The 57,671-nt window shown below is 72.0% G+C and carries 48 protein-coding genes; 35 read left to right on the top strand and 13 right to left on the bottom strand.

Features of this window, described 5'->3' with window-relative positions; translation table 11 throughout:
- Positions 1–135: 135 nt before the first annotated feature.
- Positions 136–1,428: a hypothetical protein gene (locus tag IE247_RS18555; protein ID WP_190124273.1), complete on the bottom strand. Its 1,293-nt coding sequence runs from the start codon at positions 1,426–1,428 to the stop codon at positions 136–138.
- A 384-nt stretch (positions 1,429–1,812) separates the two neighbouring features.
- On the opposite strand from IE247_RS18555, the gene IE247_RS18560 reads away from it, so the two are divergent.
- From IE247_RS18560 to IE247_RS18585, 6 genes are all read left to right on the top strand, one after another.
- Positions 1,813–2,754 carry a hypothetical protein gene (locus IE247_RS18560; RefSeq protein ID WP_190124274.1) on the top strand — a complete coding sequence of 314 codons (942 nt, stop codon included), beginning with the start codon at positions 1,813–1,815 and terminating at the stop codon, positions 2,752–2,754.
- A 72-nt stretch (positions 2,755–2,826) separates the two neighbouring features.
- Positions 2,827–3,195 (top strand): hypothetical protein, encoded by a 369-nt coding sequence (locus tag IE247_RS18565; protein WP_190124275.1) that lies wholly within the window; start codon positions 2,827–2,829, stop codon positions 3,193–3,195.
- 42 nt (positions 3,196–3,237) lie between these two features.
- Positions 3,238–4,551 (top strand): hypothetical protein, encoded by a 1,314-nt coding sequence (locus tag IE247_RS18570; RefSeq protein WP_190124276.1) that lies wholly within the window; start codon positions 3,238–3,240, stop codon positions 4,549–4,551.
- A gap of 2 nt (positions 4,552–4,553) precedes the next feature.
- The gene (locus IE247_RS18575; protein WP_190124277.1) at positions 4,554–5,582 is read left to right on the top strand and encodes a polyprenyl synthetase family protein; all 1,029 of its coding nucleotides are present in this window, start codon (positions 4,554–4,556) and stop codon (positions 5,580–5,582) included.
- 68 nt (positions 5,583–5,650) lie between these two features.
- A complete protein-coding gene (locus tag IE247_RS18580) occupies positions 5,651–7,351 on the top strand; it encodes a hypothetical protein (protein ID WP_190124278.1) in 1,701 nt (566 codons plus the stop codon).
- A 108-nt stretch (positions 7,352–7,459) separates the two neighbouring features.
- Positions 7,460–11,053, top strand: a complete 3,594-nt coding sequence (locus tag IE247_RS18585) for a hypothetical protein (protein ID WP_190124279.1) — start codon at positions 7,460–7,462, stop codon at positions 11,051–11,053.
- Positions 11,054–11,086: 33 nt separating this feature from the next.
- Here IE247_RS18585 and IE247_RS18590 read toward each other — a convergent pair whose 3' ends face one another.
- Positions 11,087–11,311: a hypothetical protein gene (locus IE247_RS18590; RefSeq protein WP_190124280.1), complete on the bottom strand. Its 225-nt coding sequence runs from the start codon at positions 11,309–11,311 to the stop codon at positions 11,087–11,089.
- Between the two features lie 261 nt (positions 11,312–11,572).
- Between IE247_RS18590 and IE247_RS18595 the strand changes: the two genes are divergently transcribed.
- The gene (locus IE247_RS18595) at positions 11,573–12,829 is read left to right on the top strand and encodes a DUF418 domain-containing protein (RefSeq protein WP_190124281.1); all 1,257 of its coding nucleotides are present in this window, start codon (positions 11,573–11,575) and stop codon (positions 12,827–12,829) included.
- 33 nt (positions 12,830–12,862) lie between these two features.
- Here IE247_RS18595 and IE247_RS18600 read toward each other — a convergent pair whose 3' ends face one another.
- The 3 genes from IE247_RS18600 to IE247_RS18610 form a co-directional block, all read right to left on the bottom strand.
- A complete protein-coding gene (locus IE247_RS18600; RefSeq protein ID WP_190124282.1) occupies positions 12,863–13,951 on the bottom strand; it encodes a CU044_5270 family protein in 1,089 nt (362 codons plus the stop codon).
- A complete protein-coding gene (locus IE247_RS18605; RefSeq protein WP_190124283.1) occupies positions 13,948–14,601 on the bottom strand; it encodes an RNA polymerase sigma factor in 654 nt (217 codons plus the stop codon). The genes IE247_RS18600 and IE247_RS18605 overlap by 4 nt, the downstream gene beginning before the upstream one ends.
- Positions 14,602–14,745: 144 nt before the next feature.
- Positions 14,746–15,525, bottom strand: a complete 780-nt coding sequence (locus IE247_RS18610; RefSeq protein WP_229869206.1) for an AfsR/SARP family transcriptional regulator — start codon at positions 15,523–15,525, stop codon at positions 14,746–14,748.
- Positions 15,526–15,842: 317 nt separating this feature from the next.
- Between IE247_RS18610 and IE247_RS18615 the strand changes: the two genes are divergently transcribed.
- The 21 genes from IE247_RS18615 to IE247_RS18710 all read left to right on the top strand — a co-directional run bounded on the left by IE247_RS18615 (position 15,843) and on the right by IE247_RS18710 (position 40,926).
- The gene (locus tag IE247_RS18615) at positions 15,843–16,421 is read left to right on the top strand and encodes a Pvc16 family protein (protein WP_190124284.1); all 579 of its coding nucleotides are present in this window, start codon (positions 15,843–15,845) and stop codon (positions 16,419–16,421) included.
- Positions 16,418–17,143 (top strand): carboxypeptidase regulatory-like domain-containing protein, encoded by a 726-nt coding sequence (locus tag IE247_RS18620; RefSeq protein ID WP_190124285.1) that lies wholly within the window; start codon positions 16,418–16,420, stop codon positions 17,141–17,143. Before IE247_RS18615 ends, IE247_RS18620 begins: the two co-directional genes overlap by 4 nt.
- A 10-nt stretch (positions 17,144–17,153) precedes the next feature.
- Positions 17,154–19,418, top strand: coding sequence for a phage tail sheath C-terminal domain-containing protein (locus tag IE247_RS18625; RefSeq protein ID WP_190124286.1), 2,265 nt, complete (start codon positions 17,154–17,156; stop codon positions 19,416–19,418).
- A gap of 20 nt (positions 19,419–19,438) precedes the next feature.
- Positions 19,439–19,894, top strand: a complete 456-nt coding sequence (locus IE247_RS18630) for a phage tail protein (RefSeq protein WP_190124287.1) — start codon at positions 19,439–19,441, stop codon at positions 19,892–19,894.
- A 1-nt stretch (position 19,895) separates the two neighbouring features.
- The gene (locus IE247_RS18635) at positions 19,896–21,389 is read left to right on the top strand and encodes a phage tail sheath family protein (RefSeq protein WP_190124288.1); all 1,494 of its coding nucleotides are present in this window, start codon (positions 19,896–19,898) and stop codon (positions 21,387–21,389) included.
- Positions 21,386–21,904, top strand: coding sequence for a phage tail protein (locus tag IE247_RS18640; RefSeq protein ID WP_190124289.1), 519 nt, complete (start codon positions 21,386–21,388; stop codon positions 21,902–21,904). Before IE247_RS18635 ends, IE247_RS18640 begins: the two co-directional genes overlap by 4 nt.
- Positions 21,905–21,909: 5 nt before the next feature.
- Positions 21,910–22,095, top strand: coding sequence for a putative phage tail protein (locus IE247_RS18645; RefSeq protein ID WP_229869207.1), 186 nt, complete (start codon positions 21,910–21,912; stop codon positions 22,093–22,095).
- Entirely contained in the window at positions 22,092–22,763 is a 672-nt protein-coding gene (locus IE247_RS18650) for a CIS tube protein (RefSeq protein WP_190124291.1), read from the top strand. Before IE247_RS18645 ends, IE247_RS18650 begins: the two co-directional genes overlap by 4 nt.
- Positions 22,764–22,773: 10 nt before the next feature.
- Entirely contained in the window at positions 22,774–23,955 is a 1,182-nt protein-coding gene (locus IE247_RS18655; protein ID WP_190124292.1) for a phage late control D family protein, read from the top strand.
- Complete coding sequence (locus IE247_RS18660; protein ID WP_190124293.1) at positions 23,952–24,656, top strand: phage baseplate assembly protein V; 705 nt, start codon at positions 23,952–23,954, stop codon at positions 24,654–24,656. The genes IE247_RS18655 and IE247_RS18660 overlap by 4 nt, the downstream gene beginning before the upstream one ends.
- Positions 24,653–25,057, top strand: coding sequence for a GPW/gp25 family protein (locus tag IE247_RS18665; protein WP_190124294.1), 405 nt, complete (start codon positions 24,653–24,655; stop codon positions 25,055–25,057). The genes IE247_RS18660 and IE247_RS18665 overlap by 4 nt, the downstream gene beginning before the upstream one ends.
- Positions 25,054–27,003: a putative baseplate assembly protein gene (locus tag IE247_RS18670; RefSeq protein WP_190124295.1), complete on the top strand. Its 1,950-nt coding sequence runs from the start codon at positions 25,054–25,056 to the stop codon at positions 27,001–27,003. The genes IE247_RS18665 and IE247_RS18670 overlap by 4 nt, the downstream gene beginning before the upstream one ends.
- Positions 27,000–29,030 (top strand): putative baseplate assembly protein, encoded by a 2,031-nt coding sequence (locus IE247_RS18675; protein WP_190124296.1) that lies wholly within the window; start codon positions 27,000–27,002, stop codon positions 29,028–29,030. Before IE247_RS18670 ends, IE247_RS18675 begins: the two co-directional genes overlap by 4 nt.
- Positions 29,027–30,997 carry a phage tail protein gene (locus IE247_RS18680; RefSeq protein ID WP_190124297.1) on the top strand — a complete coding sequence of 657 codons (1,971 nt, stop codon included), beginning with the start codon at positions 29,027–29,029 and terminating at the stop codon, positions 30,995–30,997. The genes IE247_RS18675 and IE247_RS18680 overlap by 4 nt, the downstream gene beginning before the upstream one ends.
- A 12-nt stretch (positions 30,998–31,009) precedes the next feature.
- Positions 31,010–32,341, top strand: coding sequence for a hypothetical protein (locus IE247_RS18685; RefSeq protein WP_190124298.1), 1,332 nt, complete (start codon positions 31,010–31,012; stop codon positions 32,339–32,341).
- Between the two features lie 2 nt (positions 32,342–32,343).
- Positions 32,344–34,305 carry a hypothetical protein gene (locus IE247_RS18690; RefSeq protein WP_190124299.1) on the top strand — a complete coding sequence of 654 codons (1,962 nt, stop codon included), beginning with the start codon at positions 32,344–32,346 and terminating at the stop codon, positions 34,303–34,305.
- Entirely contained in the window at positions 34,302–35,441 is a 1,140-nt protein-coding gene (locus IE247_RS18695; RefSeq protein ID WP_190124300.1) for a hypothetical protein, read from the top strand. Before IE247_RS18690 ends, IE247_RS18695 begins: the two co-directional genes overlap by 4 nt.
- A 2-nt stretch (positions 35,442–35,443) precedes the next feature.
- Entirely contained in the window at positions 35,444–35,971 is a 528-nt protein-coding gene (locus tag IE247_RS18700; RefSeq protein ID WP_190124301.1) for a hypothetical protein, read from the top strand.
- On the top strand, positions 35,968–37,959 hold the full coding sequence (locus IE247_RS34395) for a hypothetical protein (protein WP_229869208.1): 1,992 nt from the start codon (positions 35,968–35,970) through the stop codon (positions 37,957–37,959). Before IE247_RS18700 ends, IE247_RS34395 begins: the two co-directional genes overlap by 4 nt.
- A 5-nt stretch (positions 37,960–37,964) precedes the next feature.
- Positions 37,965–40,127 (top strand): ATP-binding protein, encoded by a 2,163-nt coding sequence (locus IE247_RS34400; RefSeq protein WP_229869209.1) that lies wholly within the window; start codon positions 37,965–37,967, stop codon positions 40,125–40,127.
- Positions 40,128–40,224: 97 nt separating this feature from the next.
- Entirely contained in the window at positions 40,225–40,926 is a 702-nt protein-coding gene (locus IE247_RS18710) for a nitroreductase family protein (protein ID WP_190124302.1), read from the top strand.
- A gap of 32 nt (positions 40,927–40,958) precedes the next feature.
- Here the strand turns inward: IE247_RS18710 and IE247_RS18715 are convergent, their stop codons facing one another.
- Positions 40,959–41,786 (bottom strand): class I SAM-dependent methyltransferase, encoded by an 828-nt coding sequence (locus IE247_RS18715; protein ID WP_190124303.1) that lies wholly within the window; start codon positions 41,784–41,786, stop codon positions 40,959–40,961.
- A 123-nt stretch (positions 41,787–41,909) separates the two neighbouring features.
- Positions 41,910–43,565 (bottom strand): NAD-dependent epimerase/dehydratase family protein, encoded by a 1,656-nt coding sequence (locus IE247_RS18720; protein ID WP_190124351.1) that lies wholly within the window; start codon positions 43,563–43,565, stop codon positions 41,910–41,912.
- 302 nt (positions 43,566–43,867) lie between these two features.
- Here IE247_RS18720 and IE247_RS18725 point away from each other — a divergent pair, with 302 nt between their 5' ends.
- The 3 genes from IE247_RS18725 to IE247_RS18735 are packed head-to-tail and all read left to right on the top strand — an operon-like array spanning position 43,868 to position 46,490.
- Positions 43,868–44,944: an NAD-dependent epimerase/dehydratase family protein gene (locus tag IE247_RS18725; RefSeq protein WP_190124304.1), complete on the top strand. Its 1,077-nt coding sequence runs from the start codon at positions 43,868–43,870 to the stop codon at positions 44,942–44,944.
- Between the two features lie 56 nt (positions 44,945–45,000).
- Positions 45,001–45,495: an NUDIX domain-containing protein gene (locus IE247_RS18730; RefSeq protein ID WP_190124305.1), complete on the top strand. Its 495-nt coding sequence runs from the start codon at positions 45,001–45,003 to the stop codon at positions 45,493–45,495.
- Positions 45,492–46,490 (top strand): GHMP family kinase ATP-binding protein, encoded by a 999-nt coding sequence (locus IE247_RS18735; RefSeq protein WP_229869210.1) that lies wholly within the window; start codon positions 45,492–45,494, stop codon positions 46,488–46,490. Before IE247_RS18730 ends, IE247_RS18735 begins: the two co-directional genes overlap by 4 nt.
- A 15-nt stretch (positions 46,491–46,505) precedes the next feature.
- Here IE247_RS18735 and IE247_RS18740 read toward each other — a convergent pair whose 3' ends face one another.
- From IE247_RS18740 to IE247_RS18755, 4 genes are all read right to left on the bottom strand, one after another.
- Positions 46,506–47,603, bottom strand: coding sequence for a radical SAM protein (locus tag IE247_RS18740; protein WP_190124306.1), 1,098 nt, complete (start codon positions 47,601–47,603; stop codon positions 46,506–46,508).
- A gap of 143 nt (positions 47,604–47,746) precedes the next feature.
- Positions 47,747–48,670, bottom strand: a complete 924-nt coding sequence (locus tag IE247_RS18745) for a carbohydrate ABC transporter permease (RefSeq protein ID WP_308433248.1) — start codon at positions 48,668–48,670, stop codon at positions 47,747–47,749.
- Positions 48,667–49,665 carry a carbohydrate ABC transporter permease gene (locus IE247_RS18750; RefSeq protein WP_190124307.1) on the bottom strand — a complete coding sequence of 333 codons (999 nt, stop codon included), beginning with the start codon at positions 49,663–49,665 and terminating at the stop codon, positions 48,667–48,669. The genes IE247_RS18745 and IE247_RS18750 overlap by 4 nt, the downstream gene beginning before the upstream one ends.
- Positions 49,666–49,723: 58 nt before the next feature.
- Positions 49,724–51,025 (bottom strand): extracellular solute-binding protein, encoded by a 1,302-nt coding sequence (locus IE247_RS18755; RefSeq protein ID WP_190124308.1) that lies wholly within the window; start codon positions 51,023–51,025, stop codon positions 49,724–49,726.
- Positions 51,026–51,328: 303 nt separating this feature from the next.
- On the opposite strand from IE247_RS18755, the gene IE247_RS18760 reads away from it, so the two are divergent.
- On the top strand, positions 51,329–52,492 hold the full coding sequence (locus IE247_RS18760) for a serine/threonine protein kinase (protein ID WP_190124309.1): 1,164 nt from the start codon (positions 51,329–51,331) through the stop codon (positions 52,490–52,492).
- A 48-nt stretch (positions 52,493–52,540) separates the two neighbouring features.
- A complete protein-coding gene (locus IE247_RS18765) occupies positions 52,541–53,230 on the top strand; it encodes an HAD family hydrolase (protein WP_268247213.1) in 690 nt (229 codons plus the stop codon).
- Here IE247_RS18765 and IE247_RS18770 read toward each other — a convergent pair.
- Positions 53,214–54,665, bottom strand: a complete 1,452-nt coding sequence (locus IE247_RS18770) for a N,N-dimethylformamidase beta subunit family domain-containing protein (RefSeq protein ID WP_229869211.1) — start codon at positions 54,663–54,665, stop codon at positions 53,214–53,216. The two genes, IE247_RS18765 and IE247_RS18770, sit on opposite strands and share 17 nt — an antisense overlap.
- 217 nt (positions 54,666–54,882) lie before the next feature.
- Here IE247_RS18770 and IE247_RS18775 point away from each other — a divergent pair, with 217 nt between their 5' ends.
- Positions 54,883–55,740, top strand: coding sequence for a class I SAM-dependent methyltransferase (locus IE247_RS18775; RefSeq protein WP_190124312.1), 858 nt, complete (start codon positions 54,883–54,885; stop codon positions 55,738–55,740).
- A gap of 56 nt (positions 55,741–55,796) precedes the next feature.
- Entirely contained in the window at positions 55,797–56,573 is a 777-nt protein-coding gene (locus IE247_RS18780; protein WP_190124313.1) for a GNAT family N-acetyltransferase, read from the top strand.
- Here the strand turns inward: IE247_RS18780 and IE247_RS18785 are convergent.
- Positions 56,518–57,648 (bottom strand): hypothetical protein, encoded by a 1,131-nt coding sequence (locus tag IE247_RS18785; protein ID WP_190124314.1) that lies wholly within the window; start codon positions 57,646–57,648, stop codon positions 56,518–56,520. The genes IE247_RS18780 and IE247_RS18785 overlap by 56 nt on opposite strands.
- Positions 57,649–57,671 lie beyond the last annotated feature (23 nt).

A 57,671-nucleotide genomic window follows, 5' to 3' on the forward strand; every position in this document is an offset into this window, starting at 1 on the left:
TCCCCGCCCGCCCTTGGGGGCGGGGCGCCCTCCTGCCGGGGGCGCCGGTCCCCCCCCCTTCCCGCGCGGGGGCCGCGGCACACGTCGCCGCGTCGCGTCGGATGCTCTGATGGCCGTCGTGGGGGAGGCGGGCGGCTACCGCTTGGTGACGGAGACGTCGCCCTGGAGGGAGAGCGCGTCGCCGAAGCGGCCGAGCGTCAGATCCGTCGGTGTGACGTCGAGATGGACCGGGTCCAGATCGAAGGGGACCGTCGGAAGGTCGCCCAGGGGGAATTCGATGCCCCGGAAGGCGTCGCCGACGAGGCCGCCGAGGGTGGACGAGAGGGCGTTGGCCACCCAGGAGGCGATGACGCTGACGAGGTCGTCGTGCGGATAGATCTCCAGGTCGAAGGGGCTCACGCTCTCCGTGGTGGCCTTGAGCGTGGTGCCGGACGTCGACAGGGTGAGGGTGACGGCGGGGTCCGGCTCCAGCGCGAGATCGTAGAACGCGTCGGTCGAACTGCCCCAGAACCATTTGATCCCGGCGCTTCCGCTGCCGGTGGCGGAGGCGTGGACGCGCACGGTCGGGATCTCGGCGTCGTCCACGACCTCGCACCACACCTGATGGAGGACGATCGTCGCGTTGTAGTAGCCGGTGCCGACGCCGAAGTCCGCCGAGTCGCCGGCGGGGAAGGACATCCCTTCAAGGTAGGCCGTGGCCGCCTCGGCGATCCGCTGGACCGTGTCCGCGCCGAGCAGGGCGAAGAAGGGGCTCGTCGGCCAGGCGTCCGGGAAGGGCGGCCGCGGTACGCCGTGCTCCGCCAGATTCATGGCGGCCACGACCTGCCCCGGGCCGATGACGGGGACCGGGTCCGAGAGGCTGAGCAGCGGGATGTCCGGCTTGGGCAGGCTGATGCCCGAGAGGATCTCACGGGACTGGTCGAGGACGGCGGGCAGCACCACATTGTCCAGGATCACCTTCTGGACCTCGCTGGTGTCACTGGCCACGGCCTTGAGGGGGTTCAGGGTGAGCAGCCCGGAGGGGGAGGTGCTCGCCTGGACGTCCACCGTCACGGTCACGTCCCCCTGTACGAGGTCCTCGCCGCCGCCCGTGTCGACGGTGACATGGACCTGGTGCAGGACCACCTGGAAGGTGCTCCCGTCCAGCGAGGTCCGCAGGGCGGCGGTGTACTCCGACAGCTCTTCCTCGGTGAACCGCCGGTTCCCGCCCTCCGTGAAGCGCGCGCGCAGCTCCTCCTCGGTGTGGGCGGGCGGAGTGAGATCGAAGACGGGGGCGGTCCTGACGTCCCATGTCACCGTGGTGGGAGTGCCTCCGGCGTCGTACGGCTCGGAGCCGGTGAAGTACCTCGGATACAGCTGGCCGTAGACCTCCTCGGCCACCTTGTTCACGATGTCGGCGTCGGCTCCGACTGCGAGGTCGTACGTCATGGGGCGACTTCCTCCGATTCCTCCGGGCGAAGGGACGGCCGGGAGGGCTCATTCCGGGCGAGGTCCGGATCCTCCGATGCCGCTGATCCGGCAACACTGCCCAAAATATGCGGAGTTGACCTACTCAAAGAGCGTAATGTCCGATAATAGCTTCTTGAGGCTGGGTGAATTGGCCGGGATCCATGGCGGGAAACTGTCGGGGCGCTCACCGGGCCGGGAACCCGTCGCCGCTGCTCGTGCCCGATTCGCCGCTGTCGCGTGCCCGCTGTCGCGCCCCAGGTTCCGCTGCCGAAACTGACGCGTTCGGAGCCGTCCGAGCACCGCTTTGCGACAGGGCGGAGCAAGCTGTGGTGCGGTCATCCGGGGTGCTTTTGGATGGGCGGCGTGAGCGACTCAAATTTCGACCTCGCGGTCGGAGTCGGCGGCGACGCCCTCGACTCCGGCCTTCAGAAGGCTTACGAACTGCATCGCGACGCGTTCCGGGGGAGCGTCACCCCGGACCCCATCGAGGGCACCGCCTACACCTTCGCCTGGGACTTCCTGGACGCCCCCGCCCTCGTCCTCACCCCGCCGGACGAGGACCTCTGGAACGAGATGATCAAGGCGGACGGCGTCACGGCCCTCCCGGACTCCGGGGTGCTCCAATTCGTCGCCCAGCGGCTCCAGGCGGACTGCAAGGTGGCGGACACCGCCCTCCCCCGGGTCACCGGCAAGGTCACGGTGGCCCTGCGACTGACGCTCGACGGCGGCGGAGGCATCACCGCCGTCCCCCTGGGAGTCTGGCTGGAGAACCTTCCCGACGGCCCGACCAGCATCATCGTCAAGAACGTCGTCGTCCCCACACTCCTCACCCAGGGCACCACCCTGCTCAAGGGGCTGAAGATCCCGGCCCAGAACCTCTTCGGCCAGACGGTCGCTCTGAACGTCGTCCGCGTGGACGTCATCCCCACCCATCTGGTCCTCGCCTCGACGGTGACCACGACGGCGGGGCAGTCGCCGGCGGCGCGCCCCGAACCCGTGGACTGGCCCACGGACAAGCAGGTGTTCACACTCATCAGCAAGGGGCTGCTGACCACGCTCCTGACGGCCTCCGTCAAGCACTACGAGAACACCCAGCTCGCCAAGGGCGACAAAACCATCCAGTACCTCGCCTCGGCCCGGTGGGACGCCACCTTCCGGCAGGCCGTGAACCTGACGGTCGGAGCCGACCCGACGACCGCCTCGGCCGGAGTCGACATCGACTGGCACGCCGAACTCGACCTCGTACCCCTCTCCCCGGACGGCAGCGGAGGCTGCGCCCTGTCCAAGGCGGGCCACGAGTCATGACGCGATGACCCGTCGGGACGACCCGTCAGGGCACCTCGGCGCACCGACCGACCAGTCAGGAGAGACACTGCCATGGCAGCGCCCATCGAATTCGACGTCTCCTACGCGCCGGACCCGCCCGTCGTCACGGTCCAGGCCACCGGAATCACCGACACCGCCCTCACCGTGAAGGTCACCGGCCTCGATCTGGAACATGTCACCTTCACTCCCAAGACGGTCCTCGCCGACGCCCTCTCCGGCCTCGTCAACGACCTCGCCCTCGCGGCCCCCGGCATCGTCAAGGAGAAGACCGAGGGGCTCACCCCCGACATCCCGCTCGGAACGCCGATCGGCTGTGACATCCCGATCGGCGGCGCGACCGTCAAGCTACGGCTGGCCTCGCCCGAGCTGGCCGCCCACGGCGACATGCTCATGATCAGCGGGACCGCCGACGTCTCCTGACCGCCCCCCGTCCACCGGTCCGACACACCGCAGGAGACGTACGTGAGCACCCCGAACCCCGAAGCCCGGCCACTCCACCTCGCGGACACCCCCGGCTACCCCCTCGCCCGGACCGTCGAGCTGCCCGACACCGTCGGACACCCCACCGGCTCCCTCAGCATCCGCTTCGGCGCGCTCCAGGTCAGCGCCGAAGGACGGCCGGAGGCCGTCGCCGGGCAGGAACACACGTACCGCCTCCCGGCGCTCGTCCTCACCGGCCGGTACGCGCTCGACACCCGCCCCGACGAGATCCGCGACCTCGACACCGCCGGCGATCTGCGCCCGCTCTCCGAGGAGGCGAGACGGCCCACCCTCCCCGCCGCGAGCCGCGCCGCCGCCGTCACCCCCGACCCGCCGGACGAGGAGACCCTGCGCAAGTGGCGCGACCGCGCCGACACCCACCGCGACAAGCTGATGCGGACCGAGAAGGGACAGCAGCTGCTCATCACCTACGGGCAGAACAACGAGACCTTCTACGGCATCTTCGACAGCTCCAGCACACTGCGGAAGAACTGGCGCAGAAACGGCGTCACCCGGCGCATGTCCGAACACACCTACACCAACACGGACCTGGGAGCGACGGGCGACGGCGCGAACGCGGTCAACGACTGGACCGACCCGGACCAGGGGACCACGTACAACTCGCACGCCTTCATCCAGTACGTCAATGTTACCAGCGCCCTCTCCTTCGAGATGGGCTTCGCGACGGCCCCCGAGGACCAGAGCACCTACGGCGACGCCCTGGACGCGGCACAGAAGTTCGCCACGGCGGTCAACGACACCGGGAACTCCGGCGAACAGACCACCCCCCTGACCCATGAGCAGATCTACACCTCCATCGAACAGCACCCCGGCGAGGTGCGCGCGACGACACCCGGGGAGCTGGACCGCTACGTCGGACTGGTCCACGGCACCTACAGCGCCGCCCCGGAGGACGAACCCGACGAGTGGTTCCCCCTCTCGGAGGAGCACCGGGAACGCTACCGGCGATTCGGCAAGGAGGCCTACGAGGCCAGGGCACAGGAACAGCCGGCCGCGACCCACACCCTCCACCGGGGCGACTGCCACGCCCGCCTGGACGGAGTGCTGATCACCGTCGACCCCGCCCAGGCCGCCGCCACCGTCACCCTGCCGCCCCTCGCCCTCCACATCGACGACGCCGACTGGCGGGGCCCCGTCGGCGAGCTGGCCAGGGAGCGGCTGCGGACCATGCGATTCGTCCAGGAGCTGCTCCGCGACGCGGTCGCCGAGACCCTGCGGCACGCCGCGCTCACCGGCATCGCCGGCTTCGGCCCGCCCGGGGACGGGCGGTCCTGACCGTGCTCACCCTCGACCCGGGCACCCCCGCCGAAGATCTCACCACCGCCCTCTGGGCCCGGCTGCTCGCCGACGACCGGCCGCACTTCGACGCCATCCTCGCCGAGGCGCTCGCCCCCCAGCGGGAGTATCTGAGCGACACCGAACAAGCCCTCTACCGGCAGGGGAAACGGCTCCGCCCGGCGGTCCTGCTGCTCGCCGCCCGTATGGTCCTCGGCCCCGCGCCACTGCCCCGAAAGGTGCTGCAAGGAGCGGTCTCCCTGGAGATGCTCCATGTGGCGACCCTGATCCACGACGACATCATCGACGGCTCGGCACTGCGCCGGGGACTGCCGTCGGTCAACGCCGCACGCGGCACGGAAGCCGCCGTGCTCGTCGGCGACCTCCAGTTCGTCCAGGCCATCAGGGGCTTCGTACGGACCGTCGACCGGGACCGCGACATGGCGCTGATCGAACTGGTCCTCGACACCGCCTTCCAGATCGGCTGCGGCGAACTGGACGAACTGCGCACCGACATGAACCAGGAACCCGCCCGGCTGATCGAGCACTACTGGCGGACCGCCGACCGCAAGACCGCCGTCCTCTTCGGCCTGGCCGCCGAGGCCGGTGTCACCCTCGCCGGCGGACGCGACGCCGACGCCCGCCGCGCGGGCTTCGTCGGCCGCCGCCTCGGCCGGGCGCTCCAGGTCATGGACGACCTCTTCGACCTGGCCCAGGACCAGGCCGAATCCGGCAAACCGCGCGGCATGGACCTGCTGCGCCGCCGCGCGACGCTGCCCCTGGTGTACGCGATGGAGGAACTGGGCCCCGACCACCGGGTGAGCCGGGTGATGCGCGGGGAACCACTGGACGCCGGAGAGCTGGAACGGTGCGTCGCCCAGGTCCGGGGAACCACCGGCTTCTCCCGCGCCTACGCCGACGCGCGCGCCCAGGCGCTGGAGGCCATCGAGCTGCTGCGCCCCTTCCCGGCGAGCGACTACCGGTACGCGCTGGAGGATCTGGCGCTGTACATCGTCGACCGCGAACCCTGAACGCACTCCCCGCACTCCCCGTAAGCCAGGAATTCAGAGAACCCGAGAACCCGAGAAGGAGCATCGTCATGGCCGAGGCCCTGATCGACTTCGTCTACGCCACCATGCGCAAGCGGGCCGACGACCCGGACAGCCCGTACTGGCTGCCGAAGATCCTGGAGGGAATCCGCACCCCCGACGGGCGCACCCTGTCGCCGCTGAAGGCGGACTCGTGGGAACTCGGCGAGCTTGCGGGCGACACGGGGACGACGGTCGCCGACTCCATCGCCGTCGCCTGGTGGAACTTCGTGGGCAAGGCCTTCGACCGGGCGAAGAAGGACGGGGTGGGCGGATTGCCGGAGAGCCTGGACGACTTCGACAGCCAGCGCGACCGCGACGACCAGTACCCCGGGCTGACGCTTTCCGGCGTCTCGGTCACCGGTCTGCCGAACGCCTCGGTGGGCGAACTGACCGACGTCACCACGACCGAGAACGGCTACCGGGGGACCGTACGGATCACGACCGCCGCCTACGACAGCCACGGCTACCAGCCGCAGATCACAGTCGACGGCTCCTACCGGCTCGTCCAGCACGTCGTGGTGATCGACGACCCGGAGAGCGCCCCCGACGCTCCGGAGGTGCTCGCCGGGACGCTGAGACCGCCGACCGCGGTCCCCGCCGACGGTCTGAAGGCGTACGGGGTGGGGTGGCCGTCCCAGACGATCGAGGGGAGCGGGGCGTTCCTGTTCACCGTCAAGGGGCTGGTCCTCGATGTCCGGCTGACCGTCGAGACGGCCGGGTCCGGGTCCGGGCGTACGGAGAAGGTGACGGTCGAGTCCGTCTCCGTGGCCGCCGCGCCGGTCTTCGCCCTCGACGAGGACAAACTCACGATCGACGGCGACACGATCACCGACCTGAATCGCAAGGCCTGGAAAGGGGCGGCCGTCCTCGCCTTCGACAGCCCCGACGCCGCCGAGGCCCTCACCGCCAAACTCGCCGACGCCCTGAACGCCGAGGACTTCCGCACCCAGTTCTCCGGCTCCGTCACCGATCAGCTGACGAAGGCGCTCGGCGATGTGCTGGGCACCGGCCCGCTCCCCGCGGACAGCGGCCGGCCCCCGGCGGGCGACGGACCCGTGGAGGTCTACCTCTTCGACCGGGTGCGGGCCTCGCTCAACGACCCGGACTCCGGCTTCTATCCGCCGACCGTGGTCCGCTCGTCCAGCGACCCGGCGCTCGACCCCCTGTCGATCGACACGATCGACCTCGGCGAGCACCAGGTCATGGGCGTCCCCGTCGACTTCACCCTGAACGAGGTCACGATCAGAGGCATCTCCGATGTGCTCGTCCCCGCCGAGGACGCCGCCCTCGTCGCCGAAGGCGTCGACGCGACCCTGCGATTCGGCCGGATCTCCCAGACGCCGATCACCGTCGCGGCCTCGGTCGTGGCGACGTTCGTCAAGTCCGGCGATCACCTCGACGGCACGATGACCACCACCGTGCGACAGCCCTCCGCAGCCCTCGGTCTGTCCTTCTCGGGACCCGACGCGGACTCCCTCACCATCGGCCTGCGCTCGCTCACCGTCGACATCGACCCGGACAAGCTGGACATCGGCGTCCATGTCGAAGGCCTGCCCGACGAGGCGGTCCACACCATCCTCAACACCTCCGACATCAAGGACGGCTTCATCAAGGGCGTCCAGGACGGCGCGGAACGGCGCAAGGACGACATCGCCAAGGCCCTCACGGACAACGCCCGCAAGGTGATCGCCAAGAAGCTGTCCGGCTGACCGAGACCGGTCCGTACGCCCACAGGCCCGCACGCCCCACAGGCCCGTACGCCCACAGGTCTGTACGCCCCGCACGTCCGCACGCCCACGCCCGGAAGGCCATCCCGCATGCGGTTCACCGAACTCCAGGCACTGCTCGACCGGCACACCACCGGCGACACCCTCACCCTCGCGGCGGCCGACCTCGGCAGCGGGCCGGCCGCCGCGCTGGTCGGCGGCTGGCTCGACGGCGGGGCCCTCACGATCGGCGCACTCCACCGCGAGGACCACCCCGACACGAACACGGTCGTCGTCGACGGCGAACTCGGCGCCCTGGGCATCACCGGCGCGCGGGTCACCGGCGTCGAGTTCGGCCTCGACCCCGTCAATCAGGACCCGACCCTCTTCATCCCCCTCGGGACACCGGAGGGCTGGACCTTCGCCGTCTCCTTCCCCGACACCGGCGGCAGCGACCTGGACGGCCTCGCCTTCGGCGACCGCCGGCCCGAGCTTCTGCTCACCTCCGTGCCCCGGCCCGCCCGCGACGGCCGGCCCGTACTCGACCGGGGCCTCACCTTCCACGCGCCCGAGGTCCGGGACCCGGCACCGCTCGGCTCCCTCGCCCCGCTGGTCCGCGGCCAGGGGGCGGCCCTCTCGCTCACCGGGCCCGTACAGCGCCGTCCCGTCGGAGCCGAGACCGTGACGGAGATCGCGCTGCGCTCCGTACCGGAGCCCTCGGGGGAGTTCGGCGGGGACTTCTCCCTGTGGGCCGGGTCGCGCGGCGACGGCCCGCCGCTCTCGTACGGGCTCCGCCTGGTCGCGGACCTGGTGCTGGCGGAGGGCGTCGGCGTGACCGTCGGCGCGCCGGTCCCCGTGGCCGGGAACGAGATCGTGCTCGCCGTGGACGCGCCGCCGGACGGTGAGGTGGGGACGGACGTCCTCGAAGGGTGGTACGGCACGGGCGCGGCCGTGCGGCAGCTGACCGCGCAGGGGTTCACCCTCGGCGAGGCCGTCCGGATCGCCGAACTGAGCGTCGCCGTCGATGTCACGAAGACAGGTCAGGGCCTGGCCGAGGCCCTGACCACGATCACCGTCACGGCCGGGGCGAGACCCGGGGTCTCCTGGCCCATCGCGGGGGACGACCTCGCCGTGACCGGCGTCGGGGCCCGGCTGACCGTGACCGGGCCGCTCCGGCCGAGCCGCTCCGCCACCGTCACCGGATTCGGGGACTTCACGGTGGCGGGCGCGCTCGCCCTGCACGCCTCGGCGGCGATCCCGCCCGGCGGCTTCGAGCTGACCCTCGACGAGGAGACACCGGCGCGGCTCAAGGACGTGCTCACGCACTTCCTCCCGAAGGCCGACCTCAGCGGTGTGCCGGATCTGACGCTGAAGAAGTTCCACGGCACGGCCGTGCCCACGCGGGGCGAGTACGGGATCTCGGCCACCGTGACGGCCGAGTGGCACATCGGCGTCGGAGCGGCCCTGCTGAGACTCGAAGAGGCCACCCTGGAGCTGGGGCGCGAGGAGGAGAAGGCGGCGGCATCGCAGCAGCCCGCGACCGGCGGCGCCGCCACCGCGAGGACCACCGGCTCCCTCGCCGCGCGGGCGCGGCTCGGCCCGGCCGACGGCGACGGGATCGTCTTCGACGCCGCCTGGCATCTCCCCGGCACCTTCGAACTCGGCGGCACCTTCCCCGACACCGATCTGACCGCCCTCCTCGAAGCGCTCGCCTGCCGCGCCGATGTGCCGCTGCCCGACGGTCTGCCCAGGGTCGGTCTGAGCGACTCGACGGTGAGACTGCGCCTCGGCGGGGCCCGGGCGGGTGAGACCGACGAGGGCGGGGGGTACGAACTGACGGTCGGCGGCACGGTCGACTTCGCCGGGGCGAAGGCGCTGACGCTGGCCGGGAAGGCGGCGAAGGGCGGCTCCGGCACCCTCTTCGCCGCCGCCTTCTGGCAGGACGGCTGGAGCTGGGCGCCCAACCAGGTCCAGGGCTGGTCCGAGGTCCTGGGCATCCTCGGCGACATCACCTTCGCCAAGTCCGGCCTGGCGGTCTGCTCCGCCGACGGCGTCAACCTCGCATCGGGCCCGGCCCCGGCCCCGGACACGCTCCCCGCCACCCTGGACAAGGGCCTCACCTTCTTCACCGAGATCGGCTTCACCGGACCGCTGGAGCCGCTCAAGGCCCTGTTCGACGGCGTCGCCACCGGCGTCCACCTGGAAGCGGTCCTCGCCTCACCGGTCGGGAACTCGGTGTTCAGGGCATCCGTGGCCGAACAGAGGCTGCGGCCCGGCTTCGGCGGACTGGAAGTGGAGATCGAGCCCGCCCGGCTCAGGATCGGCCTCAGCACCTCGTGGAACTTCACCGTCCCCGCGATGGGCTCCGCCCCCGAGACCCTGCTCCAGTTCGTGGCCGGGGGAACGGTCTCCAAGGAGGGCTTCTCCCTCTACCTCACCCTGAAGCCCGCCGGCTCCGCCCCCGGGGCGTTCGCCGGACGGCTCGACCCCAGCCAGTACGCCTTCACCCTGGAGGAACCCGGGCTCAAAGCCCTCTCGGCCACCCCCGTGACCGGTGCCGACGGACAGATCGCGCACGACGCGACCCGCCGTCCGGCCGAGGCCACCGCCCCGCCGTCCGGGCCCGCGTGGAAGAACGCCTTCGGTATCGAGGGCTTCGACATCGAGGCGTTCTGGGCCCAGATCGGCGGCGGGACGAGCGGGCTCACCCTGGGCATCGGAGGGTCCATCGAGGTCGGCACGGCCGGCCTTGAGCTGGATGTCGTCGGAGGCTTTGAACCGGAGCCCTTCGTCACCGTGTTCCGCTTCTCCCTCACCACCGCCGACAAGGACAAGGGCGTCTCCCTCTGGGACATCCTGGCGATCGTCGTCTCCCCGCCCGACGCACTCTCCTTCCTCAAGTCGATCGTGCTGCACGAGCTGATGTTCTGCGCCGTGACCGTGCCCGGCGGCTGGACGAGCCCGCTGGACGAGCACTGGCCGCAGGGCTACTACGGCAAGGGGAACATCGACTTCTTCGGCAACAACTGGCGTTTCGAGATCGGCGTCGGCAACGACGGCGTCTACGCCGACAGCGCGATCGCCGAACCCCTCGCCATCGGGGACTGGTTCAGCATCTCGGACAAGGACGGCACCAAGGGCCCCCGCTATCTTCTCGACACCCGGGGCATCAAGGACCATCACCTTCCGGAGAAGATCCTCCAACTCTCCGGCAAGGTCGCGCTCCTGGGGATCTCCGCCGCCGTCGAGGCCGAACTCGGCTCGGAAGGCTTCACATTCACCCTGGAGACCCACCTCCTGAGCATCCTGGAATCGGAGATCAGCTGCACCCTCCACACCGGCACCGGCCTGCGCGCCACGGCGAACGTGGCACTGGACTTCGGCGTCGACCTCCCCCGAGGGGCCCTCCTCGGAGGCATCCCCGTCCCCGGCGGCACCCTGGTCGGCATCAAGGCGAGCGGCGGCTTCGATCTCAAGGTCGACGGCGACGGCGCGAATCTGCGGCTGACCGGCGACTGCGACGCCTACCTCGCGGGTGCGCACCTGGTGCGGTTCGGCCTGGACCTGACCTTCTCCGTCGGGAAGTGGGACGACATCGTCAGCTACCTTGAGAATAACCCGGAGAAGCTCTTCGAGAGCCTGGGCCAGGGAATCTGGGACGCGATGAAGGACTGCGCCACGACCAGGGCGGCGGAACTCAGCTGAAGCGGGCCGCCCGGCCGGGGCGATCCGCCCCGCTCAGGACCCGAGGCCGAGTATCGCCACCGTGAGCGGCAGGGCGGGCTCCTCGGGGAGGGCGGGCGGCTCCTCGCCCCGGCCCGTGTGCGTGGCCGGGACGACCCGCAGCGCCTGGACGCCGTCGGCGGCCCACGGCGCGTCCGTCGGCGGCAACGACAGCGTCACCCGCTGGCCGTCGACGAAAGTGGTCTCCAGCTTGACCGGCTCCGGTCGGTTCGTCTCCATGACAACTCGCCTCCGTGAATGAGTCACGCGCCCCGTCGAGAATCCGTCCTCGACCTCATGACGAACGGGGGAGCCGGAAGGTTCCCCCGTACGACAGCCGAACTCATGCCCCCACCGGCCCGGTTGCCGGATGTCCGGCCCGGCCGATTCCCGCCCGCAACCGGAATCTCGCTGTCAGGTCCGCTGTCCTCCCGTGCGTCCTCCCCTGCGGGACGCCACAGGGAAGGCGTCCCGGCGAATCCGACAGCAGGGATCTTGGGTATGAGTAGCACGACGGACGGGCGTTCCTCCACGGAGAGGACAGGAGAGCGTTTAGAAGCCGGGCAGGGGCAGGTCAGGCGGATCGCGGATGTCGACGCGCTGCGGGGGTTCGCGCTCCTCGGCATCCTGCTGGTCAACTTCAGCGTCATGGCCACCACCCACCACGGCGGAGGACTGGTGGACGCCTCCTTCGACGGACCGCTCCACCAGGCATGGCGCTATCTGAGCACAGTGCTGCTGGAATCCAAGTTCTACCTCCTCTTCTCCTTCCTGTTCGGCTACAGCTTCACCCTCCAGATACGCTCCGCCGAACGGGCCGGCGCCCGCCCCGTCCCCCGGTTCCTGAGGCGCTGCGCCGCCCTGCTGGTGATCGGTGTGCTCCACGCGACCCTGCTGTACCCGGGCGACATCCTCATCACCTACTCCATTCTGGGAGTGGTCCTGCTGACGGTGCGCGGCATCCGGCCCCGCACCGCCGTACGCGCCTCGATCTCCGTCTTCGTCTTCTGCGCGGTCGCCTTCCTGGTGCTGGGATGGCTGACCTGGGCCGGTCATCTCGACATGGGCGGCGATCCGTCGCGGGCCGACGCCCTGGCGGCTCAGGAGGCCCTGCGCGGCGGATTCGGCTCGGTGGTCGGCCAGTTCGTCTCGGAACAGCCCGGTGGCGCGCTGATGACCGTGGTGGTTCAGGGGACTCCGGCGTTCGCCGCCTTCCTGCTGGGGCTCGCGGCGGGCAAACGGAAGGTCCTCGCCGACCCGCTGCGCCACCGTGATCTGCTGCGGCGGATCCAGCGGGTGGGCTTCCCGGTCGGGCTCGCGGGCTCCGTCGTCTACGCCCACCTCGCGAAGAGCGACACCGGGATGGAGACCACGGGACTCGCCATGGCGGTGAACATGCTGACCGCGCCCCTGCTGTCGGCCGCCTACGCCGCCACCGTGCTCCGGATGCTCTCCGGCGGACGCCACGACCGGCTGGGCAGGGCGCTCGCCCCGGCCGGCCGGATGGCCCTCACCAACTACCTCACCCAGTCCCTGGTGATGGCGCTGCTCTTCACCGGCTACGGCTTCGCCCTGGTCGGCCGGGTGGCGCCGGTTCTGGTGACCGCCATCGCGCTCACCCTCTTCGCCGTACAGCTGGTGATCAGCCGCTGGTGGCTCAGCACCCACGCGTACGGTCCGGTGGAGTGGGTGCTTCGGGCGGTCACCAACGCGCGCCGGCCGCGATGGCGGCAGCGGGCGCGCACGGAATCCGGCTGAGCGCTCCCGTACCGCCGACGCGTTCGAGCGGTCTCAGTCCCCGGGGAGCAGTCCGGCGCGGTCGACCGCGGCCCTGGTGAGTATCGCGGACGTACCGACGACGGTTCCGGCCGGGCCCGCGTCGCCGTCCCTGGTCAGGACGGTGCGCTCGCCGAGGAAGGCGTGGGTGGTCCGGTCGAACACCCACTGTGTCTGCTCCCCGTGCGCGGTACGGGCGACGGCGACGCCTTCGCGCCCCGCGGCGTCGACGGCGGAGCCTGTCACCGTGACACCGGGGATCTTCGCGGCGGCGCGGTAGAGCGCTGCGCTGACCTGCGGCGGGGCCCAGGTCTCGGTCAGCAGTTCGCCGATCGCGGTGAACGCCCGCTGGTCCGGGTTCTGGCCCTGGCCCCGGGTCTGATCGCGGATCAGCCTCAGCAGGGCGTCGGGGTCGGTGGGCAGCGAGGCGACGTACTGATGGGTCGGGTCGCCGATCGAGGGGGCCGCCTCGCCCAGGGCGCCGGGCCGGGGCGTCGCCCCCCGGGACTCCAGGGTGTGGACCGGGCCGTCGGCTCCGAGCGGTGTGTCGGGCTCGCCCGGCACCCGCAGCAGACCGGGCCGGCTGCCGTCGGCGGAGAGCCACACCTGCCGGCTGTGCGCGGGGGGCACGGTCACGGGCCCGCCCCCGGCGCTCCGTGAGGCATGCGCCACCTTGCTCTCGACGTACACGAACTGGTCGGCGCGGACCGCCGGCCGGTTCCCGGCGGCGGCGGCGAGAGCGGCGCGGTCGAGGAGCCGGGCCGCCTCCGGCGAGCCGGGGGCGGTGTCGCCCGGGGCGGCCCGGTCGCCGCGGCCGGTCGCGTCCGGGAGGTCCACGGTCACCATGACGCCGAGCGCCAGGGAGCAGGCGACCGCCGGGGCCACGAGCCACAGGACCGGCCGTCGGCGCGGGCGCGGGGTCCGCGCGGCGCGGTCGGCGGGCCGGTCGATGAGCGCCGCCTCGCGCAGCAGGGCCTCCCGCAGCAGCGGTTCCCGGTCGGGCCCCAGCGCGGGGACCGGCGGCGGGGGCAGCAGACCGGCCAGGTCGAGGCTTTCGGCCTCGTCGGCGGGGTCGTTCGTACGGGGTCGGGGGTCGCGGTTCATCGGCGGTTCTCCTGGGGCGAGGGGCGGGCGGCGAAACGATTCGGCACAGGTTCGGCCGACGCGACGGACACGGCGGACGCGGCGGACGCGGGACGGCGGGGGCGTGCCGGCCGGGTGGCGCGGGTCTCGGCGTCGGCGAGTTCGCGCAGCCGGGCCCGGGCCCGGGACAGCCGTGACCGGACGGTGCCGATCGGCACGCCGAGCACCTCCGCCGCGGCCGCGTAGTCCAGGCCCGCCCACACCACGAGGGTGAAGACCTCCCGGTCGCGGCGGCGCAGCCGGGCGAGGGCGGTGTGCGCGGCGCGCAGCTGTTCGGCGTCCGCGAGATGGGTGACGAGATCGTCGGCGAAGTCCGGGACCGAGCCGCGTTCCGGGACGCGGGCGAGCGCGATATCGCGGCGGCGGCGCGAACGAGCGTTGCGGCGGATGATGTTGGTGGCGATCCCCAGCAGCCACGGGCGCGGGGTGCCTCCGTCGGGGTGGAGCTTCTCCCGGCCCCGCCATGCCTCCAGGAAGGTCGCCGAGACGATGTCCTCCGCCTCCGCCCAGTCGCCCGTCACCCGCAGGGCATAGCGGTACAGCACCTGGGCGTGCTCGTCGTACAGCTCTCCCAGGGCGACCGGGTCCCCGCGCCGGAAACGATTCCTCATCAGTGATTCCACGTTCTGCACTGCCCTGTCCGCGGTGTGGGTTCCGGTGAGCTGCGCCACATCGAGGCGTTCATCGGGTTTCGGAATGTGTGTGGTGCGGCCCGGCCTCCGGGGTTTCGGGGGCCGGGCCGCCGTGCTCCGGTCTCAGCCTTTCGCCAGCGCGGGCGGTCGTCCGTCGCGCGCGATGGAGGAAGGGAGCAGGCTTCTCAGTGTCGGTGAGGGTTCCAGTCCCAGTTCGTCGCGGAGGACACTGCGGCACTGCTCGTACTGCTGGAGTGCCGCGCCTCTGTTGCCCGCGGCGAGATGCGCTTTCATGAGGACGTGATGGGCGCTTTCCCGCAGGGGTTCCGCGCGGACGGCGGCGAGTCCGGCGGCGACCGCCTCGCCGTGGCGGCGGGCGGTGGTGAGCCGTTCGGTCATCGCCTCCAGTGCGTACAGCCGGAGTTGGCGGTACTGCTCCTGTTCGGTGATGACCCATTCATTCTCCGACCATTCCGGCAGCAGGTCGGCCGAGAGGTCGATGCGTGTCTGTGTGGTGAGAATGTCGTCGCAGGAACAGGTGAGGTCGAGCAGCCGGTGCGCGTTCGCCACGGCCTCGTGCACATCCACCATGATGTGCTCGGAAATCGCCAGTTCCTGTGTAGAAGTGTCGATGATGTGGTGGTCGGTCTGTGTTGCGCGCCACAGGGATGATCTGAGGTTCGCGTGGGCGCGTGACATGGTGACGTCGGGCCACAGAGTTCCGGCCACATAGGTGCGGGAGCGCGGCATGCCCTGGAGTGCGAGAAACGCGATGAGCCGTTGAACGCTTGAACAAAGGGGAACGCGTGTCTGATCGACCGACAGGGCGAATCCCTTGAGGAGCCTCAATGTGGTGACGTGAGTTGGTTCCTTCACCGATTCCCCCGGATGGTTCGGTTCCAATGATCCTTCGTATTACTCCCCGAATGCTGGAGCCATATTACGAACCAATCATGATCCTGTGACGAGGGCCTGGGGGTGAGAGATGACGAAATGGCGTCACCAAAACGTCGCCGAGGCGTCAATCACCCTGGTCGAGGCGGATTTTTCACGCCTCCCCGGAATCACTGAGACGTTTTCCGAGCGTGTCCGCCGCATCATCGGCCGGTGCGGGAACGGACCGGTGACGCGCATGTGACGTGTGTGTCGCGGCCCGGCCACGAGGGGCTCCGCATGCTGGCGGAGCACGTCATCGGGAGCGCGGCCGGGGGAGGATGCGGATGGGTGACTTCGGCGTCATCGGCGATGTCTCGATGGTCATCGTGGAGACATTGACCCAGGCCCTGCGCGGGCTGAGTCAGGTGGAACCGCCGATCGCGGAACTGAACGACCTCTCCGAGACGGTGCAGACCCCGCCGCCGAAGCTCACCGTGTTCCTCTACGACATCGCCGAGGACCCCAGTTCGCGCAACCGCCCTCCGGTGCGCTCACGGCCGCCCGAACCGCCGACCGTGCGCAAACCGCCGATGGCGCTGCTGCTGCGCTATCTGATCACACCCTGGGGCGGCGATCAGGCGACCCAGCACCGGATGCTCGGCCGAGCCCTCCAGACCTTCTACGACGACGCGATCCTGGACGGCGCGCAGCTCTCGGGCAGCCTCGCGGCGAGCACCGACGCGCTGCACCTCAGCCTCACCCCGCTCGCCCTCGACCAGAAGTCCTGGGTCTGGTACGCGATTCAGAAGCCCTACCGGCTCTCGCTGAACTACGAGGTCCGTGTCGTCAATCTGGACTCGGCCGTCGAGACCGCGGTCCGGCCGGTGCGCAGCCGGGTCTTCGACGGGACGCCGACGTCATGAGCCCCTTCCTGCCGCTGGAGCGGTCCACACGCCACAGCCCGGTCTGGTTCGTGCCCTTCGACGAGTACGCCGAGCGCGTGCGGACCACGGGCGTCACAGTCCGGCTGGAGCGGCTGACCGACACCGGCTGGCTGCCGCTCGACGATGTGGCCGTCCGCACGCCCAGCGCGGCTCTCGCCTATCCGGGGCTCGGCCGGCGCGCCGAGCCGTGGACGGCCCGGCCACAGCTCCACCGCGCCCGCTTCACCGCCCCCGGGCACCAGCCGCTGTACCCGGCCGACGGCGAGCCGTTCTCGTCAGACCTCCTCGCCGTCGAATTCCTGGTGCACCCCTACGACGACACCCATCCACCCGCCGCGGCGACCGTGCCCCGGCTCGTCCGGCTGCTGCCGAGCGTCTCCTTCCCGTACCCGCCGGGCGCGCGCACGGTCCACGGCGTCGTGCTCGACGCGGCCACCTGCGCCCCGGTCGTCAATGCGCTGGTCGAGGCCGAGGGCCTGACCAGCCGGGACGGCGCTCCCTGGCGGGAGCGGACCCTGTCCGACACCGCGGGGGCCTTCCGGCTGGCCCTGCGGTGGGAGGGCGAGAAGAGCGAGACGGACCCGGGCACGGAGACCTTCCGGCTGCGCGCCGTCGAGCGGCCCGGCCGGTCCGGGGCGCTGGTCGTCCGGCTGCCCCGGGAAGCCGACCGCCGACACGTCATCGAGATCCGCGAGAACTGAGGAGCCATCCATGGCGGAGTATCTGAGCCCCGGCGTATACATCGAGGAAATCGACGCGGGACCGCGGCCGATCGCGGGAGTGGGCACGAGCACCGCCGGCATGGTCGGGGTCACCGCGCGCGGCCCCTCCACCGGCAAGCCCAAGCTCGTCACCAACTTCCTGGAGTTCCAGAACACCTTCGGCGGATTCCTGCCGGAACCCGACCCGTCCGTACGGGACACCTGGGCCAATGACCCGGCCGAGGGCGGCCGCTGGTGGCTGTTCCCGCTGGCGGTCAAGGGATTCTTCGACAACGGCGGACAGCGTCTGTACGTCAAGCGGGTCGTCAGCGGCCGGGCGACCGCGGCCTCGGGCACCCTGGGCCACGGCCTGGTCAGCCAGATCGCCGCCGATGCCGCGAAAGGCGCGACGAGCCTGGAACTCGGCCATCTGATCGGCTTCGCCGGAGTCGGACAGCGGATCACGGTCTTCCGGGGCGACGACCAGCGGACGATCCACACCGCCGCCGTCGCCGCCTACGACGCGGCCGCCCGCCGGATCGAGCTGGACTCGGCCCTGCCCGCCGCCGTCCGAACGGCCCGTGGCGACTATGTGCAGGTCGGCGCGCGCAGCGCGGAGCAGACCCTGAGCTTCTCGGCGATCAGCCCCGGCTCCTGGGGCGGCGCGGTCCAGGTCCGGATCCTGCCGGTGGCCGCGGCCTCGCTCGCGGTGCTGCCGGACCCCCAGGAGGGCGCGCCGTTCACCACCCGGCTGACCGAGGACGCGGCGGCCGACAGCGAGACGGTCGAGGTCGCGACGGCGGCCGGGCTCGACCCCGGCGAACTCCCCGACGAGGTCTGGGTCCAGATCGGCCCCGACCGGTTCAAGGTCCGGGTGGGCGAGCCGGCCGACGGGACTCTCACCCTGACTCTCCCGGCGGGGGCACGGCACCCGGCCTGGCAGACCGGGCTGACCGTGCGCCGGGTGCGCCGGGGCAACACCGCGCCGGGCCGTTCCCTGCGCATCGGCGGCGCGAGCCGGCTGTACCCGGACGCGGTCGTCCAGCTCGACGACGGCACGCGTCTGACCGTCCTGAACGTCGAGTCCGTCGCCGCGGACGTCGTCGTCTTCGGCGGACCCGTCCAGGGGACCTTCTTCGAGACCGACCGGATCCAGCTGATCGAGGCCCAGGTCGGCACCCGCTTCACCGATCCGTCCGGGGCCTCGGTGACCGAGACCTTCGACAACCTCCGGCTCGGCGGCGACACCCCGGCGAATGTGACGACCGCCCTCGCGGCCCGCTCCAAGCTGGTGCGGGCGACCGCCCTGGCCGGCCTCTCCACCGACCCCGCCGAATTCCCGGTGCCCGCGATCGGCTCCTGGCTGACCCTCGCGGACGGGGACGACGCCTACGGCGGGCTGAATGTCGGAGACTTCGTCGGCGTCGACGGCGGCAGCGGGCGGCGCACCGGTGTCGTCGCACTGGAGGACATCGACGAGGTCGCCGTCTGCGCCGTGCCCGGAGTGTGGTCGGACACCGTCGAATCGGCCCTGGTCACCCACTGCGAGCTGCTCAGGGACCGGTTCGCGGTCCTCGACCCGCAGGACGGCCTGGACATCGAGGGCATCCAGACCTTCCGCGAGCGCTTCGACACCAAGTACGCGGCGCTCTACTACCCGTGGCTGGTCACCAGGGATCCGCTGACCAACCGGGACGTGGAGATCCCGCCCTCCGGCCATCTGGCCGGCATCTACGCCCGCGTCGACGTGGAGCGCGGCGTCCACAAGGCGCCCGCCAACACCGTCATCCGGGGCATCCGCGCCGTCGACGGCATCGCCCAGGACATCACCAAACGCCACCAGGACGTACTGAACCCCAAGGGGATCAACGCGCTGCGCTTCTTCCCCGGGCTCGGTCAGCGGGTGTGGGGCGCGCGCACCCTGTCCTCGGACAGCTCATGGAAGTACATCAACGTCCGCAGGCTCTTCCTCTATCTGGAGGAGTCGATCGACGAGGGCACCCAGTGGGTCGTCTTCGAACCCAACGACGAGGCCCTGTGGGCCCTCGTCCGCCAGACGGTCGCGAACTTCCTCACCACGGTGTGGCGCAGCGGCGCACTCGCCGGGACCACCGCCGACGAAGCGTTCTTCGTCGCCTGCGACCGCACCACGATGACCGAGGACGACCTGGCCAACGGCCGGCTCATCTGCGTCATCGGCGTCGCGCCGGTCTTCCCGGCCGAGTTCGTGATCTTCCGGATCCAGCAGAAGACCCGCGAGACCCAACTCGCCTGAGCAGCTGAGGAGACGCCACCATGCCGCCCGTTACCAGAGACGATCCCTACGCCTCATACAGCTTCCAGATCATCGTGACCAACGTCAGCGACGACGGGGTCGCGGTGAGCGGGTCCTTCACCGAGGCCAGCGGTCTGGAACTGGAGATCCCGCCGATCGAGTACCGCAACGGCAGCGAGGACATCACCGTCCGCAAGATCCCCGGACTCAAGAAGTTCACCAACCTCACCTTCAAGCGCGGCATCACCGGCCATGTCGGCTTCTGGAACTGGGTCGTCGAGGCGCTCAACGGCAAGGTCCGGCGGACCTCCGGCTCGATCGTGCTGCTCGACGAGAACCGCCAGGAGGCCATGCGCTGGAACTTCGACCGGGGTTGGCCCACCAAGTACACCGGCCCGACGCTGAGCGCGACCAAGAACGAGATCGCCATGGAGACCCTGGTGCTCGCGGTCGAGAAACTGGAGATCGACGTCTGATATGGCAGGCGAAGCGCTCCCCGGCGTATCCCTGACGTTCGTGCCGAGCGGCTCCGGCGAGGAACCGCTCCGCACCGACGTGGCCGTCTTCCTCGGTCGGCTCCGCCGCGGCCCGGCGGGCACGCCGGTCCGCGTGGAGAGCTGGAACGACGTCGTGGGCGTCTTCGGGCCGCCGGACGGCTCCGGCGCCACGCCCCACGCGCTGCGCGGCTTCTTCGAGAACGGCGGGCGCACCGCCTGGGTCCTGCGGGTCACCGGGCCCGCCCGCACCGCGAGCGCGCCCTGGACGGTCGGCCGGGTGAGCGGCTTTGCCGCCCAGCGGTACCAGGCGGTCGCCACCAGCCCGGGAGCCTGGGCGAACGGCGGGCGCGTCGCCATCCGCCACCGGTCCAGCACCGTCGCCGGACCGCCGACGGTGACCGTGCGGGTCCTGGTGCCGGGCGAACCCCCGGAGATCTTCGCCGGGCTCCCGCCGGCCGAGGTCGCCGACCGGCTGACCGCGTCCCGGCTGATCCGGCTGATCCCCGACGGCCCCGCCCCGCCGCCGGGCCCGCCGGGCCCGATCTCGCTCTCCTGGGACCTGACGCTCACCGGCGGCGACGAAGCGCCACCGGGGCGGCGCGAGTACGCCGACGCCGTGGCCGGACAGGCCGAGCTGCCGGAACCGGCCCTGGTGGCGCTGCCGGACCTCGGCACGGACCTCACCGGCCCCGACCACGGCGAGCTGGTGCGGGAACTGCTGCGGACCGTGCACCCGCTGCTCGACCGCCTCGTCGTCCTGGACGTACCGCCGCGGCTGACCGCCGTGGACGCGGCGGTCGCCTGGGCCGGCTCCCTCACCGGGGAGTCGGACACCGAACTGCTGAGCACGGTGGCCGTCCACCACCCGCCGCTGCGGGTCCCCGACGGGACCCGCACCCGGACCGTTCCGGCGTCCGGACACGTCCTGGGCGTCATCGCCCGCCTCGACGGCGAGCGCGGCGCGCACCACACCCCGGCCAACGCGGTGATCCTGGAGGCGGTCGACCTGGCGGCCTCGTTCCCCGAGGCCCAGCAGATCCGGCTCTTCGACGCGGGCGTCAACCTCCTGCGGTGCACCAGGGGCCGGGGCCTGGTGGTGTGGGGCGGACGCACCCTGTCCGCCGACCCCCGCACCCGCTGGATCGCCCACCGCAGGCTGCTGCACCTGCTGGTGCGGGCCATCCGCCGGGTGGCCGGCCCCCTGGTCTTCGACGTCAACTCGCCCGAGCTGCGGCTGACCCTGGTACGGGCGGTGACCTCCGTGCTGCTGGCGGCCTTCCGCTCCGGGGCGCTCGCCGGCTCACGGCCCGAGCAGGCCTTCCGGGTGATCTGCGACGACACCAACAATCCGCCGGAGCAGGACCCGGCACAGGTGGTCTGCGAGATCGAGGTCGCCCCCGCCGTACCCATGGAATTCATCCGGCTGCGCCTGGTCCTCGGCCAGGACCGAGGACTGGAGGTGATCGAAGCATGACACTCGACCCACTGCCCAAGTACCGCTTCCTGGTGACGCTCGACCCCGGAGACGCGTATCTGCCCTCGGCCCAGGCACTCCTGCTGCCGCTGGTCGCCTCCGGCGCGTTCCAGGAGGTCACCGGCTTGGGCGCACAGCTGGAAGTGACCAGCTACCCGGAGGGCGGCCGCAATGACTCGGTGCACCAGCTGCCGCTGCGCCACAGCTGGAACCGGATCGTCCTGAAACGCGGAGTGGTCCGCGACCCCGGGCTCTGGGCCTGGTATCAAGCCGGGCTCGGCGACTCGCTGGGAGCCCGCCGCGACGGCGCGGTGATCGTCCTCGGCCCCGACGGGATCCCCGGCGCGGCATGGGCGTTCCACGGCGGCCTCGCCGCCAAGTGGAGCGGCCCGGACCTGCACGCCGAACAGAACGCCGTCGCCGTCGAGTCGCTGGAACTGGCCCACGAGGGACTGACCAAAGTCCTCCAGGACACTGTCGCGAATCCGCTGTCCCCGCTGAACCGAAGGAGGTGACCGACGTGCCGAAACTGACCATCCACCACCTCGAAGTCCGCTTCCAGGTCGAGGGCGACGACGGTGCCGTGTTCACCCGTCTGTTCAACCGGCACATCCAGGCCTGGTCGAGACTGTACGAGGACGCCCGCGCCCGTACCCGCAAGACCGAGGCGGAACGGCGGTTCGGCGACGGGGAGGACCCGTCGTGAGCATCACACCCGTCTCCTTCGCCGGCCAGGGCGCGGCCCGCGCCCGGCTGGAGATCGTCCGCCCGGTGATCGCCGACGAGCGCAAGCGCCGGATCCCCCTGCGCTTCAACCCCACCGACTACAAACTGAGCAAGACCAACACCTTCGCCGAGATCACCATCCCCGGCCTGGAGACACCACCGCTCCAGTACGTCCGGGGCGGCACCGAGACGCTCTCCGTACAGGCCCTCGTCGACACCTCCGACACCCTGGAGAACGTCCGGACCGCCTATGTCGACGCGCTGCGCGACCTGCTGCGCCCCGACAGCCGTGAACACGCGCCGCCCGTCGTCCGCTTCGTCTGGGACCAGTCGGTCTTCACCGGCGTCGTGGAGAAAATGGATGTGCACTACCAGCTGTTCCGCCCGGACGGAGTGCCGCTGCGCGCGATGGTGGACCTGGCGCTCAAGGAGTACCGCCCGGCCGCGGTGCAGACGGCGCGGAACCCCTTCTCCTCGCCCACCGTGGAGAAGAGCTATGTGGTGCGCCGGGGCGACACCCTCAGCAGCATCTCCGCCGCGGTCTACCGAAGGCCCGACGCCTGGCGGGAACTGGCCCGCGCCAATGGCATCAGCGACCCACGAGACCTGCGGCCGGGCCGGGTGCTGACCGTGCCCCGGCTGCCGTGAGGAGCGCGCCATGAGCACCCCCGCACCGGAAGTCGCCTCTCCGGACCGGTACGCGCCCGAGTTCGAGGTGCGGATCGAGGGCCTGGAGATGGACCCGTCCACCAAGAACGACATCATCGACATCAAGGTGAACCGCGACATCGACGAGATGTCCGGCTTCGATCTCACCCTCAACAACTGGGACGACGCCCGGCTGAGGTTCAAGCACAGCGACTCGCCGGACTTCCGGCTCGGCTGCCGGGTCTCGGTGCGGCTCGGCTACGCGGACAAGCTGCTCACCGTCGCCACCGGGACGATCAGCACCCTCAGCCCCAAATTCTCCGACGGGTCCTCACCGACCGTCGGCGTCAGCGGAGTGGACGGACTGCTGCGGCTCAAGGACCGCAAACCGGCCGAGAACGAGGTCAAGATCTACCGGAACATGCCCGACTGGCGGATCGCGGAGGAGATCGCCCGGCGCAACCGGCTGCGGATCGAGGTCACCCGGGAGGGCCCGACCCACGACCGGGTGGTCCAGAAGAACCAGGACGACGCGAGCTTCCTGATGGAACGCGCGAAACGGCTGGACTTCGACTGCTACATCCTGCCGGATCCGGCCTCCGGCGAGGACACCCTGTACTTCATCAGGCCCACCGACGGCCGCGACGGCCGCCCGATCCGGGTCTACCGCCTCGCCTACGCGCCCGGGCTCACCACCGGCCCCAGCGCGCAGCCCGCCGGACTGATCCCCAACCTGCTCGACTTCACCCCCACCCTGACGGTGTCCAAGCAGGTCAGCAAGCTCACCGTGCGCGGCTGGGACCCCCGGACCAAACAGCCGATCGCCTTCACCGCCACCGCCGAGAACCTGCCGGCCGGACAGAACAGCGCCGGCGGCCAGAGCGGGCCCCAGGCCGCCGAGAGCACCCTCCAGGGCCGCCAGGAAGTCCTCGTCGACGCCCCGGTCAGCAGCGACCAGGAGGCCCGCGAACTGGCGATCAGCCTGCTCAGGGAGCGGGCCTACGAATTCATCACCGCCACCGGCCGGGTGGCCGGCCTCCCCGAGCTGAGACCCGGCGACAACCTGGAGATCTACGGCCTCGGGAGGCGCTTCTCCGGGACGTACTTCGTCAAAAGGGTCGAGCACACGCTCAACACCGGCGGCTTCTTCACCCAGTTCACCGGCCGGCGGATCCACCAGGGGGACCAGTGACCACCACCAGGAACACCCCGCGCGCCCGCAGCACCGACAAGCGGTACTACGGCGTCGTCGAAGCCCTCGTCGTGGAGAACGACGGCGACGACGAGGGCCGCGTCAAGCTCACATTCCCCTGGTTCGACCAGACCACGGTCACCGACTGGTGCCGGGTCGGCCAGCTCTACGCGGGCAACGGCTACGGCTCGCTCTTCGTCCCGGAGAAGGGCGACGAGGTCCTCGTCGCCTTCGTCCACGGCGACATGCGGTTCCCCATCGTCCTCGGCGGCCTCTACAACGGCGAGGACAAGCCGCCGACCGCCCGGACCGGCGGCCGAGACCAGAAGATCATCCGGACCGCGCACGGCCACGAGATCCTGCTCGACGACACCTCCGGCCGGGCCGCCGTGCGCATCACCTCCGCCGCCGGACACACCGTGGAGATGGACGACGAGGGCAAGGCCGTCCGGATCACCGCCGCCCAGGGCGGCAGCGTGACCGTCTCCGCCCAGGGCGACATCACCCTCAAGGCGGCCAAGGTCACCATCGACTCCTCCGCCATCGACCTCGGCGGCGGCTCAACCGAACCGCTCGTCCTCGGCAACGCCCTGCTCACCGCGTTCAACACCCACACCCATCCGTCCGCCGCCGGGCCCACCGGACCGCCCGTGCCGCTGCTCACCCCCGCGGTCCTCGCGAAGAAGGCGAGAACGGCATGAGCGAGGAGTTCCTCGGCACCGGCTGGCGCTTCCCGATCCTGCCCGACGAGGCCGGTCGGCTCGGATACGCCGTCGGGGAGGAGAGCATCGAACACTGTCTGAGGGCCCTGCTCCTCACCGGCGTCGGCGAACGCGTCATGCGCCCCGACTTCGGCACCCGCGCCCAGGAGTCCGTGTTCGCGCCCGGCAGCGTACAGAGCCTCCGCGACCTGGAGAACTCCATCGCCGACGCGGTCCGCGACCACGAGCCCAGAGTCGAGCTGGACGAGGTCCGCGCCGAGGCCGATCCCGCCGACGAGTCCCGGGTCACCGTCTCGGTCGTCTACCGGATCCGGCGCAGCAACACCAAGGCCAACCTGGTCTTCCCGTTCTACGCAGGCCTCACCGGGAGCACCCCATGACCCTGCCCGCGCCGAAGCTGGACGACCTCACCTGGGACGCGATCATGGCGGAGTCCCGCCGCCGCGTCCCCGCCGAGTCGGACGGCCTCTGGACGCTCCACGCGCCCGCCGACCCCGGCATCACCCTGCTCGAACTCTTCGCCCATCTGCTGGAACAGCGGCTCTACTGGCTCGACCAGGTCCCGGACGCCCTCGTGGTCGCCCTGCTGCGGCTGCTCGGCGTCGACCCGCCGCGCCCCGCCCGCGCCGCCGCCACCGTGCTGCACCTCATCGTGCCGACCGACCCCGGCGCACCCGTCCCCGTCGTCCGCGCCGGGACGCCCCTCTCCAGGGACCCGCTGGGACGCGTCGTCTTCACCCTCGACGACGAGGTGGCCGCCTTCCCCCTCGACCCGGACGGCGAGATCACCGCGGTGACCGACCGGGACCGCACGGCGGACCTGCGGGCCCGCCGGGGCGTCCCCCTGCTGGCGAGCGACGGCGGCCCCTCCTCGGCCCGCTTCACCCTCCCGCTCACCGGCGAACTCCCCGCTCCCGGACCGCTCTCCCTGCTCGTCGAGGTGGACGCGCCCGCCGCCGTCACACCCGAGTGGCTGCCCGGCGCGACCGATGGCGTGCCCCCGCCCGCGGAACTGAACTGGTCCTGGTTCCGCCCCGGCACCGACCGGGGCGGCGCGTTCGGGAAGGTCGAGGACGGCACCGCCGGACTCCGCAGATCCGGCGTCGTCCGGCTGCACCCGCCGCCCGGCTGGACCACCCGGGACTCGGGGCTGCTGCTGTCGACCCCGGCGGCCACCTTCACCGCGCCGCCCCGGCTGCTGCGGCTCGCGGTCAACGCGTGCGCCGCCCGCCACCTCCGGCGGCACACCCTCACCGGGGCCGTCCTCGCACAGCAGATCGAAGCCTGGCTGAAACTGCCCGGCCAGCGCCTCGTCCTGCCCGAAGCCGCCGACGGCCTGCTCGACGCGGCCCTCTCCCTCGCCGACGAGGAGTGGAGCGCCGCCCCGGACTTCACCTTCGGAGCCTCCGCCGACCGGATCTTCGTCGTCGACCGCGCCGAGGGCGCGCTCGTCTTCGGCGACGGACTCACCGGACGCGTCCCCCGGCCCGACGCCCGAAACGCACGGGCCGACTACACCACCGGCGGCGGACGGGCCGGAAACGGAGGACTGACGGCGAACTGGCTGCCGGCCGACGACTCCGCGCCCGCCGCCCTCACCGCCACCAGCCTCGTCCAGGCATCCGGCGGCCAGGACCCGGAGACGGTCCCCGAGGCCCGCCGACGGGCCGCCGCCGCGCTGGGCGAAGTCACCCGCGCGGTCACCGCCGAGGACTTCGTCACCCTCGCCCGGACCACCCCCGGCGTCGCCGTCGCCCGCGCGCACCCCGCCGTCGGAGAACACCCCGGCCATCCGTGCGCCACCGTGCCGGGCGCGGTCACCCTCCACATCGTCCCCTCCGCGCCGAGGGACGACCTCACCCGGGAGGACTTCGTCCCCGACCCGCGACCCGACCCGGGCCTGCTGTGCGCCGTCGCCGCCCGGCTGGACAGAGCCAGGCTCCTCACCTCCGAGGTCTTCGTCCGCCCGCCCGACTACCGCGATGTCACCCTCCGCGTCGATCTGTCCGGCGACCCCGCCGACCGCGCCCGCGCCTCCGCCGCGGCCGCCGACGGACTGCGCCGTTATCTCGACCCGCTGATCGGCGGCGAGGACGGCGAAGGATGGCCGTTCGGCGAACCGCTGCGCCCCTCCGCCCTGCTGCGGGCCGCGCAACGGGCGCTCGGGGACCTCGCGGACGTCCTGGCCGTCGCGATCGGCCTCGACGGCGACGAACCCGACGAGAGCTGCCGCGATGTGCGACTCCGCGCCGGCGATCTGCCGGTCCTGCGGGCGGTCCGGACCCGGGTCGTGCCCGCGGCCGAGCCGGGAGAGGGGCTGACATGAGCGGCGAGGTGTGGTGGGAGCGCGACGCGCGCACCGAGGGCGGACTCGTCCCGGGCCCCGGCCCGACCGGCGTCCAGCCCGAACTGGTCGACGCCACCCCCGAGACGGCCCGCGCCCGCGTACGCGGCCGGATCACCGCGTACACCCCCGACTGGACCGACCCGGACCGCCAGGACGCGGGAGTCGCGCTCGTCCGTGTCTTCGGCGCCCAGCTCGCGTCCGTCCTCACCCGGGTGAACCGGCTCCCCGAGAAGATCCTCGCCGAGCATCTCGCGACGGCGGGGGTACGCAGACGTCCGGCCGGAGCGGCCGCCGCCCTGCTGGAGTTCACCGTGAACCCGCCGGACGGCGCGTCCGTCCTCGTCCCCGCCGGATTCCAGGCGGCCGCCTCCGGCCCGGCGGGACAGGTGATCTTCGAGACGGACGACGATCTGTACGCGACGCCCGCCCGGCTCACCGCGCTCGCCGTCCAGGAGGCCGGGAAACTCGAACTCCTCCCGCTGGGCCCCGCCGGGCCGGGCCACCCCTTCGCGCCCTTCGGCCGCGACCCCGAGCCGGGCAACGGCCTGTGGATCGCGCTGGCCGGGACCGCCGCCCCCTACCCCCGGCTCTCCCTGGGGTTCGTCGTCGTCGCCGACCCGCCCGCGCCCGCCGCCTCCGACGGCCCCGCGCCGCGGCCGGAGCCCCCCGAGCCGCTGCTGCGCTGGGACGTGCTGGACGGCACCGGATTCACCCCCGCCGAAGTCGCCAGGGACGGCACGGACGGACTGCGCGCCAGCGGCACCGTCGAACTGCGCGTCCCGCGCTCCTGGCGGCCGGGGAACGCCCCGGGCCTGCCGGGCCCCCCGCTCCGCTGGCTGCGGCTGCGGCTCGCCCACGGCTCCTTCGCCGGGCCCGCGCCCGTCCTCTCCGGAGTCCGGCTGAACACGGCCTCGGCCACGGCCACCCGCACCATCAGGGACGAACCCCTCCAGCCGGTCCAGGGCCCGCCGGGCGCGGGCCGCCGGATGACGCTGAGCCAGGTCCCCATCCTCGAAGGATCGGTGGTCATCGAGGTCGACGACGACCCGGGCGGCGATGTCTTCGGCACCACCGCCGCCGTCACCTCCCGCTGGCGGGAGACGCCCGGCCTGGCCGGACACGGCCCCGCCGACCGGGTGTTCACCGTCGACCACGAGACGGGCGAGATCGCCTTCGGCGACGGCGTCCACGGAGCCGCCGTCCCGCCCGGCTTCCGCAACGTCCGCGCCGTGCGCTACCGGGTGGGCGGCGGCAGCGCGGGATCCGTCCGGGCGGGAGCCGTCGGCACCGTGGTCACCGCGCTGCCGTTCGTCACCGGCGTCACCAACCCCTTCCCGGCCTCGGGCGGCACCGACCCCGAACCCGACGCCGACGCGATGCGCCGGGGCGTCGGCGAACTGCGCGCCCGGGGACGGGCCGTGGCCCCCGCCGACTACGGACTCCTGGCCACCCGGACGCCCGGCGCGTCCGTGGCGCGCGCCCAGGGCGTGCCCGGCCTCCACCCCGACCACCCGGGAGTGCCCATCCCCGGCGTCGTCGGCGTCCTGGTCGTACCGCCCGGGGACGACAGCGGCGAACCGCCCACGCCGTCCGCCGCGACCCTGCGCGCGGTCGCCGACCACCTCGCCCGCGCCGCCGCCCCCACCGGGGTCACGGTCGTCGCCGCCCCCGCCCGCTACCGGCGGATCGGGGTCGAGGCGCGGGTCACCCTCGACCCCGACCAGGACCGGGCCGTGACACTGGCCCGCGCGGGCGACGCGATCACCGCCTACCTCGACCCGCTGCGCGGCGGGGAGAACGGCGCGGGCTGGCCGTTCGGCGGCACCCTGCGACACGCCCTCCTGGTCCGGCGGCTGCTGGCCGTCGAAGGAGTGCTGGCCGTCTCCGGCCTCACCCTCGTGGTCGACGGACAGCGCAAGCGGCCCTGCACCGACCACGCCCTCGCGCCGCACACCCTCGTCTGGCCGGAACGCCCGCTGCTGATCCCCGGGAGAGACCGCCCATGACCTGCGCGTCAGGACCCGCCACCTTCCGCCTGCTCGACGCCCATGTCGGCTGGGACCAGCGGGAGGTCCATAACCTCGTCGGCTTCGACGACCCGGCCGGAGTGCGCCTCGCCCACCCCGGCTCCGCACCCGAGGGGCCCACCAGGCGCGCCCTGCTGCCCTGGTTCCCCGACCGCCGCCTCACCCCGGGCGAAGGACACTGCGACTGGTATCTGCTCACCCCCGACCGGCCCCGGCTGCTGCGCCGGGACGCCTGCTCCGAGGGCTGGACACCCGTCTGGCCGCCCGGCTGCGAACCCGAACCCCCGCGCGCCCCGGTCTCCGTCGCCGCACGGGGAAACCGGCTCGCCGTGGTCGAGACCGACCGGGTACGGGTCTGGCGGCACCAGGGCCGACACCTCGCGGGCGTGATCCCGGTCGACCGGCCCGTCTGGGCCGCCCCGGCGGCGGGCGACGAGATCCTCGTCGCCCGCGAACCCGACACCGATCTGCGGCGCTACAGCACGGCGGGGGAGTTCCTCGGCCTGCTGCGCACCGGAGCCCCGGGCCGGATCGTCGGGCTGCGGACCGGCCCGGGCCGGACGATCTGGCTGCTCACCGACGACGGCGTACGGCTGCGGATCCACCGAGGCGGCCGGAAGCGCCCGTTCCGGACGGTCACCGCGGCCGAGCTGGCCGCGACCCTGCCGCCGAGCACCCTCGTCTCGGCGACCGAGGAGGGCTTCTGTCTGCGGGAGCCCGGCCCGGACACCACGGTGACCCGCTGCTTCGACTGGCGGGGCGAACCACGCGAGGCCCCTTCGCCGCCGACCGACGAGTACGTCACCTCCGGATCCTGCCTCACCACCCTGATCGACAGCGGCGTCTCGCGCTGCCGCTGGCACCGCGTCAGGGTGGACGCCGACCTCCCCACGGGCACGGCGGTCACCGTCTCGATCGTGGTCTCCGAGGACGGACGGTACGAGGACACCGACTGGCAGACGGCGGTCCCCGGAGCCGCCGACTTCCTCGTCGACCAGCCGCCGGGCCGCTTTCTGCGGCTGCGGCTGCGGCTGACCGGCGACGGCGGCGCGACCCCGGTCGTACGCCGGATCCGACTGGATCTCCCCCGCTCCACCAGCGCGGACCTGCTCCCCGCGGCGTTCCGCGAGGACCCGGCCGCGGACGACTTCACCGAGCGCTTCCTGTCGCTGTTCGACGCCTCGCTCGGCGAACTCGACCGGGTGATCGAGCGCTGTCCCGCCCTGCTGGACCCGGCCGGAGTCCCGGACCGGGTGCTGCCCTGGCTCGCCGGGCTGCTGGGCCTGTCGTTCGAGGCGGGCTGGGACGCGCGCACCCGGCGCGCGCTGCTGGCCGCCGCCCCGGAGCTGTACCGGCGCAGGGGCACACCCTGGGCGCTGCGCGAAGCGGTCCGCATCGTGTTCGGCGCGACCCCGGTCATCGACGAACTGGCGGCCGACCGCCGCTGGGCCCTGATCCGGCGGACGGCGGAGGGGACCGGGACCGGGACCAGTACCGGGACCGACGGCCCGGGGCTGGGCGGCGTCCGGCTGTTCGGCCGGTCGGCGAGCAGATTCCGGCTGGACGGATCGGCCCTCGGCGCGGGACCCCTGCGGGCCTTCGGCGACCCGGACACCGATCCGCTCACCGCCCACGCCCACCGGTTCCGGGTCCTGCTGCCGGCCGGCTCGGCGGACGAGAAGGCGCTGCGGCGGCTGGTGGGCCGACAGGCCCCCGCGCACACCGCCGGATCGGTCCGCACCGGCGGCGCGGGGTTCGTGGTCGGCTCACGGTCCACAGTCGGGGTGGACACCTCCTTCGTTCCGCTGCCGCCGCCGGTGCTGGGCGGCGAACACCCCCCGCGGCTCAACCGCGACGCGGTGCTCCGACCGGGGCCGCGAGGAGCGCGCCACGGGGTGATCGTCGGGGCGGTCTCCGGCATCGGCGTGCACACACAGGTCTGGTGAGAGGACAGTGCGATGACAGAACCAGCGTCAGAGACGGCATCGGGACCGGGAACAGGACCGGGAACAGGACCGGGCACGGCGCACACCGAGGGCTTCGACGAGCCCCCGCTGCGCAGACTGCGCTACTTCCACGGCCAGATGCTGGGAGCCAGGGACTTCCAGCGGGAACAGGACTACTACCGGCAGAAACTGAAGCTGCGGCTGCGCGCCCTGCTGGGCTACGGCGTGGTCTGCGGACTGTTCGTGACACCGGTGCCGCCCGACCGGGACGACTGTCACGACGAGGCCGACGGCCCGGGGGCGGACGCCGCCCCCGACGCCGCCCCCGCGCGGGACGGGACCCCCGAGCCGACCGGCGGCCCCGGGCCCGACGGCGGCGAACACTTCCGCCGCCGTCCCCGCGTACGGATCACCCCCGGCCTCGCCGTCGACTGCGACGGCAACGAGGTCGTGGTGCGCGGCGGCTGCGTCGTCGACCTGTGGAAGGCGCTGCCCCCCGACGAACGCCACACGGACACTGTCTGGGTGGGCGTCCAGTACGGCGAGCGCCCCGTCGAACCCACCCGCGCCGTGTACAACGACGGCTGCGCGGACACCTCCGACTGCGAGTTCGGCTGGACCGAGGAGTGCTACACCGTCAAGGTCACCGGCTGCGAGCCGCCCAAGGACGAGCGCTGCGACACCTGCCGCTCCCGCTGCGAGCACACCGTGCTCTGGCTGGCCAGGATCGAGGGGATCGACTGGCACCGGCCGGTCCGCCCGGACCGGATCCATATGAACGTCCGCAGGCCCTTCGGCCGCCATCTCCCCGTCGTGATCACCGGAGTGAACTGGATCCACGGCCACACCTACACCGTCGACGAGGCCAAAGCACTGCTCGGCACCCAGGACGAGGACGGCGGACTCGTCGTCCGGTTCTCCGACGGCGTCCGCGCCGACACCCTCCAACCCGGCGTCGTGGAGATCCAGGTCATCGAGGGCGGCGCGGGCCGCAACGCCTCCACCTGGTACATGGGCGGCGCGTTCGCCGAACCCACCGGCCACGAGGAGTTCACCGACCGCTTCCGCTACCGGCAGACGACGCGCGAGACGCTCCAGGACGGCGACCGCGTCCTGATCACCGTGCGCGCCGCCTTCCTCCTCGACCGCTGCTGCCGCCCGGTCGACGGCACCCATGTCGGCGGGCGCGTGCCCACGATCGACGCCGGACCGCACCCGACGGCGGCCTCCACCGGACCTTCCGGCGTCTGTGTCCTGCCCCCCTCCGGCGTCGGCCCCTGGACCTCGGGCACCGGCGCGGGCGGGGACGTGTTCGAGAGCTGGTTCTTTGTGAAGGAGCGCTGATCATGGGAACAGGATGCGGATGCGGCTGCGGGGGCGCGTCGGCCCGGCCGTCCGCCTTCGTCCGGCCGCGCTTCTTCGCCGGACAGCTGCTGACCGAGGACGACCTCGGTCTGCTGGTCGACTACACCACCGCGAAGAACCGGCTCCACAACCGTTCGCTGTACGGCCCCGGAGTGGTCCGCGGCCTCGAAGTCGCCTGCGCCCCCTGCGGCGGCGGCACCGTCGTGGTCCGGCCCGGCCACGCGCTCGACCCCGAGGGCCACGACATCGTGGTGCCCTGCGCCGAGAGCGTCGACGTACGCGCCCTCGTCCAGGAACAGCGGGTCGCCTCGCTCGGCGCGGACTGCGGCGAACCGTGCGACGGCGGCGGACCGCGCCGCTACGGCCTCTTCGTACGGTACGAGGAGAGCCAGGTCGAACCGGTCGCCCCGTACGCCACCGAGGAACCCTGCCCCTCACCGGGATGCGTGCCCTCCCGGCTCCGGGAAGGATTCCGCTTCGTCATCGGACGGGCCGATGCCGACGACCACCGCCACAACCCCGGCACCCTGCTGCTCGCCGCCCTGGGCGATCTGACCAGGGCGGAGGATGTACGAAACCGGGACCGAAGGCTCGGACGCCATGTCGACGCCCTGTTCGCCGCCTCGCTCGCCCCGGGCCGCACCTTCCGGTTCGACGCCGCCGACGGGAAGCGCTACACCGAGGGACTCGCCTGGCTGCGCGAGAACGGCGACGGCGGAACCCCGACGCCGCAGGCGGCCCGTACGACGACCGAGCACGTCCGCGCGGTGGCCGCCGCCATCGCCCGATACGACACCTACGACCGGGCAGGACAGGAACAGCTCCTCCGTGACTACCCCGATCTCGCCGGGGTCCCCGACGCCCGGGGCGTCCTCGGGGCGGCCTGCGAGCGGCTCGCCGGCACCGACACGGAAGCCGTCTGGCCGAACCCGCTGACCCGCTCGATCGCCCGCGCCGTGGTCACCGAGACCCGGGCCAGGATCGTCCCCGCCCAGGGCGACCCCGACGCACCGCTGGAAGTACGGCTGCTGGCCCAGGGCACCCCGCTCAGCCACGCGCTCCAGGCGGAGTTCCGCGCCGATCTCCACCTCGTCCGGGACTGGCTGCTGGGCCGCCTCGACCTCTCGACCGTCGACACCGACTGCGCACTGCGCTCCGACACCGTCCGCGTCGACCTGCCCCCGCCGCTGCCGACCCCGCCGCCGGACAGCGTCGAGAAGGTGACCGCCGCCGACCTGCGGCAGATCGCCGAGGCGATCGCCGCGCTCACCACCGCCGTACGCCGCTTCCTCACCGAGGCCGCCTGCGCCGCCCTCAGCCCGCCGCACTCCGACACCACCGACACCGATGTGCTGCTCGCCCGGGTCGAACTGGACGGCTGCGACGTCGTACGCGTCTGCTTCGCGACCCGCGAACAGGTGCTGCCCGGCGGCTCGGCCTACGGCGAATGGCTGCCGAAGCTCTACCGGCTGCGCGAACTGGCCGGCCGGCTCTGCTACGGACCGGTGCCCCGCTACCGGCAGCCGGACATCCCCGCCGAGGGCCCGGTGCCCCGGCCGTACGCCGAAGCCCTGCTCGACGACCCGCCGCCCACCGGGGACCTTGAGGAGATGCTGTGCGTGCTGCTCACCCCAGCCCCGGGCGAGACACCGCCGAAGGCACTGCACGAACAGCTCCGCACCACCCCCAGCGAGGTGACGGACAGCCACCGGGAACTGGCCCTGCTCAGAACCAGGGTGACCGAGCTGACCAGTGCCCTGGACGGGCTGCGGGCGGAGCTGGACGGCGTACGCGAACAGGCCGGACGGGCCGCCGACCGGCCGCCGGAGCGGCCCGGCCGACGGCCGAAGGAACCGGAGGGCGCGCCGCCGAGCGCCCCCGCCGGGCCGCCCGCCAGAAAGCCCCGCGCACCCCGCACCCCGAAATCGGGTGAGACCGCATGACCGCCCCGCTGCGCCCCGTGTTCCACGAGGGCCAGATCCTGTCCGCCGCGGATCTGACGGCCGCGGTCGAGTACGGACGCGCGGTGGCCGCACGGCACGCGCTCCACCTCCACGAGTGGGGGATCGCCGAAGGGCTCGGGCTGACCACCGAGTCCCGCACCGATCCGCTGACCGGCGCCCGCCATGTGGGCGTGAGCGTGTCGGCGGGGACCGCCGTCGACGGAACGGGCCGGGAGATCGTCCTCACCGATCCGGTCGCCCTCCGCGAGAGCGACTTCGACGAGGTCAACGGCGCGGACCAGCCCACCGACGAGCCCTATCCCGTCTTCCTCACCTCGGCCGACCGGGAACCGGACGCCGCCGCCCGGGCCGACTCCTGCTCCGCCGCCACCGCCCCGACCCGGGTCGAGGAGTCGTACCAGATCCTCTTCGGACGCCTCGGCGACGAGCGGCTGGTCGCCGAACAGCGACCGCCCGCGATCGGCGCGCCCCCGGCCGATCCGCCGATCCGCTGGCTCGTGCTGCTCGGCTATGTGCGCTGGACGGACGGCCATTTCAGCGGTGTCGAGACCCGGGCGCGCGGCGTCGGACCCCAGTACGCGGGCGCCCGGGCCGACACCGTGACGGCCCGCTCCGGCGAACTGACCCTGCGCACCGGCCGGACGCCCCGGGAGGGCGAGCCCGCCGTGGTCCTCTCCGGCGGCGAGGCGCCCAGCCTGGTCTTCGGCCTGTACCGGGGCAGCGGCACGGTCGCCCCGCTGATGACCCTGGCCGCCAATGGGAACCTGACGATCCAGGGCAGCTTCACCGGCCGGATGTCCACCGGCAGCACCCTGATCGCCTCCGGGGCCGCCACCGACGGAATGCTGCTTCCACTCCCGTCCGGGGTCACCCCCGAGCAGATCGCCGACGGCCGGGTCGTGCTCCACACCCGGCTGACCCCCCGCCCCCCGTCGACCCCGACGGACTCGACCCTGCACAGCCCGGTGGAGGTCACCGTGGACGCCGACCGCCGAGTACGGTGCCGAGTCAGGCTGTTCGACCCGCTGGCGGCCGAACCGGCCGTGACCGAACAGCCCGGGGCCGTCGACTACCTCGTCCTGGCGACCACCGCCGCGACCGAAGGCGGTGGCTGACGATGAGCCTGACCGCCGTGTACGTCGCCGACACCGGCCATGTGGTGGGCGCGCTGACCCTGACCGGCGCGGCCGCGCCCACCGATGTGGCCGAACTCGTCGGCCCCGCGCTGCCGGTCCGGGTCTCCCTCGGCGCGGGCCGCACCGTCTCCCTCTCCCTGCCGGACCGGCGGCTGGCCGCCGTGGCCGCCGACGACGAACCCGGCGTCCTCGCCGACCCGCTGGCCTTCGGCGTCGACGCGCCCGACGGCAGACCCCGGCCCACCCTGCTCCGGCTGGCCGCCTGGAGCGAGGGGCTGGCCCTCGCCGCCGACGGCCTCACCGTGACCCTGCCGCTCGCCGTGAACCGCGTCACCCCCGTGCTCGCGCTGATCTCCGACGGCGAGGACACCCATGTGCTCACCGGGGAGATCCCGGACCGGCAGAGCGCCGTCACCCTCCCCGTGACCCTGGAGGCGGGAAGCCGGCACGGTCTCCTGGTCCTGGTCGCGGGCTGGGCGGGCCGGCTCACCGGGGCGGAGGCACAGTGACCGCACCCGTCTCCCGGACCACCGAGGAGATCACCGTGCGGCGCTGCACGGTGACGGTGGTCCGGCACGGCGGATGGAGCTGGGGACCCGACCCCAAGGGCCTGGTCGACCGGGCCCTCGACGCCCTCCCGGAGCTGCTCGCCGACCACTTCGCGGACCGGCTGACCGGCGAGGGACCGGACACGGAGATCACCGAACCGGTCACCGTGACGGTCCGGGCCCGCGCGGACCACGGCTCCGGGAGCGCGGCGCCGCTCCTCGACGTACGGGTCACCGCACCGCCGGAACCCGTACCGGCCGCCGTCTCCCCGGCCGGTACGCCGGGCGACGACCCCACGCCGTTCGACGAGTCCCTCGCGGCGGCGGGGCTCTCCTGGTCCCCTCCGGCGGTCGCCGCGCTCTTCGCCGAACTCTCCGAACGCCGCGAACTCGACGCCCTGCTGGCGCTGCTGCCGGACACCTCGGTACGGGTCTATCTGCTCGCGCTGCTCCGGGCCGACGAACCGGCGGCGGCCCTGCTGCTGACGGAACTCGCCCGGCGCGCGGCTGCGAACGGGCCCGCCCCGACGCCGAACGCCCCGGCCGACCCGGCCGACGCGGCCACGCCGGCTGCTGCCGCCTCCACCGCCCCCGATGCTCCGGCGGAGGACGATCTCCTCGCCCTCGCCCGTCTTCTCGTCCCCCTCGCCGGGAGCGAGGACCTCACCGCCCTGGCCCGCCTCCTCGCCGGGCACGCCGCCACCGCCCTCGTACCGCCGCCCACCGGCGCGGCGCACCGGCCCACCGCCGCCCCTCTCCCCGAAGCGGTGGACGCCACGCCCGGCCAGGAGGACGGCGTCCTACCTGGGAGGACCGAGCCAGGACCGGCCGCGGAGCGGCCCCCGGCCGATGCGCGGCCCGGCTCCGCCGATCACGGCCCGGAGTTCCCCCGTACCGCCGGGCACGAGACCGCCGACGGACGGGCCGCGGGCGGCCTCGCCCCCACCGCGCGGGGCGAGGCGCGAGTCGGGTCCGTACTGCCGTTCCTGCTCGCCGGGCCGCTCGCGCGGATCGGCTATCTCGACGCGCTGGGACCCGCGCTGGCCGGTGTGGAACTGGCCGAGGAGGCTTCCCTGTTCGCCGCCGCGCTGGCGTACAAGGTCCTGGGCGCGACCGGGCGCGGCTGGCGGCGGGCCGAGCGGGACAGCGAGACCGCGGCCGTCTTCGCCGGGCTCGACCCGCCCGTGCCCGAGGAGCGGCTGACCCGTTTCGCCCGGCTCGTGGGCCCCGCGCTCCCGGTGCTCGACGGGGTGCTCGCGCTGGCGGTCTGCCGGGGCCACGACCCCGCCGACCCACTCCTGATCACAGGGGCCGGGGACCGGCTGCTGCTGGTCGACGCCCAGGGCCTGTTCCCCGTCGCCTTCGCCGACCGGGCGGCCGAACTGCTTCCGTACTGGCGGCTCTGCGGCAGTCCCCCCGTGCTGATCTGCGAAGGACCCCTGCCCCCCGGGACCTTCGGCGAACTCGCGGCGGCGGGCGTCCCCTTCCTCACCCGACTGCGGCCGCTGCGCGGCGACCCGGTGCGCAGACTGCCCGGCCGCACCCCGGTGTGGAGCGCGCGGGGCGCGCCACCGGACCCCCGGCTGGCCGCGGCGCTGCCCGGGCACACCGCCCGGCTCACCGAACTCGCCCGCGCGCTCGTCGACGACCGCCGGGCCGTGCCCCTCGCCGAGGACGGCGGCCTGGAGCGCTGCGTCACCCTGGCGGCGGCGCTCGGCCTGAGCACCGTCGCCTGGACGCTCTGGCGCGACCGGGAGACCCCCGACCCGCTCGCGGCCCTGCTCCGGTTCGCCGACCTGGACGCCACCGTCCGCTTCGGCCCCGAGGCCGTCAGGGTGCGCATCCCGCTGGGCCGCCGCCACGCGGACCTCCTCCGTTCCGGTCTCCTCGCCGACGTGCCCGACGTGGTGTGGCTGGGCGGCCGGAGCCTGACCTTCTCGGGCGGGTGAGCGACATGGACCGACCGGCACCGGACCGATGGGCACGGGAACACCTGAGCGTCAGGCTCACCGCGCTGCACCGGGCGCTGCGCGCCGCCGTCGAACGCCAGGCGGAGATCACCGCCCGGCTCAGCAGACCGGATCTCGTCCCGTACTGCGTGACCGACGAACAGGCCGCCGTCCTCCTCGAAGAGGCGGACATCCTCGCCGAGACCCTGACCGAACCCGACACCCCGGACGCCGAGGCGGATGAGAAAGCGGGGGCGGAGGCGGAGGCCGAGGCGGAACGGGAGCTGCGCCGCCGGGCCGCCGCCGGGGGCGCGACCCTCCCCCTGGACGCGCTCGCCGCCCGCTTCGGTCTGAGCCGCGCCGAGCAGGACGCGCTGCTGCTGGTCGCCGCGCCCGAACTCGACCCGGGATACCAGCGGATCTACGCCTACATCGTCGACAACCTCAACCGGCGGCTGCCCTGTGTGGAACTCCTGACGGCGGTCGGCCCCGACACCCCGGCGGCCCGGCTCGCCCGGCGGCGCGCGCTCGGCCCGGCGGGCCCCCTGCGCAGATACGGCCTGCTCCGCCCCCACGGCGACGCCCCCGTCGACCTCGCCCGGGAACTGGTCCTCGCCCCGGGCGTCTTCGAGTATCTGCTCGGCTGGGGCGGCGACCCGGGACTGCTCGGCCACGACCCCGGCGAGGTCGCGGGGCCCGAGCCGCACCCGCCGTCGCCGCTTCTCTCGCCCTACCTCTCGCCGTATCTCGCCTCCGACCGGCTCGTCCGGCTCGGCCGCGCGCTGGGCACGGGCGACATCGACCTGGCCGGGCTCTGGGGCTGCCCGCCCGGCGGTCAGCCCGACGCGGCGCGGGCGCTCGCCCGGGTGGCTGGCCTGCCCCTGCGGACCCTCGCCCACGACATCGAGGACGATCTGCGCACGGCCGCCGCGCTCGGCGCGCTGCTGTGGATCCCCGCCGACGAGCTGCGCGGCCCGCCCGGCGGCCGGAGCGCCGCCGAGACGGCCCTCGCCCTGCTTCGCTCACGCGTCCCGGTCTGTCTGACCGGTCTGGCCCCCTGGCGGCCCGAAGGGCTGCTCGCCGCGCGGTCCTACGCCGAACTGACCCTGCCTGTGCCGGGGCTCGACGAGCGGCGCGCGATGTGGTCGGCCGCCCTTCCCGGCCTCGGCGGAACGCTCCTGGAGGATCTCGCCGTCCGCTACCGGATGAGTGGCCGCGAACTGCGCGCGGTCGCGTCCGTCGCCGACGCCGGGGCCAGGCTCGCGGGCAACGGCCGCCCGGAGCCGATCGCCCGCCATGTCGCGCCCGCCATCGCCACGGTGACCCGGGGGCGCGGCGGCAGCGGCGTCCAGTCGATCGTGCCCCGGCGCACGGCCGCCGATCTGGTCCTGCCCGAGGCCCAGTCACAGCAGATCCTGGAGATCGCCTCGGCCTTCCGCAGCTGGCCCCGGATCGCCGAGACCTGGGGATTCGCCCGCCGCTCGGCGCACGGCGGGGTGAAGGCCCTCTTCACCGGCGAACCCGGCACCGGCAAGACGATGTCCGCCGAGATCGTCACCGGCATGCTCGGCCTCGAACTGCTCAAGGTCGACCTCTCCCAGGTCGTCTCCAAATGGGTCGGCGAGACGGAGAAGAACATGGAGGACGCCTTCCGCCAGGCCGAGGAGAGCCATGCCGTGCTGCTGTTCGACGAGGCCGACGCGCTGTTCGGCAAGCGCGGCGAGGTGAAGCACGGCACCGACCGGTACGCCAACCTCGAAGTCGGCTATCTGCTGCAACGCCTGGAGGCCAGCGAAGGACTGGTGATCCTCACCAGCAACCTCAAGGACAATATCGACCCGGCCTTCACCCGACGCTTCCACTTCGTGATCCACTTCCCCCGCCCCGGCATCCCCGAGCGGCGCAGACTCTGGCGGCTGGCCTTTCCCCAACAGGCTCCGCTCGGGCCGGATGTGGACCTGGACGCGCTCTCCCGGCTGGACATGACCGGCGCGGGCATCAGCGCCGCCGCCCGCACCGCCGCGCTGGCCGCCGCCGACGGCGGCAGCACCGAGATCGGCATGGGCCACATCGTGCGCGGGGCCGCCCGCCAGTTCCAGCGCGAGGCCCGGCTGCTGCGCCCCGGTGAGCTGGGACGGTACGCGGCACTGCTCGGCGAGGAGGACTGACCGCGCCCCTCGTGCCCCCGCGCCCCTCGTGCCCCCGCGCCCCTCGTGCCCCCGCGCCCCCTGCCGCTCGGCCGCGCCACCCGGCACACTCTCCTGCATGTCCACATCAGAACAGCGCTGGAGCCCCATCCACGGCGACCCCTATCGCCCCGTTCCCTACCGGCCCGGCAGGACCGACCCGGCCGACTCCCTCGCCCGCGCGGCGGAGCTGCGCGCCCGGATGGACGAGCGCCGTACGGTACGGCAGTTCGCCGCCGACCCGGTCCCGGCGCAGGTGGTCAAGGACGCCATCGCCTGCGCGGCCACCGCCCCCTCCGGCGCCCATCAGCAGCCCTGGACCTTCGTCCTGGTCCAGGACGAGGAGGTGCGGCGGCGGATCCGGGAGGCGGCCGAGGAGGAGGAACGCCTCTCCTACGACGGCCGTCTCGGCGAGGAGTGGCTGGCCGCCCTGCGCCCGCTCGGCACCGACCGCGTCAAACCGCATCTCACCGACGCCCCCGCGCTGATCGTCGTCTTCCAGCAGCGCTACTGGCTCGGCGAGGACGGCGAGAAGCGCAAGCACTACTACGTTGACGAGTCCGTGGGCATCGCCGTCGGCATGCTGCTCACCGCACTCCATCTCTCCGGCCTCGCCGCGCTCGTGCACACCCCGAGCCCGATGCGCTTCCTCTCCGAGGTCCTCCGCCGCCCGGCCAACGAGAAGGCCTTCGCCGTCATCCCGGTCGGCTATCCGGCCCCGGACTGCGAGGTGCCCGACCTGGTGCGCAAATCCCTGGACCAGGTGATGACCGAGATCTGAACCGTCCCCCGGGATTCGCTCGCCGGGCGGGGTCAGTACGGGCGCCGCCCCTGGGCGGAGTACATGAGACAGGAGGCCGCGAGGAAGTGGGGATGGCTCATCACCCGGCGGGCGGCGCGGAGATCCTCGTCGGTGACGCCGACGGCGAGGAACCGGGTCCGCAGATGGTGGGTGTTGTGGATCTGGAGCGCGGTGCCGGGGGAGTGGCAGCGCCAGGACTGGACGTGCGGTTCGGTGTCGATGTCGGTCAGCCCGGCCTGTTCCATGGCGGCGGCCATGGAACGGCCCCAGGTCAGATCGACCCCCGCGGCCTCCAGAAGGCGCTGCTTGGCCGCGATGTAGGTGGCGTACACCTCGGCGGCGTCCCCGCCGCGCAGCCCGCCCAGCGGGATGAGCGGGCCGTACGTCGTCTCGTCGAAATCGTCGAGCTGGATCCGGCCGCCCGGTCTGAGAGCCCGCACCAGGCGTTCGAGCACCTGTAGACGCTCCGGCAGATGCAGCAGCACCAGCCGCGCGTGGATGACGTCGAAGGCGCATTCGGGCAGTGGATCCCGGGTGATGTCGTGGACCGCCACCTCCAGCCCCTCGGCCGGCGCGATGTGGTGCGGCTTGATGTCGGTGGCCAGCACGGAACCGGTGGGCGCGACCCTGGCCGCGAGCCAGCGCGCTACGCTGCCGCCGCCCGCGCCCACCTCCAGACAGCGGAGGCCGTCCCGGAGTCCCAGGCCGGCCAGCCGGCCGACGCTGAGCCCGTCGTAACCGGCGGTCAGAGCACGATGCTGCTCCCCGGCGTGCCCGTTGTCGTTGTCGAACGCGTAGCCCGGAGGCTGTGGCTGTGGCTGTGGCTGTGTGCTCGTCATGAGATCTGGTCCTGATCGACGTGGCGGGAGCGGACCCCGTGTCTACCGCGGGCCCGGCCGGGGCCGGGGCCGTACCGTGTGCTTTCCGGTACGGCCCCGGCCCCGTCGCCGGGTGTCGGGCGATCACTCGGACGCGTACCGGATGCCCTCGTAGGCGAGCCACTGGGCGAAGGTGTGCAGTCCGTGATGGAGATCCATGGAGGGCTTCCACTCCGCGGGCCGCCCCGGGGCCGGGGCGGGGGCCCGGGCCGGGAGCGGGGCCGAGGGGGGCCGGGTGGCGGGCGGGGCGTCGACGGTCTCGACGGGCACCGGGCGGACCGCCGCCCGTACCTTCTCGGCGAGTTCGCGCACGCCGACGGGGTCGGGGTCGGGGAGGAGGAGCGAGCGCGGGGCGGGAGGAGTGCGCAGCGCGTGGGAGAGCGCCGCGATGAGGTCGGTGGTGTGCAGGGGCCGCAGTCCCTCGCCCGGAGGGTCGGTGAGGACCACCGGATGACTGCGGAGCGCGCTCCACACCATGCGGCCGATCGGTGAGTCCAGCGAACAGCCGGGACCGTACAGATCGCCGGTGTACAGGGCGGTTCTGGAGCGGCCGGTTCCGGTGACGCGGTCCAGGGAGCGCACCACGACATGCGCTCCCGCGCCGTCGCCGGCTCCCAGCGGGCGGAGGTCGATCAGTGTGTCGAGGCCGTCGAGCCGTCCGTCCGAGGTGGTGACGGCGGTGACCCGGTGGCCCCGGTCGGCGAGACCGCGCAGGATGTGCTCGCCGAGCAGGGTGGCCCCGCCGAGGAGTCCGATCTCGTGGTCCGGGCCCCCGCGCGTGGGCCGGGCGGCGGTGAGGGATCGTCCGGCGGCCTCGATGCCCGCCTCGACGCCGGCCCGGGCGATCTCGGCCAGGCTCTCGCGCATCTCGGCGATCCGCTCCTCGCTCCGATGGTGGCTCACTCCGCCGGGGCCGATGGTGGCGAGCGCCTCGGCGCAGGCGGGTGTCTGGGAAAGGTCGGTGCCTCTTCCCTCCCGCCGATGGACGAATCCCATGGTGAAGGCGGTCAGCCAGGTACCCCGAACAGCCTCTTGATCTACTGCTTCGGTCAACCCCGACTTGGCTGGTTCAAGACTTCCTACGCGTATCCCGGATCCTTCCAGATAGTCCTCGCACTCCAGATGCAGCCATCGTTCCGGACCCGGCCCTTCCACTCTTACCGTGCACTGCGCGACCCCGTGCTTGAAGAAGGGAATGACCCGCAGGCCCTCCAGCCGCGACCCCTCGTCCCCGGGACGGTCGTCGGGGAGGAAGCACACCGATCGGCGCGGCCCGCGGAAAGCGTTCCCGGAAATGCTGCCGTGGTCCTCGTGTTCGGCGAAGCTGGGCACCGACACATAGCCGGGGATCCGGTTGGCCCGCAGATACTGATACATGAGGATGTCGTCCGGCCAGGCGTCGAGACGCCGTCTGCCGTATTCCACGAACCCGGCGGCGACCCGCCGGGGCAGAATGATGGCCACACAGGGGAAGTACTCATTGACCGCGCCGACCCAGCGCACTCCCGCCATCGCGCCGAAGCGCACGGCCGCGCCGTTGCGCGAATCCCACAGTGCGAACAGGGCGAGCGCGGCGTCCGGCATTTCCTCCACCGCCGCGCGGGCCCGTTCGAAGAACGCGTCGGAGAGAATCATGTCGTCCTGGACGACAAGTTGATGAGTGGCGCCCTCCTCGATCGAGGACCACGCCGCCAGCGCGGTGCGGAGCACCGACGGCTTTCCGGCCGGATCGGGATCCATTACCACTTTCAAGGCTCCGGGGGGAGCCGACGCGGCGAGTCTCTCCGCGGCCGGCAGGCGCTTGGGGTGGGTCATCACCGCGCCGCTGATGCGATAACGCGTCACAGGTCCTCCGTGCTCTGGTTCCTGGCAGGCGGCGGATTTCCGCGTCCGCGTTCTCCGCCGACCATTTGATTTCGGACAGTACGGTGGGGCATTTGAAGGCTGCGGGGCTTCCGAAAAGGCACCCTGGTTTCAGCCGACGATGATCGTCATGCTGGCAGCGCGTGAACCACATGCGTATCACCAATAGAGGAGTCCGCATGACTGTGAAGGCCGATGCCGAAGGTACCGAGGCCGCCGGGGCCACCGAATCCGTCGCTTCCCGACTGGAGAAGCTCAGCGGTGCCCGAGTGGTGGTGACCGGCGGCGCCGGGCTGGTGGGCAGCAGACTCACCGCCCTGCTGCGCGGGGCCGATGCGGAAGTCACCGTACTCGACCGGATGGACGCCTATCCGGATTCCACGCATGAGCTGTTCGGCGCTCAGAAGACGGCCTCACGACTGGTCGTCGGCGACATCCGCGACCGGGAGCGGGTGCGTGATGTACTGCGCGATGCCGATTATGTCGTCCATGCCGCCGCTTTCGCTGATGTCGCCGCCTGCACCCGCCGTCCCGATATCGCCTTCAAGGCGAATATCGAGGGCACCGAGGTCGTCCTGGAGGAAACCGCCGCCGCCGATGTGCGGCGCTTCGTTCTCATATCATCGGCCGCCGTCTACGGCAATGGCGTCGCCCCCGCCGACGGCGCGCAGATCTTCGCCGAGGACCAGCCCCCGCACCCGCTGTCGGTGTACGCCAACTCCAAGCTCTGGGCCGAGCACCAGACCCGGCTGATGCTCGGCGGCACCGGAACCGAATACTCCGTACTGCGCTACTTCTCCGTCTACGGCGACCCCCAGGTCCCCAAGCCGGGCAGCCACTCCTGGATGGTGGCCTGGCTGGCCATGCACGCCCGGCTCGGACTGCCCATGCGGCTCAACGGCGGCGGCGTCCAGGTGCGCGACCTCGTCCATGTCGACGACATCGCGGCCGCCACCGCGCTCGCGCTGGTCGAGGACCGGGTGGTCGGCGAGACCGTCAACGTCGGCAGCGGCGTCCCGACCTCGGTGCGGGAGGTGGGCGAGCTGATCGCCCCGCACTTCCCCGGCTCCGAGTTCGTCATCACCCCCCGCCCGGCCGACGACCCGCTCGGCGGCTACGCGTCGACCGCCCGGCTCGCCGAACTGCTGCGCTGGAAGCCCGGCATCACCGTGGCGGAAGGCGTGGAGCGCTATGTGCGCTGGCTGACCGCCACCCCGGAGGCGGTGCCGAACTGGCTCACGGAGAAGGCCGCGTGACACCTTTGGCGCAGACGGCCGGGGACCGGCCGCGCACCGAGGAAGGCCGTGCACCGATGAGTTACACCGGCTCCTACATCTGGTCGCTGCGTCAGGCGGTCGGCAGCAGAACACTCCTCGTCCCGGGCGCGCAGGTACTGCTGCGGGACGGCGGCGGACGGGTGCTCTTCCAGCAGCGCGCCGACACGGGCGTCTGGGAGATCCCCGCCGGCGCGTGCGAGGAGGGCGGTGACTTCGCCTCCACCGCCGTACGGGAGCTCCAGGAGGAGACGGGACTGCGGGTACGGAGAGAGGACCTGATCCCGTTCGGGTCGCTCTCGGACCCCGGGGTGCACACGCTCACCTACCCCAACGGCGATGTCACCCACTGCTTCGCCCTCTGCTTCCTGGCCCTGAGCTGGTCGGGCGAGCTGGTGCCGGGACCGGGCGAAGTGCTCCGGGCGGAGTTCCGCGACCCGGGCGACGTCCCGAGCCCGCTCCACCCGCCGACCGCCGTGGTGCTGGAGATGCTCCGAGAGTTCGAATCGACCGGAAGGTTCCAGGCACGGTGAACACGTCGGAGGCGATACGCGCGGTGGTGCCCTGCCGGGCCTGTCTGTCCGGTGAGGATCTGGACTGGCTCGGCGGCCGCTCCGTCAGCCTCGCCCTGGATCTGACCACCGCCGTCGAGACCACCTCCGCCGGCACCGCCCCCGCCCCCGCCCCGGCCGCTCCGGCGGCCGGGGCCGGGGGTGGCGGGGGCGGCGGCTGGTCCGGCCAGGTGTGGGAGTTTCTGCGCGGAAGGATCGCCGGTCTCGGACCGGAGCCGCCCGCCGTCGCCGTCCACAGCGAAGCGCCCGCCGCCAGCGGGCTGTCCTCCTCGACCGCCCTGATCGTGGGCCTCTTCCGCGCCTACACGGCGTACGCGGCGCACACGGGGCAGAGCACCGCCCGCCCGCCGGGCATTCCCCTCGCGACCCTCGCCCAGTGGGCGTACGAGTTCGAGTTCGCCCACTTCAACGGCGGCGGGATGGACCATCTGGCCGTCATCGAGGGCGGCGCACTGCTGCTGTCGGGCCGCTCCACCGGGCTGCCCGACATCCTGGAGCGCCGGACCTTCCCCGAGGAGTGGGCCGTGCTGGTGGTGGACTCGGCGACCCGCAAGGACACCAGCGACCACATCCGTGTCGTACGGACACAGCTCGCCGACCGGGATCCCGCGCTCGCGCTCTATCTCAAGGAGGCGGACCGGGCCTCGGACGAGGCCTGGGCCGCGATCGGCGCGCGCGATCTCGACGGGCTCACCGCCGCGATGGACCGGGCCCACACCACCATGCGCGATCAGCAGGGGATGTCCACCCCGGTCCTGGAGGAGCTGCGCGCGGCCGCGCTGCGCGCCGCCGGTCTGCGGCTGAAACTCAGCGGCGCGGGCGGCGGCGGGGCCCTGGTCGGCGTCTGCCGCCAGGAGGATCTCCCGGACCGGACGGCCGTGCTGCGGCGGGCGCTGGCGGAGGTCCGCCCCGCCGCCCGGGTGATTCCCACCCGGGCGGCGGCCGGTCCTATCTGATCCGGCGGGCAGGGGTCAGAGGAAGGGGTCGTAGTCACCGCCCATCTCGGGCGTCACCGCTTCGGTCGCGATCTTGTCCATTTCGAGATTGGAGCGGTGGCGCGCGCAGTGGAAGAGGCAGTCCCGGCTCGGATCGATGACCCCTCGGTCCGAGTTCTTCCATATGTCCGGCAGCCGCTCGGTGACCGCGTCGCCTATCTTCGCCTGGGAGTTGCCCCGGTGGTAGGAGCAGACATAGACCCCGGACGGGGTGATGAGCGTCCGCAGCTCCGCCACCTTGCACTGGTGGTAATCCTTCGGCTGCACCGCCCCCACCCGGTTCCTGAGCGAGGTCAGGGTCGAGGAGTTGATGATCTCGAAGGAGCCGTCCGCCCACTGCTCGGCCTCGGCCAGCTGCTCGTCGACGGACTTGAGGATGTCCTCGGCCACCTGGATCACATGGTGGCCGTCGTCGAACATCGCCTTGGTCTCGAAGTAGTCGCAGCCGATGTCCCGGGCCAGCCGCGCCGCCTGAAGCACCTCGTGGTGATTGCTCACCATGGTCCCGTCCGGCAGCCGGCGGGTCATCACCAGGAACGAGTAGCCGAGGGCGCCCTTCTTGACCCCGGCCAGCAGCCGCATATTGCCGATCACCTTGTCGAAGACGCTGCGGCCCTTGCGGTCCGGCCGGAACACCCCGTACGTCTCACTGGTCCCGGCGTCCATCGACACCCGCACCCAGGACGCGTACTGGGACAGCTCGTCCAGATTCTGATTGATCATCGTGCCGTTGGTGACGACGCCGATGGCGACCCCGGCCTCGCCGAGGACGCGCAGAACATTGCGGGTGCCCCGGTGGGCCAGCGGCTCCCCGCCGCCGATGAGGACCACGCCCCGCACGGACATCTCGATCAGCTCCTCGGCCAGTTCGGCCAGCCGCTCGGGAGTGAACCGCCCCTGGTTCAGCAGCTTGCCGCTGATGCACTCCGGGCAGGCGAGATCGCAGAACGTCGTCGGGTCGAGATCCACCACCAGCGGTCCCGAGGAACGTTGTCCCGCGGCCGCTTCGAGAACCCGGGGCCAACCGGAGGGCTGATACAGCTTGGACACCAGGTCAAGACGGTCGAACGTCAAAATGATCTCCTGCTGGTCAAGAGAACCGGGCCGGACGGCCCAGGTGTTCTCGGTATTTCGGCGGGGCGGTGCGCACACCGCCCCCGCGCCCTGTGCGTCGGGCGCTCATTGCCGGCGCCGCGCGATGCGCGGGCCTTCGGCGGTCACCCCTTGACGGCTCCCGCCGCCAGGCCGGCGGCCACCCGGCGCTGGACGAACATGAAGAAGACGACGACCGGCAGCGCGGTGAGCGTGGCTCCCGCCATCAGCGCTCCGTAGTCGGTGCCGAAGCTGGTCTGGAAGGACACCAGCCAGATGCTGACGGTCTGCTTGTCGGTGCTGGAGAGCAGTACATAGGCGAGGACGTACTCGTTCCACGCCTGCACCAGGGAGTAGATGGAGGTGGCGACCAGCCCGGGCGCGAGCAGGGGCAGCAGCACCCGCCGGAAGGCGGCCCCCCTGGTGCAGCCGTCGACCATCGCCGCCTCCTCCAGCTCCACCGGGATGCCCGCGATGAATCCGCGCAGCAGCCAGACGGTGAAGGGCAGCATGAAGACCAGATAGGTCAGGATCACCCCGGTCAGACTGTCCGTCAGCCCGGCGTCGCTGAGCAGCAGATAGATCGGGATGATCAGGCCCGCCAGCGGGATCATCTGCACGGAGAGGATCACCAGGATGAACGCCTTGCGCCCGGCGAAGGCGAACCGGGCCAGGGCATAGGCGGCCAGCACCCCGATGAGCAGCGAGATCACCACGGTTCCCGCGCCGATGAGGGCGCTCGCGCGGACGCTGGACCAGAAGGTCTCGGACTCCATGGCGCGGCGGAAGTGCTCCAGGGTCGGTTCGGAGGGCCAGAAGGAGGGCGGGTCGCTGCGGATCTGGGAGGCGGGCCGGAACGCGGTGAGGAGCATCCAGTAGACGGGGAAGGCCATCACGGCGCAGAAGAGCAGCCCCAGCAGATCGGCCCGCCGCGATCGGCGGCCGGCCCCGCGCCGGGCGCGGGTGGTGAAGCGGGACGTGAAGCGGGGTGCGGGGCGGGGTGTGGAGCGAGACGTGAAGCGAGATGTGGAACGGGATGTGACGCTCACTCGGCCTCTCCCATCCTGACGAGCTGACGGACGTAGACGACGGCCCCGACGAGCAGCAGCAGCACGGTGACCACCGCGATGGCCGCACCGCTGCTGTAGCGGTTCACGGCGAACGACTCGATGAACGAGTAGACGCCGAGCAGGTAGTAGTCCTTCTCCGGCTGACCGGTCCGCATCAGCCAGATCTGGTTGAAGACGCCGAAGTTCCAGATCGCGGTCAGCGTCGTCACCATCACGAACGCGGGTTTGATGACGGGGAAGGTGATGTGCCGGAACACCTGCGAGGGCCTCGCGCCGTCCACCCGCGCCGCCTCCTCCAGCTCCGGCGGCACCTGGGTGAGAGCGGCCTGAAGGGTGATGGCGGCGAAGGGCAGCGCCCCCCAGACCACGACCGCGACGATCACGGTGAACCCCTGCCAGGGGTTCTCGAACCAGTTGTGCTTGGCGAAGTCCGCCCCGGGCAGCCGTCCCAGCAGCCAGTTGACGACCCCGTGGTCGGCGTCCACCAGCCAGCGGAAGACGGAGGCCGCGACCATCACCGGCATCGCCCACACGGCGACCAGGACACCGGCCATCGTCGCCCGCACCCAGGGCGAGACCCGGCGCATCAGCAGGGCGACCAGCATCGCGGCCGTCATGGTCACCACGCCGCACGCCACGGTGAAGAGCGCGGTCCGCCCGACGACCTCCCAGAAGAACGGGTCGGCCGCGATGGCGCGGTACTGCTGGAGCCCCGCCCACGGCGGCGCGGTCCCCGCGAACAGCTCTCTGCGGGTCATGTCCTGGAACGACAGCGTCACCAGATCGACCAGCGGATAGCCGAGGACCGCGAGGAGCGCGAGCACGGTCGGGGCGATGAGGAGGTACGGGACGGCCCGCCGCGCCGCCGACGGGGGCCGGCCGGCCCTGGAGCCCCGCCCTCCGGCGGGCGGTCGGACGGGGTGCGGGCGTGCGGAGGGCGCGCCGGAGGGGCGCGGCGGACCTGCGGTCACCATGCGGGCGAGGCTCCTCGCGTCGTCGTGCGCGGGCGTCTGTGGCTCTCGTGGGCCGCCGTCAGTTCTCGTTGACGATCTTGTCGATCTCCCGGTCGGCGTCCTGCGTCGCCTGGCGCACGCTCTTCTTGCCCGTCGCTATGTCCTGAAGCATCGAGGGCAGGATGTTCGACTTCTCCACCGCGACCCAGCCGGGGGCGAGCGGGGTGACCCAGCCCCGTTCGGCGGCGAGCGCGGCGGCTCCGTTGATGCCGTCGGCGGGCACGTCGCGGAGCTGGACGGTGTTGTTGGGCAGGGTCTCGGCCTTGATCAGCTGCTGTTGTGAGCTCCGGTCGGTGAACAGCTTGATCCATTCCTGGGCCAGCTGCTGCTTCTTCGATTTGACCGGGATCGCGAGCAGGGAGCCGCCGAGGAAGGGCGGCATCAGCTCGCCGGAGGGGCCGGGGAAGGCGAAGGTCGAGAATTTCCCGCGGAGGGCGGGGTTGCCGCCGGAGCGGGGATCGGCGGCGGCGTTCGCCTCCCAGGTATTGCCGTAGAACATGCCGACCTTGCCCTGGCCGACCACGCCGGGCTCGTCGGCGTTGTCCTTGGAGCGGTCGCCGACGTAGTAGTCGTCGATGAGCTTTTTCCAGCTGGTGAGCCCGGCGACGGACTCGGGGGAGGAGAGCGCGCCGTGCCAGCGGCCGTCGCGTTCGACGGCCATCTCGCCGCCGGCGTCCTTCACCCACGCCATCGCGGCGGACCAGTAACGGCCCGGCATGTAGAAGGCGGAGAAGTTCTTGTCGGTGGAACCGAACTTCGCCTTCAGTTTGTCCAGGACGGAGAGCATCTCGCCGTAGGTTCGCGGGGCTTCGGTGACCCCGACCTTCTTCAGCAGATCGGTGCGGTAGATGCCCACGCGCGCGCCCGCGTAGTAGGGCACACAGTAAGTCTCGCCCTTCCACTGACACGCGTCCGAAAGCGCTGGGAGCCATTCAGCGGAATGGTCGAAATCTTCCTTCGGGACGGGGCTGAACGCACCGTTGACAATGTAGTTGGTGGTTTCACTGTTGCCCATCTCGACTACATCTGGTACGTCCTGGCCCGCGAAGGCCGCGTCAATCTTCTGGTTCTTGCTGGTCCACTGCTGGTACTGAACCTTCACATCGATATTCGGATATCGGTCGGCGAATCGTTTGTTCGTGGTGGCGACCAGATCGGGCCAGCTCTCCCGGGCGTCCACGGTCAGCCAGACCGTCAGACCGCCCTTCTGGCTCGCGGCGTCCGGCGAGCCCCCGGTCCCGCCGGAAGTGCAGGAAGCGAGCGTGGCCGCGAGTGCGACGGTGCCAACGGCCGAGGTGAAGCGGGATAAGCGCCAGGGCATGGGTCTCCACCTTTCGAGTGCGGGCTGAACCGGGCTCGTATCTACCCAGGGAAGAGCGGCAAACTACCCGTGAGGCGCTTTTTGGCCAGGATGGATCACCGAATTATTGAACGTTCTTGCTGAGTACAGCCCCCCGGCCAGGCGGGTGAGCGAGAGAGGGAAGCACGTGGGGGAGCGGATCAGCCGTTCTTAGTTGACGCAAAACACTAGGATGCGCCACTTGGGCACCCTTGACGGTGGCACCTCTCCTGACTCATTTTTCTCCTGGTGTCTCCCGCGTCACCTATCGAAGGGTGTTGGCACGTGATTGAGCACGGCACAACGACTGGCGAATCAGCCACCAGGCCCATACGGGTCAACTCGTGGAACGGCTGGGACCCACTGCGCCATGTCATCGTCGGCAGGGCCGACAAGGCCGTGGTGCAGGCGCCGGAACCAGCGGTGCGACGCGACTTCCCGGACGACGGGTTCCCTCTGGGCACCTACGGACCGATGCCGGCCGAGATGACGGCCGAGGCCAATGAACAGCTCGACGACTTCGCCGAGATGCTGCGCGAGCGCGGCATCCGGGTGGACCGGCCGACCCCGGTCGACTTCAACCAGAAGGTCTCCACCCCGGACTGGGAGCAGGAGACGATGTCCGGGTGTATGCCCCCTCGGGACATCCTGCTCACCGTGGGCAACGAGGTCCTGGAAGCGACCATGTCGTACCGCAGCCGATGGCACGAGTACCTCGCCTACCGGCCGATCCTCCAGGAGCTGTTCCAGTCCGACGAGCGCATGCGCTGGGAGGCCGCGCCCAAGCCGCGGCTGACCGACGCCAGTTACCACACCGATTTCTGGGACACCTACAACGATCTGCCCACCGATGTGCAGCTCGCGAAGGTCCGCGACTACGACCTGGTGCTCACCGAGGAGGAGCCCCTCTTCGACGCCGCCGATGTGGCGCGATTCGGCAAGGATCTCTTCGTCCAGCTGTCCTTCGTCACCAATCGCAGCGGCTACCAGTGGCTCAAGCGCCACTACCCCGACCACCGAGTGCACGCGGTGACCTCCACCAACACCCATCCCCTGCACATCGACGCCACCTGGGTCCCGCTCCGGCCCGGTCTGGTGCTGCACTGCGGCGAACGCCTCGCCGACCAGGAGCTGATGGACTTCTTCAAGCTCAACGACTGGGAGATCATCGAGGCGGTCCAGCCGGCGAGCTGGGACCATCCGCCCAAGCTCTCCTACTGCAGCCCCTGGCTGGCCGGGAACATGCTGAACCTGGATCAGAACACGCTGTGCATCGAGGAGAAGGAGGTCCGCCTCTCCGAGCAGCTGGCCGCCTACGGCTTCGAGATCGTGCCGGTGCCCTTCCGGGCCGTCGGCCCCTTCGGCGGCGGACTGCACTGCGCCACCGTCGACATCGAGCGTGACGGCGACTGCCAGGACTACTTCCCCCGCCGGCACGGACGGTACTGATCCACCGTGGGCGCCATACGGCCTTGCGGCCCGTCCGATGTCAAGGCAGTGATTTTTGACTTCTACGGCACGCTCGTCCGTATGGTGCCGCCCCTGCCGCCCAGCCACGAGCCGTTCTTTCTGCGCCGGGGGCTGCATGAGGCCGCCGCGCGCTGGGGCGACCAGTGGTCGGCGGGGCCCGGCGACGGGGAGGAGCATCTCGCCCACTCCACGGACGAGGAGTCCTACCGGCGCTGGGAGCGCGAGCGGCTGCGGCTGCGCGCGCTGGAGAGGGGAGTGCCGAAGGACCAGGCGGCCGATCTCGCCGCCGAGATCGACACGGCGATCAAGCGGCTGCGGCTGGAACTCTTCGCCGATGTACGGGCCGTGCTCGCGCGCTTGCGCGAGCACGGCCTGACGGTCGCGATCTGCTCCAACTGGTTCTGGGACCTGGACCGCGCGGTGGACGAGGCGGGCATCGGCGATCTGGTCGACACCGTCGTCAGCTCCGCCCGGGCCGGGGCGCGCAAACCGCATCCGCTCATCTACCGCGCCGTGCTCGACGCGTGCGGCACCGCCCCCGGGCAGTCGCTCTTCGTCGGGGACATGTGGGAGCCGGACGTGGTGGGTCCGCTCGCCCAGGGGATGCGCGCAGTCCATCTGTGGCGGCCCGACCGGGCCGTGCAGGGCTCGGCCCCGCCGCTGCCCGAGGGGGCGGCGCGGATCACCACCCTGCACGCGCTCACCGGACTGCTGTAGCCCGGTGCGAGAGCCGGTCCAGCACATTGCGGGTCACCCGGACCACCCCGGCGTCCAGCTCCAGGCCGCACACCACGGACCAGTCGGTGGTACCGGCGGCGAACACCGTGCCGCCCGCCGTGTGGATCCCCATGGTCGCGGCCCGGGGTCCCGTCCGCGACGGCTCCCGCTCCGGGCAGTTCCAGTGACCCCACTTCAGATCGTGGAAGCTCTCGTTCACCGGATCCAGCACATAGATCCCGAGGATCAGGAAGGAGTCCGGGGTGCCGTCCGCGCCGGTCGCCCGGGCGACGCCCTGCCCGTCGTAGGCGAAGGCCGCGCCGTCGCACTCGTACCCGATCAGTGCCGTGCCCGCGCCCAGCGCGTCCGGCTCCCCGCCGTCCGAGCCGTCCCGCAGCCCCGTCCCCTCGAAGACCCAGTGATCGGTGTGCTGCACGGTGTATCCGGCGCGCGGCCGGTCGCCCGGCCAGTCGCCGGGCCACATGCCGCCGTTGCGGAAGCTCACCCCGGTCAGCGAGTTCTCCGGCGATCCGACGCCCTCGGGAGGCCGGGGCCACCACAGATCCGTGGCCGGCAGATGCGGATACTCCTGACCCACCCGGTGGTCGGTGTCCGAGACGAACGCGCTGCCGCCGTCCACCGGATGCACCCGCCACCAGCAGGTGTTGGCGCTGAAGAACGCCACATTGCCGCCCGAGCGCACATGGGCGAAGACATGGTCGCGCATCGCCTCGCTCCAGTACTCGTCGTGCCCGACGCTCAGCAGCAGATCGTAGGGCGCGAGAAGATCCGGGTCCTCGTGCAGATCGAGATCGGTGCAGTACTCCACCGCGTAGCCGCAGCGCTCCAGCCAGGCGATGAAGGGAGCGTCCCAGTAGGCCAGGTCGATGACCCCGCCCGGCCGGTGCAGGCTCAGCCGGTGCCCGCGCGGCTCGCCGTCCGAGGCCTCCTGATAGACGGGATTCTCGTACAGATTGCAGGTGCGGGACACGCCCTCGTTGTTCGACTGGTTGTACGCGTGCCGGGTGTACGTCGACTTCTTGTACAGGATCCGTCCGTGCCGGCCCGGATCGCGCGGTCTGACGACGAAGAACTCCCGGGCGAAGCCCTCGATCCCGGTGTCGTCCAGCAGCGGGGCCGCCCTGGCCGACGACTCGTCGCCCTCGATGAGATGGGCGAGATAGATCCCCGGCGTCCAGTCCTCCGGAGTCCGGAAGGAGTACGCCGGGAAGTCCCAGCCCACGGCGGGCGATGCGAGCGGGGCGCCCCCGTCCGGATGCGGCGGCGGAGCCTTGAACTCCCCGGGGAACGGCTCGGACTCCGCCAGGAAGGAGAGTTCGCCGCCCAACCGGTAGAAACGCACCCTGAATTCGTCCGAGTCGGTCGAGACATGGAGCGTGAGGACCTCGCCGGCCGTCACGCTTTCACGGTTCACATAACCTTCTATCATTTGCCCTCCCAGTGACCGTCCGCGCTCTTCGCGGCACATGTCCGGCCCGATGCTAAAAGACGATTCCCCCTACAACAACCAAGTGGAGGAGATCAGCCTTTCCTTGGCCGGTTCAGGCCAAGAAAAATGGATGGGGGAATGTGGATACGGCGTTCTGGGTAGCGCGAATGAACAGGTTGAAACCCCCCTTGAGAGGATCCCCATGAGTAATGAATTCCGAGTCAGGGAACTGGTCCTGGGCATCGAAGGCCTCGCTCTGCTCCGCACCGCCATGGACGCGGACGAGGGCTTCCTGAACGAACGGGTCGCGGAGATCAGGAAATTCGCGGCCGAGACCGCCGACGGAGCGCCCGAAGGGCTGCCCGACGGCGGGTCCGCGGTGAGCGAGCTGGACGCCTCCGCCGGGTACGCGGCCTGGTCGAAGGTCTACGACTCCCTGCCCAGCTCCTACATCGAGGTCGAGGAGCCGGTGGTCCACAAGCTCCTGGACGCGGGCCCGGTGGGCACCGCGCTCGACGCCGCCTGCGGCACCGGCCGGCAGACCGCGGCCCTGACCGCCCGCGGCCACCGCGTCATCGGCGTCGACCAGTCGCCCGAGATGCTGGCGCGCGCCGCCGAGAAGGCCCCGGAGGCGGAGTTCCGCCAAGGGCGGCTGGAGAGCCTCCCGCTGGAGGACGAGTCCGTCGACCTCGCCCTGTGCACCCTGGCCATGACCCATCTGCCCGACCTCTCGGCGGGCGTCGCCGAACTCGCGCGGGTGGTCCGCCCCGGCGGCCGCGTCATCATCTCCGACATGCACCCCTTCGTCATCACCCTCCAGGGGCAGTGTCTCTTCGTGGAGGGCGACGACAAACTCGCCTTCGTACGCAATTACGTCCATCTCCCGAGCAGCTACATCGAGGCGTTCGCCGCCGCCGGGCTGACCGTCCGTGCCTGCTTCGAGCCCGTGTTCAACGGCAGGCTCGCCCCGGGCGGCTACGAGGAATTCATCGCGGACGCGGCGCGCGCGGCCTGGAGCGGCATTCCCATCGTGATCGTCTGGGAAGCCGTCAAGGCGTGAGCGCAGGGCAAGAAGAGCAACAAAAGCAAGAAGAGCAGGGAAGGAAAGAAGGAACCATGCGAGTCGTGCTGCACTCCGAACGCCCCGAACTCTGGGACAGAATCCCCGAGGTCTTCGCCGGTGTCGTCCCCGAATATAATCTGCACGGGGACATCAACGAAACCCACTGGAACCGGCTCTTCGATGAATTCGGGGACCATCAGTTCGTTCTGTACGACGAGGAGAACGACGACATCCTCGGCGCGGGCCGCTCCCTGCCCCGCACCTGGGACGGCACCCCGGAGGACCTCGGCTCCGGGCTCGACGAGTCGATCGCCGCCGCCTTCCGCACCCACGACGCCGGCGTCAAGCCCACCGCACTGGTCGCCCTCGGCGTCGAAGTGGCCCCCGCCCACCAGGGCAGGAGCCTCTCCAAGGCACTGCTCACCCAGATGACGGACATGGCCCGCGCGGACGGCCTGCCCCATCTGATAGTGCCGGTGCGCCCCATCTGGAAGCACCGGTACCCGCTCGTCCCCATCGGCCGCTACGCCTCCTGGACCCGCGAGGACGGTGAGCCCTTCGACCCCTGGATCCGCGCCCAGGTCCGGCTCGGAGGAAGGATCACCGCCAGCGTCGAGGAGTCCTCACGGATCACCGGCACGGTCGCCGAGTGGGAGACCTGGACCGGCATGGCCTTCCCCGAGGACGGCGAGTACGTCTTCCCCGAGGGGCTCAGCACCCTGCGGGTGGACCGTGCGCGCGACCTGGCCTCCTACTGGGAGCCCGGCGTGTGGATCACCTACGATCTGCGGGAACCCGCCCCGGACCCGGCAGAGCCTCTCCGCACCTGATGGCGCTCCAGGCGTACGCGGAGAGCAGCTCCGTGTGCGCCTGGCCCACCTCCGGGCGGCGCTCGGGCGGCAGCCCGGCGATGCCGACGGTGGAGACCGCCGCCTCCCGCAGCCGCGCCCCCGCCGCGGAGCCGTCCCCGGTCGCGCCCCCGGGCGCGTGCCGGAGCGCGGCCCGACGCGCCTGCCGCCCCAGCATCAGACAGTGGATCCAGAACTCGTCCGCGAAGGACTCCCCGTAGAGCCCCGCCACCTCGGCCGCGCCCCGCGCGGGGCGCTCCGCGCGCACCGCGTCCCGGATCAGCTCCTCCGTCAGGCCCGTGCGGGGCAGCGCCTCGCGCCAGGTGAAGTGGTGCCGCGCCTCGGGTGTGGCGTCCTGCCCCGGCAGCCGGACGAAGCCCTCCCCGTACCGCATGTACGGCAGCCAGTCGAGCTCCTCCAGCACCCAGCCCTCGTAGAGCGCCGGGCGGGCGTCGGCGGCCTCGGCGGGGCAGACCGCGCGGCGCACGCCCTGGGCCGCGTGCCCGTTGATGCTGCTGGTGCCCATGTGCTCGGTGACGGTGGGCACCGCCAGCAGGGCGCTGCGCCGTCCGTCCTGGCGCAGGAAGGCCGCCATCACCTCGTCGTCGTGGCGCTCGCCGGTTTGGCCCGCGTACGCGCGGAAGGCGTGGGCCAGCGCGACCGGGAGGGTGATGGCGAGCGTCGGGGCGAACTCCTCCGGCACGGCGCGCACCCAGCCGGCCCCGGCCAGGGCGGCGAGCCGGGCGGCGGCGCCGTTGCGCGCGTGCCAGTTGGTGTAGAAGGCGAGGGCCTCCCCGGGGAAACGGTCGGCGCAGTGCGCCACCAGGTCCAGGAAGTCCGGCGGAGCGGCCACATCGTCCTGGATCATGAGCTGATGGGTGGCGCCCTCGGCTATCCGGGACCAGGCCACCAGCGCGGTGCGCAGGGCGGAGGGGGAGTCGTCGGGGGCCGGGTCCATCGCCAGTCCGCCCAGTCCGAGGCGTGCGCACAGCTCCTCTGCCTGGGCCCGGCGGACCGGGTGGGTCATCACGGCCGAACTGACGCGTGCTGCGGGCATCGAGGGCACTCCTTCAGCCAATG

The sequence above is a fragment of the Streptomyces inusitatus genome, assembly GCF_014651115.1.
GTDB lineage: Bacteria > Actinomycetota > Actinomycetes > Streptomycetales > Streptomycetaceae > Streptomyces > Streptomyces amakusaensis.

Bases quoted from the DNA above. Each gene is read 5' to 3' on its own strand.
- IE247_RS18555 (WP_190124273.1), bottom strand. From the start codon at position 1,428: ATGACGTACGACCTCGCAGTCGGAGCCGACGCCGACATCGTGAACAAG.
- IE247_RS18565 (WP_190124275.1), top strand. From the start codon at position 2,827: ATGGCAGCGCCCATCGAATTCGACGTCTCCTACGCGCCGGACCCGCCC.
- IE247_RS18580 (WP_190124278.1), top strand. From the start codon at position 5,651: ATGGCCGAGGCCCTGATCGACTTCGTCTACGCCACCATGCGCAAGCGG.
- IE247_RS18585 (WP_190124279.1), top strand. From the start codon at position 7,460: ATGCGGTTCACCGAACTCCAGGCACTGCTCGACCGGCACACCACCGGC.
- IE247_RS18590 (WP_190124280.1), bottom strand. From the start codon at position 11,311: ATGGAGACGAACCGACCGGAGCCGGTCAAGCTGGAGACCACTTTCGTC.
- IE247_RS18595 (WP_190124281.1), top strand. From the start codon at position 11,573: ATGAGTAGCACGACGGACGGGCGTTCCTCCACGGAGAGGACAGGAGAG.
- IE247_RS18600 (WP_190124282.1), bottom strand. From the start codon at position 13,951: ATGAACCGCGACCCCCGACCCCGTACGAACGACCCCGCCGACGAGGCC.
- IE247_RS18605 (WP_190124283.1), bottom strand. From the start codon at position 14,601: ATGAGGAATCGTTTCCGGCGCGGGGACCCGGTCGCCCTGGGAGAGCTG.
- IE247_RS18615 (WP_190124284.1), top strand. From the start codon at position 15,843: ATGGGTGACTTCGGCGTCATCGGCGATGTCTCGATGGTCATCGTGGAG.
- IE247_RS18620 (WP_190124285.1), top strand. From the start codon at position 16,418: ATGAGCCCCTTCCTGCCGCTGGAGCGGTCCACACGCCACAGCCCGGTC.
- IE247_RS18625 (WP_190124286.1), top strand. From the start codon at position 17,154: ATGGCGGAGTATCTGAGCCCCGGCGTATACATCGAGGAAATCGACGCG.
- IE247_RS18630 (WP_190124287.1), top strand. From the start codon at position 19,439: ATGCCGCCCGTTACCAGAGACGATCCCTACGCCTCATACAGCTTCCAG.
- IE247_RS18635 (WP_190124288.1), top strand. From the start codon at position 19,896: ATGGCAGGCGAAGCGCTCCCCGGCGTATCCCTGACGTTCGTGCCGAGC.
- IE247_RS18640 (WP_190124289.1), top strand. From the start codon at position 21,386: ATGACACTCGACCCACTGCCCAAGTACCGCTTCCTGGTGACGCTCGAC.
- IE247_RS18655 (WP_190124292.1), top strand. From the start codon at position 22,774: ATGAGCACCCCCGCACCGGAAGTCGCCTCTCCGGACCGGTACGCGCCC.
- IE247_RS18665 (WP_190124294.1), top strand. From the start codon at position 24,653: ATGAGCGAGGAGTTCCTCGGCACCGGCTGGCGCTTCCCGATCCTGCCC.
- IE247_RS18670 (WP_190124295.1), top strand. From the start codon at position 25,054: ATGACCCTGCCCGCGCCGAAGCTGGACGACCTCACCTGGGACGCGATC.
- IE247_RS18675 (WP_190124296.1), top strand. From the start codon at position 27,000: ATGAGCGGCGAGGTGTGGTGGGAGCGCGACGCGCGCACCGAGGGCGGA.
- IE247_RS18680 (WP_190124297.1), top strand. From the start codon at position 29,027: ATGACCTGCGCGTCAGGACCCGCCACCTTCCGCCTGCTCGACGCCCAT.
- IE247_RS18685 (WP_190124298.1), top strand. From the start codon at position 31,010: ATGACAGAACCAGCGTCAGAGACGGCATCGGGACCGGGAACAGGACCG.
- IE247_RS18690 (WP_190124299.1), top strand. From the start codon at position 32,344: ATGGGAACAGGATGCGGATGCGGCTGCGGGGGCGCGTCGGCCCGGCCG.
- IE247_RS18695 (WP_190124300.1), top strand. From the start codon at position 34,302: ATGACCGCCCCGCTGCGCCCCGTGTTCCACGAGGGCCAGATCCTGTCC.
- IE247_RS18700 (WP_190124301.1), top strand. From the start codon at position 35,444: ATGAGCCTGACCGCCGTGTACGTCGCCGACACCGGCCATGTGGTGGGC.
- IE247_RS34400 (WP_229869209.1), top strand. From the start codon at position 37,965: ATGGACCGACCGGCACCGGACCGATGGGCACGGGAACACCTGAGCGTC.
- IE247_RS18710 (WP_190124302.1), top strand. From the start codon at position 40,225: ATGTCCACATCAGAACAGCGCTGGAGCCCCATCCACGGCGACCCCTAT.
- IE247_RS18715 (WP_190124303.1), bottom strand. From the start codon at position 41,786: ATGACGAGCACACAGCCACAGCCACAGCCACAGCCTCCGGGCTACGCG.
- IE247_RS18720 (WP_190124351.1), bottom strand. From the start codon at position 43,565: ATGGATCCCGATCCGGCCGGAAAGCCGTCGGTGCTCCGCACCGCGCTG.
- IE247_RS18725 (WP_190124304.1), top strand. From the start codon at position 43,868: ATGACTGTGAAGGCCGATGCCGAAGGTACCGAGGCCGCCGGGGCCACC.
- IE247_RS18730 (WP_190124305.1), top strand. From the start codon at position 45,001: ATGAGTTACACCGGCTCCTACATCTGGTCGCTGCGTCAGGCGGTCGGC.
- IE247_RS18750 (WP_190124307.1), bottom strand. From the start codon at position 49,665: ATGGTGACCGCAGGTCCGCCGCGCCCCTCCGGCGCGCCCTCCGCACGC.
- IE247_RS18755 (WP_190124308.1), bottom strand. From the start codon at position 51,025: ATGCCCTGGCGCTTATCCCGCTTCACCTCGGCCGTTGGCACCGTCGCA.
- IE247_RS18775 (WP_190124312.1), top strand. From the start codon at position 54,883: ATGAGTAATGAATTCCGAGTCAGGGAACTGGTCCTGGGCATCGAAGGC.
- IE247_RS18780 (WP_190124313.1), top strand. From the start codon at position 55,797: ATGCGAGTCGTGCTGCACTCCGAACGCCCCGAACTCTGGGACAGAATC.
- IE247_RS18785 (WP_190124314.1), bottom strand. From the start codon at position 57,648: ATGCCCGCAGCACGCGTCAGTTCGGCCGTGATGACCCACCCGGTCCGC.